The sequence below is a fragment of the Amycolatopsis sp. NPDC049253 genome (assembly GCF_040678995.1).
GTDB lineage: Bacteria > Actinomycetota > Actinomycetes > Mycobacteriales > Pseudonocardiaceae > Amycolatopsis.
The window spans coordinates 380,416-436,547 of the sequence record NZ_JBFAQX010000005.1; the positions used below are offsets into that span (position 1 = coordinate 380,416).

Consider the following 56,132-nt stretch of genomic DNA (forward strand, 5'->3'; position numbering starts at 1 on the left):
GTGGGGAGCGTCCGGGCCGTTTCGCTGTGTCCACGTCGGACGGCACCAGGGACCTCCGGCGTCCACGCCCGGACACCGACGCCGACCAAACGGCAGACGACCCGCTTCGCCGGCCTGCGCACCACTGCCACCGACACCCGCCGAACCCGCACCACGATCACACCGACCGGCGCGCACACCGGCACCGCCGACAACCGACCGACACCCGCCAATCCGCATCCGCGCACCACAATCACACCAGCCAGCACGCACCGGCACCGCCCACAACCGACCAACACCCGCCAACCCGCATCCGCGCACCACAATCACACCAGCCAGCACGCACCGGCACCGCCCACAACCGACCAACACCCGCCGAAGTCACGCCCACCCGCGACACACCGCACGAGCACGCCAGCCGCCCGGCGCACCGACACCTGCCAACCGACGCCCACACGAGCACATCAGCCGACTTGCCACACCACGCCGCCGTACCGGCCGACGCCGATCGCAGCCGCATCCGAGACCCGACCGCCACCACAAACCCTGGCCCTGAAAGGGAAAAGCCCGGCCCACCGAAGTGGACCGGGCTTTTCCGGGTCTAGCGTCGAACAGCAGCCGAACTCAGAAGTCCATGCCACCCATGCCGCCGGACGGGTCGGCCGGAGCGGCAGCAGCCTTCTCCGGCTTGTCCGCGACGACAGCCTCGGTGGTCAGGAACAGCGCCGCGATGGAGGCGGCGTTCTGGAGCGCGGAGCGGGTGACCTTCGTGGGGTCCGGCACGCCGGCGGCGAGCAGGTCCTCGTAGACACCGGTGGCGGCGTTGAGGCCGTGGCCCTGCGGGAGGGACTTGACCTTCTCCGCCACGACGCCGCCCTCGAGGCCGGCGTTGATGGCGATCTGCTTGAGCGGCGCCTCGACGGCGACCTTGACGATGTTGGCACCAGTGGCCTCGTCGCCCTCGAGCTTCAGGCCCGCGAAGGCAGCCTCGGCGGCCTGGATCAGAGCCACGCCACCACCGGCGACGATGCCCTCTTCCACGGCGGCCTTGGCGTTGCGCACCGCGTCCTCGATGCGGTGCTTGCGCTCCTTGAGCTCGACCTCCGTCGCGGCACCGGCCTTGATGACGGCGACGCCGCCGGCCAGCTTCGCGAGGCGCTCCTGCAGCTTCTCACGGTCGTAGTCGGAGTCCGAGTTCTCGATCTCCGCACGGATCTGGTTGACGCGACCCTGGATCTGGTCGGCGTCGCCCGCACCCTCGACGATCGTGGTCTCGTCACGGGTGATGACGGCCTTGCGGGCGCGGCCCAGCAGCGACAGGTCCGCGTTCTCCAGCTTGAGGCCGACGTCCTCCGAGATGACCTGGCCACCGGTCAGGATCGCGATGTCCTGCAGGATGGCCTTGCGGCGGTCACCAAAGCCCGGGGCCTTGACGGCGACGGACTTGAAGGTGCCGCGGATCTTGTTGACCACCAGGGTCGCCAGGGCTTCGCCCTCGACGTCCTCGGCGATGATCAGCAGCGGCTTGCCGGACTGGATGACCTTCTCCAGCAGCGGCAGAACGTCCTTGACGTTCGAGATCTTGGAACCGAAGAGGAGGATGTACGGGTCCTCCAGCTCGGCTTCCTGGCGCTCCGGGTCGGTCACGAAGTAACCGGACACGTAGCCCTTGTCGAAGCGCATGCCCTCGGTGAGCTCGAGCTCGAGGCCGAAGGTGTTGCTCTCCTCGACGGTGACGACGCCTTCCTTGCCGACCTTGTCCAGCGCCTCGGCGATCAGCTCGCCGATGGTGCGGTCAGCGGCCGAGATCGAGGCGGTAGCAGCGATCTGCTCCTTGGTCTCGATCTGGACGGCGGCCTTGTGCAGCTGCTCGGTGATGGCCTCGACGGCCGCCTCGATGCCGCGCTTCAGGCTGATCGGGTCGGCACCCGCGGCCACGTTGCGCAGACCCTCGCGGACGAGAGCCTGGGCGAGCACGGTGGCGGTGGTGGTGCCGTCACCCGCGACGTCGTCGGTCTTCTTGGCAACTTCCTTGACGAGCTCGGCCCCGATCTTCTCCCACGGGTCCTCGAGCTCGATCTCCTTGGCGATGGAGACACCGTCGTTGGTGATCGTCGGCGCGCCCCACTTCTTTTCGAGCACGACGTTGCGGCCACGCGGGCCGAGCGTCACCTTGACGGCTTCGGCGAGGGTGTTCAGGCCGCGCTCGAGACCGCGGCGGGCGTCCTCGTCGAACGCGATCAGTTTGGCCATTGCGGTGTGGTCCTCCGGTATTGGGCGCCACCGCCGCGCTGTCTCGTCGAACAACTGGTCGTCGTACGACTGTCAGCGGCGGCAGCAGGACACGTCCTCGGCCAGGCTCGGTGCCCGCGACGGACGACTGACCTTGGCCAGCCTCACCGTCCCGACCTTCAAGCGCGCAGTCGGTGACCGCGTGCTTGGCACTCAACGGCGTCGAGTGCCAATGCCGTGTTTAGCACTCCCACGGTGAGAGTGCAAGAACCGCAGGTCAGTGATCCACGGATGTCACGGTGTGACGATGGCGAAGGCGGGGTCATCCGGGTCCAGGAGGGCGAGCAGGCGCCCGAGAACGGCGAGGTCGCCGGCGTGGTCGAGGTCGTCCGCACCGCCGCCGGACAGGAGGCCGAGCAGCGGTTGTTTGGTCAACGTGAGGGTGAGATCGACGTCGACGGCGGACTTCGGGTTCGCGGTCCGGATCAGCGCGCCGTTGGACAGGGTGGTGCGGATCGTGGTGGCGAGGTCGGTGAAGCGCCACTCGATGGTGAGCGGGTCGGCCGCGGCGCGGGGACCGTCGACGCGGATGGCGAGGGAGTCGAAGAGCTGCTCGACCGTGAGCGCCGCCGTCATGCCGCCGCCGATGTCGAGGGGCGGCGGGGTGATGCCCTTGCGGAGCTCGAGCGCGCCGACGAGGTAGAAGTTGCGCCAGGTCGGGTTCTCGGCGCCGTAGCCGAGGCGCTGGTAGACCTCCGCCAGCGCGTTCTTGGCGACGGAGCTGTCCGGGTCGGCGAACACGGCGTGCTTGAGCAGCTCGGCGGCGAAGCGGAGGTCGCCGTCATCCGCGTACTCCTGCGCCTTGTCGAGGACGGCGGGCACTCCGCCGAGGACGTCCACGTAGCGCGTGGCCAGCGCCTGCGGCGGGTGCTGCCACAGCGACGTGGGATGGCCGTCGAACCAGCCGAGGTACCGCTGGTAGATCGCCTTGACGTTGTGGCTGATCGAGCCGTAGTAACCCCGCGCGTGCCATGCGTTCTCCAGCTCCGGCGGCAGCGTGAACTCCTCGGCGATCTCGATGCCGGTGGCACCCTGGTTGAGCAGGCGCAGCGTTTGGTCGTGCAGGTACGCGTAGAGATCTCGTTGCTGCGAAAGGAACTTCACCACGCGCGCGGTGTCCCAGGTGGGCCAGTGGTGCGAGGCGAACGCCACGTCGGTGCGGGCGCCGAAGAGCTCGATCGCCTCGTCGAGGTAGTGGGCCCAGACGCGCGGGTCGCGGACCAGCGCGCCGCGAAGCGTGAGGAGGTTGTGCAGGTTGTGCGTGGCGTTCTCGGCCAGGCACAGGGCACGGCGGTCCGGGAAGTGGAAGTTCATCTCGGCCGGCGCCTCGGTGCCCGGCGTGAGCTGGAAGACGACGCGGACGCCGTCGAGTACCTCTTCCTGCCCGGTCGCGGTGATGTCGACGGTGGGCGCGAGCAGCCCGAGCCGGCCCGTCGACGTGGCGATGCCGAGCCCACCGCTGACCTGGCCGGTGGTGCTCACGTCCAGGGTGATGCCGTACATGTAGGTGGCCCGGCGGCTCATCGCCGTGCCCGCGTACACGTTCTCCGCCACGGCGTTCTCGAGGAAGCCCGCCGGGGCGAGGATCGGGACGTCGCCCGCGCCGTCGGGCAGCACGCCCAGCACGCCGCCGAAGTGGTCGGCGTGCGAGTGGGTGTAGATGACGGCGGTGACCGGCCGGTCACCGCGATGGGCGCGGTAGAGGGCGATCGCGGCCGCCGCGCATTCCTCGGAGATCAGCGGGTCGATCACGATCACGCCGCGCCCGCCTTCGACGAGCGTCATGTTGGAGATGTCGAAGCCGCGGACCTGGTAGATGCCGGTGGTCACCTCGTACAGCCCGTTGGTGCGGCACAGCTGCGCCTGCCGCCACAGGCTGGGGTTCACCGTGTCCGGGCACTCGCCGTCGAGGTAGGCGTACGGGCGCAGGTCGAACACCGCGTGGCCGTCGGCGCCTGTGATGGTGACGGGGTCGAGCGTCGCGACGAATCCGCGGGCGGCGTCCTCGAAGTCCTGCCGGTCACCGAAATCCATGGCGGGCCCCCTCGACCTCCGGCGTGTCCGCGGAGTCGAACACAGCGGGGATTCGAGGTGGTCACCTACCGGAGGTGAGATCGCGGGTCAGCGGCTCGGCTGGATGGGGATCGACGCGGGCGGCGGCTTCAGCGACGGCGAGCCGGACTGCGAACCACTGGGGCCACCGGGGCCGACGGGGATGTTCGGCGCGGTCGTGGGGGTGGTCGTACCGCCGCTGCTGTCGTCGCCGCCGAAGAGGAAGATCGCGCCGACGATCAGGCCGGCGAGCACCACGATCCCGAGGCCGATCCACAGCCACTTCCGGCCACCGCCGCCGCGCGGCTGCTGGAACGCGCCGGCGCCACCGGCGGGCGACGGCGGGCGCAGGCGCATCGGGTCGCCGGGCGGGCCGTAACCCGGGTGCATGCCGGGGTAACCCTGTTGCTGGTTGGGGTAGCCGCCGTAGCCGGGCGGCGGGCCGGGTTGTCCCGGGTGGCCGTGCTGGCCCGGATATCCCTGCGGTGCTTGCGGTCCCTGCGGCGGCATGCCGGGGTAGCCGTAACCGGGAGGCGGCCCCTGCGGCGGGGCGCCGGGAGGCTGGCCGGGGTTCTGCGGGGCGCCGGACCAGCCACCGGGGCCGGCCCACGGGTTTCCGTCACCGGGTCCGGCCTGGCCGGGTGCGCCCTGTCCTGGTGCGCCGGGTCCACCTGGGACACCAGGTCCGCCGGATCCCGACCACTGGGCACCGTGCGCCGGGTCGTTCGCCTGAGCGCCCTGGCCACCCTGGACACTCGGGCCGCCGGGACCTTGCGACCCGCCTTGGCCGTATCCCGGCTGCTGTCCGAAGGGCTGCATGCCGGCTCCCTCCCCCTGAGGACCGTGCGCACCCTGACCGGCCGCACCGGGACCACCCGGCCCGGCCAGTCCGTTCTGCACCCCGCCCGAACCCGGTGGCCCCGGTGGCGTGTCCGACGTCGCGAGCGGTCCCAGCGCCACGCGGGCGGCGGCGATCATCGCCACGCAGCTCGGGTACCGGTCGGTGGGGTTCTTCGCCATGCCCTTGCGGATCACGTCGTCGACGGCGGCCGGCAGCGCGACCACGCGCGACACCGACGGCGGCTCGCCGTTGAGGTGGCCCTTGATCACGGTCGGCACGTCGCCCTTGAACGGCGGGGCGCCGGTCAGGCACGCGTAAAGCACGCACGTGAGCGCGTACTGGTCGGTACGCCCGTCGAGCGGCTCGCCGCGCAGGTGCTCGGGCGCGGCGTACGTCGGGGAGCCCAGGAAGTCGCCGCCGCGCGTGCGGTGGCCGGTGGCGCCGCGGCGGGTGAGGCCGAAGTCGGCGACGTAGACGTGCTCGCGGGAGGTTTCCTTGCTGGTGACCAGCACGTTCGCGGGCTTCACGTCGAGGTGGACGAGGCCGCGGTTGTGCAGGGTGTCCAGCGCGTCGGCGACCTGGTCGAGCAGAGCAAGGGCGCGCGCGGGCGCGATCGGCCCCGCGGAGATCAGGCCGGCGAGGTCGCCGCCGTCGACCATGCGCATGGCGATGTAGAGCATGCCTTCGAGCTCGCCGAAGTCGTACAGGGGGACGATGTTGGCGTGGTCGATCGCGGACGTGTTGCGGGCTTCGTCCACGAACCGCTCGCGGAACTCGGCGTCGGTGCCCAGGTGGTCGCCGATGACCTTCAGCGCCACCTTCCGGCCGAGCCGCACGTCGGTGGCCTGGTAGGTCACGCTCATGCCGCCCTTGCCGAGCACCGAGTCGATGCGGTAGTTGCCCAGCCGGCGACCGGTGAGGTCCCCCGACACATCGCCTGTCACGCTGCGCAGCTTAACGCCCTGCATTCCGCAGCGATGGGCGGTTCGCCCAACCGGTCGGCTGCCCCGGAATCAGGAGACCTTGCGGACGTCCGCGGCCTGACTGCGGCCGTCGCGGCCGGACTGGACCTCGAACTCGACCCGGTCCCCTTCGTCGAGCGTCCGGAATCCTTCGGCCTGGATCGCCGAATAGTGGACGAACACGTCAGGCCCTTCGGCGGATTCGATGAACCCATAGCCTTTTTCCGAGTTGAACCATTTGACGGTGCCGACAGCCACGGCGCCCTCCCTCAGGACAAGATCCGCTGTCCGGTAGCGGCTGGAAGTGCAGTTCACGCTACCGGAATTACGCCCCTCGGCAATGGTTGATTCGCAAATTCGTCAGCCCCGGGAAACCCGCCTGTTCCGCGCTTGGACGAGAACGGTGCCCGGTCCGGCGAAATCGAGGACCAGACCTTCCCCGGTGCGCAGCGACTGCGGGCCGCTCGGGTCCACGGCGCGCAGCCGGCACTGCAGTGTGTCCGGGTAGGCCAGCACGTAGTCCGGCCGCACGGTGACCAGCTCACCGGCCGACAGCTCGAACGAGTCGACAGGTCCCGGCGCGGTGAGCACGAGCGGACCGGTGCCGCTGTAGTGGTCCAGGAACCCGGCGTCGGCGCCGAAGAGCTGCTGCAACGGCGCCCACGTCTGGTCGAGGCGCACGGACGGCGGCCGCGCCAGCACGGCGTCGCGGTGCACCGACCAGCCGGTGTTGCCCGTCAGCTCCAGCGGGTAGACGTCACCGGGCCCGAGGGGGGCGAGGTCGACCCAGCCGCCCTCGGCGGGCGCGGTGAACACGGAGACGCCGGTCTTGCGGGCGCCGCCGCGCGCCGACGGCGGAGCACCTTCGCGGACGCCGAAGCTGGTGGCCAGCATCGTGTCCGACGCCGACTGCACGGCCTCGCCGGGCGCGAGCAGCACTCGCGCCACGCCGAAGTTCGGGGTGTGCCTCGTGTGGACGCGCATGTCAGCGGGAGGGGACGTGCGACAGGATCCAGCTGATCAGCGCCGACGGGTTGCGCGTCTGCGTGAGGATCTGGCCGGGGCCGGCGAAGTCGAACACGAAGCCTTCACCGCTCTTCATCGACTGGATCACGCCCTGCGCGACCTTGCGGAGCTGGTACTGGACGGTGTCGGCGTAGGCCACGACGTGACCGGTGTCGACGGTGATCGCCTCGCCCGGCTGCAGCGTGATGACGTCGAGTGCGCCGTAGCAGGTCACCAGCACCTGGCCCTGGCCCGTGGCGTGCGAGAGGAAGCCGCCTTCGCCGCCGACCAGGTTCTTCATGCCGCCCCAGCGCGTCTCCGTCTGCACGCCGTGCGACGACGCGAGCCACGAGCCGCGCGTGACGCACCAGCCGGTCTGGCCGTCGAGGGTCACGACCTGGATGTCGCCGGGCAGGTTGGCCGCGACGTCGACCCAGCCGCCGTTCTGGGGTGCGGTGTAGGTGGAGATGAAAAAGGACTCGCCGCCCAGGAACGCCCGGCCGAAGCCCTTCATGATCCCGCCCTGGGCCTGCGACTGGACCGTCACGCCGTAGCTCGTGGCCATCATCGCGCCCGACTCGACCTGCACGGGCTCACCCGGCGCCAGCTCCAGCCGCGCAACCGCGAAGGACGGCTGGTGGCGGACTCGTACCTGCATCAGAACTCCCCTGATCCCCGACTCTTGCCGCGGGAGAGTGTTGCACGCCCGCGCGCGAGGGGGAGGATGGTCCGCGTGATCTCCGTCGACGCCTACCGCGAGACCGTGACCGAGCTGCTCGGCCGCACGCCCGCGACCACCCTGCCCCTCGCCGAAGCCGCCGGGTTCGTCCTGGCCGAGGACGTGCACGCGGGGGTGTCGCTGCCGCCGTTCGACAACTCCGCGATGGACGGCTACGCCGTGCGCGCGGCCGACGTCGCCGGCGCCGCGGCCGGCTCGCCCGTGACGCTGCCCGTGGCCGACGACATCCCGGCCGGGCGCGTGGACGTCGCGACGCTGGAGCCGGGCACGGCGCATCGGATCATGACGGGCGCGCCGCTGCCGCCGGGTGCCGACGCGATCGTGATGGTGGAGGAGACCGACGGCGGCACCGTCGACGTGCGGATCTCCAAGGCCGCGGCTGCGGGCGACCACGTGCGGCGCACCGGCGAGGACGTGGAGCGCGGCGTGGTGGCCCTGCGGGCCGGCACCGTGCTCGGCCACTCGCAGCTGGGCCTCGCGGCAGCCGTCGGCCTGGCCGAGCTGTCGGTGCACCGGCCGCTGTCCGTGCTCGTGGTGTCGACCGGCACGGAGCTCGTCGAGGCCCCGAACCCGTTGCGGCACGGGCAGATCTACGAGTCCAACAGCGTGATGCTCGCCGCCGCGCTGCGCGAGCTGGGTTGCCGCGTCGCCGTGGTGCGCAGCGTGGTGGACGACGTCGAGGAGTTCCGCAAGATCATCGAACCGGAGCTCGCCGACGCCGACCTGCTGATCACTTCGGGCGGGGTGAGCGCCGGCGCGTACGAGGTGGTCAAGGACGCGCTGACGGGCCAGGGCGTGCAGTTCCAGAAGATCGCCATCCAGCCCGGCGGGCCGCAGGGCTGCGGCCACTGGAACGGCGTGCCCGTGGTGACGCTGCCGGGCAACCCGGTGAGCGTGCTGGTGTCGTTCGAAGCCTTCCTGCGGCCGGCTTTGCTCTCGGCCATGGGCCACACCGACGTCGACCGCCGCCGCGTGCGCGCGCGGCTTTCGGAGGCCATGACCTCACCCAGCTCGCGGCGCCAGTTCCGCCGGGGCTTCTACACCCCCACCGAGGGCGAGGTGACCGGCGTGGTCGGGCCGCGGGGCGGCCCGGGCTCGCACCTGCTGGCGGCGTTCACGCAGGCGAACTGCCTGATCGTGCTGCCGGAGGGGGTTGGCGAGGTGGCCGAGGGCGATGAGGTGGACGTGCTGCTGCTGTAGGGAAGTCCCTCCGGCCGCGGAGCGGGCTCTTGAGGAGGATCCCCAGCGCGGCGAGCTGAACGGCGCCCATGATCAGCATCGTCTCGCGCACGCCCAGCGCGTCGCCGAGGACACCGCCGAGGAACGCGCCCAGCGGGATGGTGCCGTAGTTGACCACGGCGGAGCTCGCGGTGATGCGGCCGAAGAGCTCGGGTGGGCAGTAGGTCTGGCGGAAGGTTCCGACGAGCACGTTGGACCCGACGATCCCGCCGGCGACACCCATCCCGGACAGTACGAACACCGCGAGCCCGGCGCCCGGCGTGGCGAACGGCCCGAGCACCATCGCCGGGGCGGCCAGCGCTTCGCAGAGCAGGAACGCGCGCGCCGCCCCGACGCGCTTGCCCAGCCGCGCGGCCAACGGCGCGCCGGCGACACCGCCGACTTCCGCGATTGCCAGGACCACCCCCACGGCGCCCGGCCCGGTGCCGAGGTCGCGGACGAGGAACACGACCTGGATGGCGGCGTACCCGTCAAGCGCGAGGTTCGCGACAGCGGCGGCTCCGATGAGGGACCGCAGATACCGGTCGCGCGCGATGAAGCCGACACCCTCCGCGATCTCGGTGCGCAGGCGTACTTTGCCGCGGGGCTTCGGGGTTTCCCTCGCCCGCACGGAACGCAGGCACAGCACAGAAATGCCGAAACTCACCGCGTCGGCCAGCACCCCGGTGACCGGTCCCGCGACGGCCGCGAGCAGCCCTGCCAGCCCGGGCCCGCCCACCTGTGCGGCGGACTCGCTCCCCTGGAGCTTCACGTTGGCCTCCAGCAACTGCGCTTCGGCCACGATCACCGGTACGTAACTGCGGTAGGCCAGCGAGAAGAACACCTTCGCGAACCCGCCGACCAGCGCCGCGCACAGCAGGTACGGCACCGTGAGCCACCCGGCCACGTACCCGACCGGCACGGCCGCGAACCCCACCATCGACACCACGTTGCAGGTCACCATCACGCGCCGCTTGCGCCACCGGTCCACCCACGCCCCGGCCGGCAACCCCACCACCAACCACGGCACCCACGCGACCGCGGTCAGCAGCGCCACCTCGAACGTCGAGGCGTGCAGTACCAGCAACGCGACGAGCGGCAACGACGTGCCGGCGATTGCGCTGCCGAGGGTGCTGATCGTCTCGCCGGTCCAGACGAGGCGGAAGTTGCGGTCTCGCCGTAGGGCTGTGGTCGTTTTCGCGTCAGTCATGGGATATCGGGGTGGTTCAGGCGGTTGTGGGTCTTTTGCTGCTTGGTGTGGATTCGATTGGTGGCCGAGGATTTTGTGTGCCTGGTCGGGGTTGTGTGCCTGGTCGGGGTTGCGTGTCTGGTCGGGGTTGCGCGCTGCGCGGGGTGTTGCCCGCCTCGGCGGCTTTGAGTGCACGAAGGGCTTCGCTGGGCTGAGTGGCTATGAGCGCCCGACGGGCTTCGCCGGAGTGAGCGGCTTCGCCCACCCGCGCGCGTGGCTGGACACACCCGAAGGACTTCGCCAACGCGAGCAGCTTCGCCCACCCCCCTGCGTGGCTTGGCGCACCCGACGAGCTTCACCAGCGCAAGCGGCTTCGCCCACCCGCGCGCGTGGCTTGACACAGCCGACGGGCTTCGCGAACCCGAGCAGCCTCGCCCACCCGCGCGCGTGGCTTGACACACCCAACGAGCTTCGCCAACCCGAGCAGCCTCGCCCACCCACGTGCGTGGCTTGGCGCACCCGACGAGCTTCACCAGCGCAAGCGGCTTTGCCCACCCACGTGCGTGGCTTGACGCACCCAACGAGCATCGCCAACGCGAGCAGCTTCGCTCCCCAAAACGCTTCGCCCGCCCCGAGGGGTTCCGCCGGCCTGCGCGGCTCTGCCGGCCCGAAGGGACTTGGCGCCATCACCGAGGGGCTTCGCCCGACCGACCAAGACTGCCGAGCAACCTCACGACCGCGGCCAAGCCGCCTGTGCCCCCAGTAACTCACCTTGGGAAAGCCCCCACCCAACCTCGGGGGAGCGGCCCTTGCCCAGCCTACCGCCCCCCACCGACAAAATGATCTCCACAGCCGAGTTGTCCACAGCGGAGCCGAGTTGTGGACAACGGCGGAAAGCCCGACCCCGCAAGGAAAAGCGCGCGGCACACCGCGGGTCAGGGTTGCGCGGGGAAGCCTCGGGCGAAAAGGAAGACCGGGCGGCGCTCGGCGGAGTCGTCGGGGGCCGAGCGGTCGGTGTACTCGGCGAACAAGGCCAGGATGCGGGAGCTCAGCTCCATCACCTCCGCAGGGGACAAGCGCGCCCAGGTTTCGTTGGTGAACCAGGCGTCGCGCCATTCGGTGGGGGCCGTTTCCAGGTCCGAGAGCCACGAGCGGGACAGCGACGCCTGCCGGTCGAGGGAGACGACCTCGGCCGCGTCGCCCACCGGGTCGCCGACGAAGTCCGAAGTGGACCAGGACAGCGCCTTGGAAGGGCGGCGCCACCAGCGTTCGCGGCGGTCGCGGGCGAGTTCGGGGGCCTCTTCGACCAGGCCGGCGGCCGCGAGGACCTTGAGGTGGTGGCTGATGTTGCCGACGGCCGACGCCGTGCGGTCGGCGAGGACGGAGGCGGTGGCGGGGCCGTCGAGCTTCAGCAGGTCGAGCAGGCGCAGGCGGAGCGGGTGGGACATCGCCGCCAGGACACGGGAGTCGCGGATCTGCCGCACGTCGTCGGTCACGATCGGCAAGAGTAGTTGTACAACAACTCTTGCACAACATCTCTTGTAGAATGAACCGGCAGTATCCTCACCCCCATGGGCTTCTTCACCTGGATCATCTTCGGCGCGCTGGTCGGCTGGCTCGCGAACCTGGTCGTCGGCGGACCGGACCGGCGCCGGCAGGGATGCCTGGTCAGCGTGCTCGTCGGGGTGCTCGGGGCGGCCCTCGGCGGCTTCATCTACCGGCTGGCGACGGGTGAACAGCAGCGCTTCGAGTTCGACTTCCCGAGCTTCGGCGTCGCGATCCTGGGCGCGATCGTCCTGCTGGCGGTGCTGCGGCTGGTCAGCTCGATCGGCCGGCGGTCCCGGCGTGACGACTACCCGCACGACAGCTACCAGCGGGACAACTACCGGTAACGGTTTCCACACGAACCGTCAGTAACCCCCGGAAATCGCCTAAACTGATCAGTTCCGCGTCCGGGTGCATGCGTCGTCGGGGGATGCATGCACCCGGCCCGCCCTGATCGCCTCCCGGACCACGCGCACGGCGCGCGCCGTGTCCACGAGCACGGGCATGGGCGCGGCGGAGATCTCCCGTCGCCAGGCACACAGCAGCTCGGTGAGCGGATCGGGTACGGACATCGCTTCCTCGGCTGACTCAGGCCCGGGCACGGCTCCCGAACGGCGGGTACTACTGAGAGTTGTCGAGGAATTCGATCAGTCGTTACCGGTTTGTGGGCACGCCCACCCGCGTCGGGGAAACCCTGACGGGGGAGCCGCCACCGGCCCTGGACGTGTCCGTCCGCCGACGGGCGGTAGCGTGGTGATTCCCAAATCGGACGTGAAACCCGTCCTCTCCCTCCGAACGCAACGAACAGCGGGGAACCGATCCATGAGCGGCAAGCCCACCGGCAATCCCCTCACACACGCAGTGCAGCTCGCGCGGGAGACGATCCCGCCGATGCACCCCGCCGGACGCCCGTTCGTCTTCGGCGGGCTGGCGGCGACGCTGGTGCTGCGCCGGTTCTCCAAGCGCCTCGGCGTGGTCGGCGCGCTCGCGACCGCGGCCACCGCCGCGTTCTTCCGCGAGCCCCAGCGCGTCGCGCCGGAGCGGGACAACATCGCGGTGGCCTCGGCCGACGGTCTGGTGTCCCTCATCGAGGAGGCCGTGCCGCCGCCCGAGCTGGGGCTGCCCGCCGAGCCGCGGATGCGCGTGAGCGTGTTCCTGTCGGTGTTCGACGTGCACGTCCAGCGGATCCCGGCGCCGGGCGTCATCGAGAAGGTGGCCTACCGGCCGGGCAAGTTCCTCTCCGCAGACCTGGACAAGGCGAGCGAGGACAACGAGCGCAACTCCGTGCTCATGCGCACCGTCGACGGCCACGAGCTCGTCGTCGTGCAGATCGCAGGCCTCGTCGCGCGCCGCATCCTGTGCGAGATCCACGAGGGCGACAAGGTGGCCGCGGGCGCCACCTACGGCATCATCCGGTTCGGCTCCCGTGTCGACCTCTACCTGCCGCCCGGCAGCCGCGTGCTCGTCGCGAAGGGCCAGCGCACGGTCGGCGGCGAGACGGTGATCGCCGAACTCCCGGCAGTGGGAGAAGGCTGATCTCATGGTCCGCGTGACCACCCCGAGCATTCGGCTGCTGCCGAACGCCATCACGGTGCTGGCGCTGTGCGCCGGGCTGTCGGCCGTGCAGTTCGCGCTCACGGGCAACTACGCCATGGCCATCGCGGCCATCGGCATCGCGGCGGTGCTCGACAGCCTCGACGGGCGCATCGCGCGCCTGCTCGACGCGACGTCGAAGATGGGCGCCGAGCTCGACTCGCTGTCCGACGGCATCTCGTTCGGCGTGGCGCCGGCGCTGGTGCTGTACGTGTGGCAGTCGCACGGCGACCGCATCGGCTGGGTGGCTTCGCTGATCTTCGCCGTCTGCATGATCCTGCGCCTCGCCCGCTTCAACACCCTGCTCGACGTCACCGACAAGCCGCCCTACGCCGGGGAGTTCTTCGTCGGCGTGCCCGCGCCGGCCGGCGGTCTCGTCGCCATGCTGCCGCTCATCGCGACGCTGCAGTGGGGCGAGGGCTGGTGGTCGGAGCAGTACGTGGTGATCGTCTGGACGATCGCCGTCGCCGCGCTGCTGATCAGCCGCATCCCGACGTTGTCGCTGAAGACGGTCAAGGTGCCCGCCCGGGCCATCGCGCCGCTGCTGGTGGGCGTCGGCCTCCTGGCGGCCGCGATCATCCAGTTCCCCTTGGTGGCGCTGGCCATCGCGCTGGTGCTCTACCTGCTGCACATCCCCTACGCGGTGTACCGCAACCGTTGGCTCGCGGCGCACCCCGAGGCCTGGACGGTCCCGCCGCGCGAACGCCGCGCCATTCGCCGGGCGCGGTCGCAACGGCGCCTGCGGTTGCGTCCGGCCTCTCGCCGGGTCGCGGGTGCGGCGATGCGCGCGGTGCGGCTGCCGCGCAACGGCTCCGACTTCGTGCGGGCGACGCGGGCGCTGCGGGATCGCGACCACTCCGGGTCCACGCCCGCCGGCTCCGGCGGTGCCACCTCGGGCCCCAACCAGCGACGCCGGAGCTGGCGCCGGATCGGGATCCGCCGCCGCTGACCCGCGCGTCAGCGAGCCGCTGCCGTGCGCAGGCCGGCGAGCAGCAGGTCGAGCTGGTCGTGGAAGTCCTGCACGCAGTCGACGTCGGCCAGTGACGGCAGCACGCGGTACAGGTTCGGCAGTTCCTCCGGCGTGACCATGCGGCTGAACCAGTCGCCGACGGGTTCGTCCCGCTGCGCGACGCCCCCGGCGACGGAGTCGGCCAGCGCCGCGCCGAACGTGAGTCCCATCAGCGACCGGTAGCCGCGGGCCGCGGCTACCTCGTCGAGCCCGGCGTCGAGCAGCGCGCCCAGCAAGGCGTCGATCACGCGCAACGCTCCGGGCGAGCGCGGGTTCGCCTCCTCGGCCGCCAGCGCGCGCACCACGGCCGGGTGCCGCGTGAACGCCGTGTAGAGGCCTTCGGCGAGCCGGCGGACGCGGGTTTCCCAGCTCCACGACGGCACCGGCAGCGGCACGGACTCGAAGACGCGCGCGGTGAGCCCGTCGAGCAGGTCGCCCTTGTTCTTCACGTGGTTGTAGAGCGACATCGCCTCGACCCCGAGGCGGGCCGCGAGCTTGCGCATCGACAGCGCGCCCATGCCGTCGGCGTCCACCAGGGCCAGCGCTTCGTCGAGGACTTTTTCCCGCGTCAGGGTTTCGCGCACCACGGCCGAATCCTAGCTTACGGCGTAAGTACTTACGGTGTACGCTTACGTCGTAAGTATGACACTGGAGGGACACCATGGACGCCGAAACGCTGCTCACCACCACCCGTTCCGTCCGCCGCAAGCTGGACCTCGACCGGCCGGTCGAGGCCGCGGTGATCGAGGACTGCCTGCGCATCGCCCAGCAGGCGCCCGCCGCCGGTGGCCTGCTGAAGGCGCAGCGCTGGGTCGCCGTGCTGGACCCCGGACTACGCGCCGAGGTCGCGGCGATCACCAGGAAGGCCGCGCACGAGGTGTGGCAGCACTACGCGCACCTGGCCGACACCAGCATGTTCGCCTCGGCCCGCCACCTCGTGGAGAACCTCGACCGGGTACCGGCGCTGGTGCTGCCGTGCATGCCGGGCCGGCCGCCGGCGTCGGCCGCGGAGCAGTCGTCGTTCTACGGTTCGATCTACCCGGCGATCTGGAGCTTCCAGCTCGCCCTGCGCACGCGCGGCCTGGCGAGCTCTCTGTGCAGCTACCACCTCGCCGGCCACGAGCCGGACGTCGCGCGCCTGCTGGGGATCCCCGCCGATGTCACGCAGGTCGGCCTCATCGCCGTGGCGCACTCGACGCAGCGTGACTTCTCCCCCGCCGCGCGGCCACCGGTGGGCGAGATCCTGTCGTTCGACGCCTGGACGGGGTCCGCGTCGCTAGGGTGAACGGCGTGAGCGACCCGCAGATCACGCTGACCGTCAGGCACACGCCGTCCGCACTGGATTCCCGGCGCGGAGTCGTGCGGATGCACCCCGAGGTGCTCGACGCGCTGGGCCTGCGCGCCTGGGACGCCGTGCACCTCACCGGCGCTCGCCGCAGCGCCGCGCTCGCCGCGCCGGCCGAGGAGGGCCTGCCGGGCGTGGTGCTGACCGACGACGTCACGATGTCGAACCTCGGTGTGTCCGAGGGGGCCGAGATCGTGGTGACGCCGGCCGACGTCGCGGCGGCCAAGACGGTCACGGTCTCCGGCTCGCGGCTGGCCAGCGTGTCCGTGCCGCCGCAGACGCTGCGGCTCGCGCTCACCGGCAAGGTGCTCACGCGCGGCGACGCCGTCTCCCTGCTCCCCCAGGACCTGGCGCCGGCGCCGGGTTCGGACGTCGCGGCCGTGCGCGGGCAGCTGTCGCGCGCGATCGGCGCGACGTGGACCAACGAGCTGCTCACGGTCACCGCCACGGAGCCCGCGGGCGTGGTCGTGGTCGGACCGTCCACTGTGGTCAGCTGGCGCGACGGCGCCCGCACGGGCGAGACGCCGACCGACACCGTGCCCACGCGCAGCGCGACGGCCCTCGTCCGCAGCACGGCCGTGACGGCGGCCGAGGACTACCTCGAGGCCGAGGTCATCGAGGAGACCAAGCCGGAGGAGCTGACGGAACCGGTCCCGCCCGTCGCCGACCTGGTCGGCGCGGAAGGAGCCGCGCGCAAGCTCGCCGAGTGGTTCGATCTGGCGTTCCGGCGGCCGGAGCTGCTGATGCGGCTGGGCACGTCGGCGCACCTGGGCGTGCTGCTGTCCGGGCCGGAGGGGGTCGGCAAGGCGACGCTGGTGCGGTCCGTCGCGCAGGCCGAGAAGGTGCGTGTGGTGTCGCTGGTCGCGCCCAACATCGCCGTGCTGGAGCCGAACACCGCCCACGCCCGGCTGCGCGAGGCCGTGACCCGCGCCGCCGAGGGCGACGGGCCGGGCGTGCTGCTGATCAACGACGTCGACGCGCTCCTGCCCGCCACGCAGCCGCCGCCGGTGGCCACGGTCGTCCTGGAGGAACTGCGCGCGGCCATGCGCCGCGAGGGCCTCGCCGTGGTGGCGACGACGCAGCGCGCCGAGTCCGTGGACCCGCGGCTGCGCACCGCCGACCTGCTCGACCGCGAGCTCGGCCTGCCCCTGCCCGACGCGAAGACCCGCGTGGGGCTGCTGCGGATCCTGCTGCGTGACGTGCCCGTGGAACCCGGCGCCGACCTGGGCGTGCTCGCCGAGAAGACGCCCGGGTTCGTCGCCGCCGACCTCATCGCCCTGCGCCGCGACGCGGCTCTGCGGGCCGCGCTGCGCCAGCGTGAGGTCGCCGAGCCGCGGATCTCGGAGCACGACCTGCTCGACGCGCTCGCCACCGTCCGGCCGATCTCGCTGTCCACTTCGGACAACCTGGCCACGGGCGGGCTGACGCTCGAGGACGTGGGCAACATGGTCGACGTCAAGCAGGCCCTCACCGAGACGGTGCTGTGGCCGCTGCGCTACCCGGATTCCTTCGCCCGCCTGGGCATCGACCCGCCGCGTGGCGTGCTGCTGTACGGCCCGCCCGGCGGCGGCAAGACGTTCCTCGTGCGCGCGCTGGCGGGCACGGGCGCGCTCAACGTGTTCGCGATCAAGGGCGCCGAGCTGCTGGACAAGTGGGTCGGCGAGTCGGAGCGGGCCGTGCGCGACCTGTTCCGGCGGGCCGCCGACGCCGCGCCGTCGCTGATCTTCCTCGACGAGATCGACGCGCTGGCGCCGCGGCGCGGGCAGTCGTCCGACTCCGGCGTGGCCGACCGCGTGGTCGCCGCGCTGCTCACGGAGCTCGACGGCGTGGAGCCGATGCGCGAGGTCGTGGTGCTCGGCGCCACGAACCGGCCCGAGCTCGTGGACCCGGCGCTGCTGCGGCCGGGCCGGCTGGAGCGGCGCATCTACGTGCCGCCGCCCGACGCCGAGTCGCGCACCGCGATCCTCAAGGCGACGTCGAAGAACACGCCGCTGGCGTCCGATGTGGATCTGGCGGCCATCGCGTCCACCCTGGACGGTTACTCCGCCGCCGACTGCGCCGCGCTCATCCGCGAGGCCGCGCTCACGGCGATGCGCGAGTCGCTCGAGGCGCACGTGGTCACGGCCGCCCACCTGGCGAAAGCGCGTGAGGTCGTGCGGCCGTCGCTCGACGCGGCGCAGCTGGCGACGCTGGAGGCGTACGCGCAGGCGCAGCAGGAACGCTGACGGCGACGGGGCCCCGCCTGCCCGGCGGAGCCCCGTTGTTTTCGCTGGTCAGCTGCCCTTGTGGCCGCTCTGGTAATCCTTCGTGATGATCACGATCACGCCCGGGCTCGAGTTCTGGATGCCGTCGAACCGCGGCTGGGCCTGGAAGCCGAACTCGGCGGCCAGCTGCTTCGCGGCGGCCTCCTCGTCGGTGCCCGGCCGGAAGTAGGCCGTGGTGTGCGGGATCACGCCCTGCGGGTAGTTGCCGACCTCGGGCACGTTCCAGCCCGACGCGCGGAAGTCTTGGGCGGCCTGCTCGGCGAGGTGCGGGATCGTGGAGTTGTTGTAGACCCGCACGGTCACCCACTTGTTGGTCGCCTGCTGGTCGCCGCCCGGCTGCCCCGGCTGACCACCGGGCTGGCCGGGCTGACCCGGCTGTCCGCTCGGCTGACCAGGCTGGCCCGGCTGCCCCGGCTGGCCGGCCGGCGGCGACGAAGGCGCCGACGAAGCAGGCGAAGACGGGGCCGAAGACGAAGGCGACGTCGCCGAGGACGACGAGCCCGGCCCCGCCTGCGACGACGACGACGGCGACCCGCTCGAGCTGGTGGGCCCGGCGGTGTTGTCACCCGATCCATTACCCGACAGCGCGGTCACGCCGCCGATGATCGCGGCGATCACGGCGACGCCGATGAGCGCGACGCCCGCGGCCCGCATGGGCCGGGACAGTCCCGAGAAGAAACTCATGACAGTTCGATCCCCAGCCGCCTGGCGCCGCGCTTGCGCTGCCGGGCGGCGCGCGTCTTGCGCAGCCGCTTCACCAGCATCGGGTCGGCCGCCATGGCCTCAGGCTTTTCCAGCAGTGTGTTCAGCAGCTGGTAGTAACGGGTCGAGGACAGCGAGAACCGTTCCCGGATGGCGTTCTCCTTGGCACCGGCGTGCCGCCACCACTGACGTTCGAACGCGAGGATCTCCACCTCACGCCCGGTCAGGCCACCCACATTCTCCGGCGGCGACGGCTGGTCCTCAGCCATCGACTCCGCGGCGTCCATGCGGTCCTCGCAATCGGTGTCGGCTGTCCTTCCGCGGGCGCCATTCAACCACGGAACCCACGCTCGACATGGGCATCCGGCGCGGCGCGTCACGGTCCGATCCAGGTGTATCAGACGGGTCCGACTAAACTCGCTGCTCGTGACCGTCCACCCCATCCGCATCGCCGGCGATCCCGTGCTGCACCAGCCGACCCGTGAGGTCACGGAGTTCGACGAGCAGCTGCGCACGCTGACCGAGGACATGTTCGAGACGATGTACGCCGCCGAAGGCGTGGGCCTCGCGGCCAACCAGATCGGCCTCGACCTGCGCCTGTTCGTCTACGACTGCCCCGACGACGAGGGCGTCGAGCACCGCGGCCTGGTGGTGAACCCGAAGCTGGAGACGTCCGAGATCCCCGAGACCATGCCGGACCCGGACGACGACTGGGAGGGCTGCCTCTCGGTCCCCGGCGAGTCCTACCCCACCGGCCGCGCCTCGTGGGCCCGCGTGACCGGTTTCGACGTGACGGGTGAGCCGATCACCGTCGAGGGCACCGGCTACTTCGCCCGCTGCCTGCAGCACGAGACGGATCACCTGGACGGGCACCTGTACCTCGACCGCCTCGTGGGCCGCCACGCGCGGGCGGCGAAGAAGATGCTGAAGAAGAACAAATGGGGTGTGCCGGGGTTGAGCTGGCTGCCGCCGAAGGACGAGCCCGCCGAGGCCTGAGTTTCTTTGTCGACGAGTCTCCCGGTCCGGGTTGGGGCCGGGAGCCTCGTTTCGGCACTTTATCGGCCGGGGAAAGGCGCCGAAAAAACGCCGTTCGGGCAATTTCGCGGGCCGCGTGAGTAGCCGGCCTGATTCCGCGGAAACAACGGCGGGCGGAAACCCCGGGAATTCTCGAGTACGTCCGCTGCACCGCCATCGGCACCGGTCGCCGGAGCCGGCCGGTGACTGTCACGTGAACCCCTGTCGGCCGCCTGCTCCGATCCGGTGAAGAACACACCGGACGAGCGGCCGCCTTGTGCTCGCGTGATCCGCCGTGGCATGGTCGAGGGACAACCTCATAACCAACGCGGGAGCTCGCGCCTTGGCGGGCTGAGAGGGCGGCTGGTGTCTGTCTGTGGACACCCGGTGCCGCCGACCGCATGAACCTGACCGGGTAATGCCGGCGTAGGGAGTGAACGTCGTTGACGACGCTGGAGAACGAGCCTGCCATCACGCCTTCCGTGACCACGGGGCCGATCACCGGTTCGCACAAGGTCTACCACCGCACCGAGTCGGGCCTGCGGGTTCCGGCGCGGCGCATCGACCTGTCGAACGGTGAGCACTTCGACGTGTACGACACGTCCGGGCCGTACACCGACCCGGACGCGAAGATCGACGTCCACAATGGACTTCACCCGCTGCGTGCGGGCTGGGCCGACGGCCGCGCGCACAACACCCAGCTCGGCTGGGCCAAAGCGGGCGTGATCACGCGCGAGATGGAGTTCATCGCCGCGCGCGAGCGGTGCTCACCCGAGTTCGTGCGCGACGAGGTCGCGCGCGGGCGGGCGGTGATCCCCGCCAACCGCAAGCACCCGGAAAGCGAGCCGATGATCATCGGCAAGAAGTTCCTGGTGAAGATCAACGCAAACATGGGCAACTCGGCCGTCTGGTCCTCAGTGGAGGAAGAGGTCGACAAGATGGTGTGGGCCACCCGCTGGGGCGCCGACACGATCATGGACCTGTCCACCGGCAAGCGCATCCACGAGACGCGCGAGTGGATCGTCCGCAACTCCCCCGTGCCCGTGGGCACCGTGCCGATCTACCAGGCGCTGGAGAAGGTCAACGGGGAGCCGGAAAAACTGTCGTGGGAGGTCTACCGCGACACGATCATCGAGCAGTGCGAACAGGGTGTCGACTACGTCACCGTCCACGCGGGTGTGCTGCTGCGCTACATCCCGCTCACCGCCCGGCGCGTGACCGGGATCGTGAGCCGCGGCGGCTCGATCATGGCCGCGTGGTGCCTCGCGCACCACAAGGAATCCTTCCTGTACACGAACTTCGAGGAACTCTGCGAGATCCTGCGCAAGTACGACGTCACATTCTCCCTCGGCGACGGCCTGCGCCCCGGTTCGATCGCCGACGCCAACGACCGCGCGCAGTTCGCCGAGCTCGAGACCCTCGGTGAGCTCACGCACATCGCGCGCGAACACGACGTGCAGGTGATGATCGAGGGCCCCGGCCACGTGCCGATGCACAAGATCAAGGAGAACGTGGAGCTGGAGGAACAGCTCACCGGCGAGGCGCCGTTCTACACCCTCGGTCCACTCGCGACGGACATCGCGCCGGCCTACGACCACATCACCTCGGCCATCGGCGCCGCACAGATCGGCTGGTACGGCACGGCGATGCTGTGTTACGTCACGCCGAAGGAGCACCTCGGACTGCCCAACCGCGACGACGTGAAGACCGGCGTGATCACCTACAAGATCGCCGCGCACTCCGCCGACCTCGCCAAGGGCCACCCCCACGCGCACGAGTGGGACGACGAGCTGTCCAAGGCCCGTTTCGAGTTCCGCTGGAACGACCAGTTCAACCTGGCGCTCGACCCCGACACCGCACGGTCGTACCACGACGAGACGCTGCCCGCGGAGCCGGCGAAGACCGCCCACTTCTGCTCGATGTGCGGTCCGAAGTTCTGCTCGATGCGGATCACCCACGACGTGCGCAAGTACGCCGAGGAGCACGGTCTGTCCACTGTGGAGGCCATCGAGGCCGGCATGGCGGAGAAGTCAGCCGAGTTCGGCGAGCAGGGCAACAAGGTCTACCTCCCGGTCGTCGGGCAGTAGCTCCACCCGCTATTACCAATCCGGCCAAAAGCAGGCCGACCCCCAAGCGGCACGTAACCGTTGCAGCGAAGCCATTCGGCCGTGGCTGTGGTCGGATTGGTAATGATCGGCACAGTGAGGCAGTAGTCATGACTGAAACCCCTCGCACGGCCCTCACCATCGCCGGATCCGACTCCGGCGGTGGTGCGGGCGTGCAGGCCGACCTGCGCACGTTCTTCGCCCACGGTGTCCACGGGCTCGTCGCGCTCACGGCCGTCACGGTGCAGAACTCGCTCGGTGTGCAGGGCTTCACCGAGATCCCGGCCGACGTCGTCACGGCGCAGATCAAGGCCGTGGCCGGCGACATGGGCGTGAATGCGGCCAAGACCGGCATGCTCGCCACGGCCGACATCATCCAAGCCGTGGCGAGGACGCTCGACGAGGTCCACATCGGACGCGACACGGACACCCCGTTCGTCGTCGACCCGGTGGCGGCGTCGATGACCGGCCACGCGCTGCTGCGCGAGGAGGCGCTGGAAGCCATCCGCACGGAGCTCTTCCCGCGCGCCACGCTGATCACGCCGAACCTCGACGAGGTGCGGCTGCTCACCGGCATCACGGTCACCGGCGCGCAAACCCAGCGCGCGGCGGCCGAGGCGCTGCTGGAGTTCGGGTCTCGATGGGTGCTCGTGAAGGGCGGGCACCTCTACGAGGCCGAGGACTGCGTGGACCTGCTGACCGACGGCACGGACGTGCTGGAGCTCAGCGGCGTGCGCATCGACACGGAGAACACCCACGGCGGCGGCGACACGATGGCCTCGGCCATCACGTCGTCGCTCGCCAAGGGCGCCGACGTGCCGACGGCGGTGACTGAGGCGAAGAAGTTCATCGAACGCTGCGTCGCCGAGGCCTATCCGCTGGGCGCCGGAGTGGGGCCGGTGTCCCCGTTCTGGCGGCTGGCCGACTGACCGGCCACACTGGACCCGTGACCGACGACGCCGCCGCCCGCGCACTGTGGGCGCAGATGCCTTTGGACCTGCAGTTCGAGGTCGACCAGCTGGTCTCGGCCAACAAGCCGGCCGCGGCCCTCAAGGTGATTCGGAAATGGGGCCTGGACCCCAAACCGGGCATCGCCGAGAGCCGGGCCGTGACCGACTACCGGAAAAGCGTGCTGAAGCCGCCGCCGCGCTTCACCTGAGTCGCCACACCCCATGGGGCGTTCGGTGCGCCCAACGCCGCATGGGGGCGCGGCTAGTTCACGGGTTCGAACGAGCGCGTGTCGTAGCTGCTCCGCGCCTGGCGGATCCGGTCGAAGTTCGACTGCGACCACGTGCTCAGCGCCACCAGGTGCGCGCTGACCTCCGCACCCATCGGGGTGAGCGCGTACTCGACGGTCGGCGGCGTCGTCGGGAAGACCTTGCGGCTGACGAAACCGTCGCGTTCGAGGTTGCGCAGGTTCTGCGTGAGCATCTTCTGGCTGATGCCGCCGACGGCGCGGCGCAGCTCGCCGAAGCGGTGCGGCCGCTGCTCCAGCACGCCGAGCACGAGCGCCGTCCACTTGTTCGCGAGCAGGTCGAGCACACCGCGGCACGGACAGCTCTTGAGATAAACGTCCCAGGATCCGTCCTGGTCACAGGTGGTTTCCATCAGGTACCTACGGTACGGGGAAGTGCCTGCTGGCGAAAAGTGACCACTGGGCCGAGTATAGGGGTAGACCGAGCGAGCCGACCAGAAGGAGAGATCCGAGATGCGCGTGGTGACCCAGCGGGAGTTCGGCGGCCCGGAGGTGCTGCGGGTGACCGAGACCGACCGCCCGGCACCGGGCCCGACCGAGGTGCTGGTGCGCGTGCACGCCGCCGGCATCAACCCCGTCGACTGGAAGACCCGGGCGCACCAGGTGTTCCTGAGCCAGCCGCCTTACACGCTGGGCTGGGACGTGTCCGGCGTCGTCGAAGAGGTGGGATTCGGGGCCACCGGCGTGAAGCAGGGCGACGAGGTGCTCGGCATGCCGTGGTTCCCACGCGAGGCCGCGGCCTACGCGGAGTACGTGACGGCGCCGTCCCGGCAGTTCGTCCGCAAGCCGGCCGGACTGTCGCACGCGGAGGCGGCCGGGCTGCCGCTGGCCGGGCTCACGGCGTGGCAGGCGCTGGTGGACGTCGCGGAAGTCCGGAATGGACAGCGGGTGCTCGTGGACGCGGCCGCCGGCGGTGTCGGTCACCTCGCCGTGCAGATCGCGAAGGCGCGCGGTGCGTACGTGCTCGGCACGGCCAGCGCGGGGAAGCACGACTTCCTGCGGTCGTTGGGCGTGGACGAGCCGATCGACTACCGCGACGAGAACGCGACGCCGGCGGATCTCGACGTCGTGCTCGGGCTCGTCGGCGAGGACAGCGACCTGCGCTGGCTGCCGTCGCTCAAGCCCGGCGGTTTGCTCATCAGCGTGCCCAGCGGCGTCGGCACGCGGGCTCAGGAGGAGGCGGCCAAGCGAGGCGTGCGGACGGCGCCGATCCTCGTGGAGCCCGACCGCGTCGGGCTGCTCGGGCTGGTGCAGCTCGTCGAGGCCGGGCAGCTGAAGGTGCACGTGGACCAGACGTTCCCCCTCGAGGACGCGGCGAAGGCCCACGAGGTGGGCGAAGGCGGGCGCGTCACGGGGAAACTGGTGCTCACCGTCTGATGTAGACGAACAGTGGCCCCGGCTTCACAGCCGGGGCCACTGTGGACTGTCCAGGTGGCACTCAGCCGCGCGCGATGACCTGCGGCAGCACCGTGGTCAGGCCCGTCCAGTCGGACGTGACCACGGACGCGTGCTGCGCCGCCAGCTCGGCCACACGCTGGTTGGCCTGATCGACGGTCGGGTTGTGGTCGTCGATGGCCGGGGCGACGTTCTGGCCGTCGGTCATCACCACGTAGTAGTGGTTGGCGTCGTACCACCACGGGCCGGTTTGCGTGACCCACGTGTTGGCGTCGCCGTCGAAGACCACGAACCACGGCTTGAGGTTCGCCGCGTACTTGTCACGCGGGTCGCCGCCGACGGCGCCGTGCACGGTCGGGAAGATCTGGACGTCGCCGAGCTTGCCCGCGTTCTTCTGCGCCAGCAGGTAGTTCGCGTACTCGACGTCGGTGTGCAGCGTGTCGGTGGGGTTCTGCTCCTCGACCGTGCCCGGGATGATCTCGGTCAATACCTTGCCGTGCAAGGCGTCCACGCTCGGCCAGTTGTCCGCCTTGGCCGCGTCGTCCAGCGTCGCGTAGCTGCCGAGCAGGTCGGCCGGCTTGAACACGGCGCTGCCGAGATGGGCGCGGAACACGGCGTCGAGCTCATCGGGGCCCATGCCGGTGTTGTCCGAGAAGCCGGTCTTCATCTCGAGCTTCAGCGTGATCGGCGTGTGGTCCGGGTGGGCCGCGAGCCAGATGCGGATGTCGTCGAGGCAGTACTCGAGGTTCTTGTTCGTACCGCCCTGGTAGAGATCGGCGGTCGTCGACGCGGCGACGCAGTTGTTGCTGTTGCCCAACGGGTTCGAGTGGCTCACCTTCCACTCGTGCGTGATGAAGTCCGGCCACACGTCGAGCTCGATCAGCGACGAGCCGTTGTCCAGCGCCTGAGCGAGGAACGGGTACGCGGCCGGGTCGTAGGTGTTGTGCACGCCGACCGTCGTCACGTGCGAGAGCTTCGGGCTGTCCGCGTTCGCCACGGCTGCCCCGGACAACGACGTGGCGACGAGCGCGGCGACCGCCACGACCACTGAAGCGAGTTTCATCCTGACCCCTTCACCCACCGATAGTGCGATGGCACTCACACTGTGCCACCGTGATGGACTGTGGATGAAGGACAGCTGACCAAATGGACTAGACCAGAAGTCGGAAAGTGCCCATGACTGAAAACCCGAGCCCGCCGTCGGCGTTGACCATCGCCGGTTCCGACTCCGGCGGCGCAGCCGGACTCCAGGCCGATTTGCGGACATTCCTCACTTGTGGCGTGCACGGGCTCGTCGCCGTGACGGCCGTGACGGTGCAGAACACGTTGGGAGTCCACGATCGCGCGGACATCCCACCGCACGTCGTCGCCGGCCAGATCGAGGCCGTCGCATCGGACATGGGTGTGGGCGCGGCGAAAACGGGCATGCTCGCGTCGGCGCAGATCATCCACGCCGTGGCGACGGCGTGCGACAACGCGGGCATCGGGCGCGACTACGACGTGCCGTTCGTGGTCGACCCGGTGGCGGCGTCGATGACCGGCCACCCGCTCTTCGACGCCGACGGGCTGTCCGCGCTGCGCGAGGAGCTGCTGCCGCGCGCGACCGTGCTGACGCCGAACCTCGACGAGGTGCGCCTGCTGACCGGCCTGACCGTGACCGACCGCGAGGGCATGCACACCGCAGCCGTGGTGCTGCACCGGCTGGGCCCCCGCTACGTGCTCGTGAAAAGTGGCCACCTCGTCTCCGACCCGGAGTGCGTGGACCTCCTCTTCGACGGCTCGACGTTCGTGGAGCTGCCCGGCCCGCGCTTCAACACCCCGCACACGCACGGCGCCGGCGACACCATGGCGTCGGCGCTGACGGCGGGGCTGGCCAAGGGCATGTCGGTCGTCGAGGCCGCCCGCTACGGCAAGTGGTTCGTGTCGCACGCGGTCGAGCACTCGTACCCGATGGGCGCGAAGGTGGGACCGGTGTCGGCGTTCTGGCGGCTCGCGCCGGAGGACCGTTAGCCGGCCGCGGCCGCGATGGCATCGGCGCGGCAGCGATTCGGCGGGCCGGTGGCCAGTGGTCGCGACAAGCTGTGGCAGGTGTTCGGCGGAGCGGTCTCGGCCGCGGTCAGCCGAGCGCAAGACCATCGCCCACAGTGAGGCGTCTGGCGGTGCTCGCGCGCTGACGCCCGCGGTCACGTCCGTCCGGAACGGGCACCGCGCGGGGTGACCCGGTCGCCCTAGCTGTCGTCGGAGATCAGGGCCTCCAGGGCCGGCAGCGCGACCGTGAGGGCTTCGCGGTATTCCGGGCTCAGCTTGTCGAGGCGGCGGTTCAGCTCCTGCACGCGGGTGGACCGCACGCCGGACACGAGCCGCTCGCCCTCTTCCGTCGCGCGGGCGAGCCAGGCGCGGCGGTCGACGGGGTCGGATTCGCGCGTGACGTAACCCGCCTCGACGAGGGTGGCGATGATGCGCGACATCGTGGCCGCCGCGACGCCCTCCTTCGCGGCGAGGTCACCGAGGCGCAGCTGACCGAAGTGGACGAGCGTCGCGAGGGCCGAGATCGCGCCGTGGCCGGGCCCGGGGACCCCCGCCTGCCGCAACGAGCGCGACAGCCGCCCCACGGCCAGGTACAACCTGCCCGAGACGTCCTGGACCGAGGATAGAGTCACGGCTGGCTCCTCCCGCTGTTGCCCGCCGCCTTTGCGCCGGAAAGGTGTCGTCCACCATAAGGCCTGACGGTGCACGTTCGGCGTTAAGCGCGGACGAAATCACCGACCGGGGCGCCCAACGCGGCCCACTTGCACCAGGCGGCTTACCCGCGTTTACCCCGGCAGGGCGAAACCGGCCGTCACCGGGGCGGGCTCGACGCGTGCGCCCAGAAGCGCTGCGGGACTCGGCCGGCGTCGCGCGCCAGGCGGCCCGCCTCGACGCCCGCGCGCATCGCCGCGGCCATCCGTTCCGGGTCCTTCGCGCGCGTGACGGCCGTGGACAGCAGCACCGCGTCGCAGCCGAGTTCCATGGCGAGGCACGCGTCGGACGCGGTGCCGATACCCGCGTCGAGGATGACGGGGACCATGGCACGCGCGACGATCAGCTCGATGTTGTGCGGGTTGCGGATGCCGAGGCCCGTGCCGATGGGGGCACCCAAAGGCATCACGGCCGCGCAACCGGCTTCCTCGAGCCGCAGGGCGAGCACCGGGTCGTCGTTGGTGTACGCGAGCACGGTGAAACCGTCGGCCGCCAGTTGTTCTGCGGCGTCGAGGGTTTCGAACGGGTCGGGCAGCAGGGTGCGGTCGTCGGCGTGGACCTCGAGCTTGATGAGGTCCGTGTCGAGTGCCTCGCGGGCCAGCTGAGCGGTCAGCACTGCCTCCGCGGCGGTGCGGCAGCCGGCGGTGTTGGGCAGCAGCTTGATCCCGAGGCGCCGCACGAGGCCGAGCACGCCGGTGCCGCCGTCGGCGTCGGCTTTGCGCATGGCGACCGTCGTGAGTTCGGTACCCGACGCGACCAGCGCGCGTTCCAGCACCGACAGGTTCGCGGCACCACCGGTCCCGATGATCAGCCTCGACGTCAGCTTGTGTTCTCCGATGACCAGAGCGTCGTCCACCGTCAGCCTCCCTGCACCGCGGTCAGCACGTCGATGTTCGCGCCCTTCGGCACCACCGACGCCTCCCACTCCCCCCGGCGCACGACCTCGCCGTTCACCGCGACGGCCACGCCCTGGCGCGTCACGTCGAGCGCGTCGAGCACCTCCGAAACGGTGGCGCCGTCGGGGAACTCGCGCCAGCTCCCGTTGACCTTGATCTCCATCAGACTCGCTCCTTCTGCAGCAAACGGGCGGGCGCGGCCGCCCCGACTTCGTCCGGTGGGGTCTCGCCGGCCAGCCACGCGACCACGGCGTCGGCAGTCACGGGGGCCATCAGCAGGCCGTTGCGGTGGTGCCCCGTCGCCGCGTACACGCCTTCGCCGAGCTCACCGATGTACGGCAGCGCGTCGCGGCTTCCCGCGCGCAGCCCGGCCGCGGTCTCGACGAGCTCGTACTCCGTGATGCCCGGCAGGATCCGTTCGGCGCCTTCGAGCAGCTCCCGCACGCCACGCGCGGTCACGGTCTCGTCGAAGCCCGCTTCGTACTGCGTCGCGCCGAGCACCAGCTCGCCGTCCGCGCGCGGCACGAGGTAGATCGGCCGGCCCTCCACCACCGCGCGCACCGTGTACGGCGGGGGCGGCAGGCAGCCCCGGCGCGGCCGCAGCCGAAGGATCTCGCCCTTGAGCGGTCGCACGGCGTCGGCCAGCAGCGGGTGCAACGTGCCCGTCCACGCGCCGGCCGCCAGCACGACGGGACCGGTCACGTCGTCGAGCGAAGTCACCCGCGAAGCGGAGAACTCGACCCCCCGTTTCGCACACGCCGCCAGCAGCGCCGTGAGCAGCTTCCGGTTGTCGACAGCCAGGTCACCGGGCACGTGCAGCCCGCCGCGCACCGCACCCAGGCCCGGCGCGAGCCGGCGCGCCGCCCGTCCGGTGAGCCGCTCGACGTCGCGGCCCAGCGAGGTCAGGTACTCCGCGAGGATGTCGAGGTGCCCGGCGTCGGCGCTGTCGAACGCGACCACGATCGTGCCGTGCGAAGCCAGCCCCGGGTCCGTGCCCTCGGCCGCGAGGTCACGCGCGAACGCCGGCCAGCGCCGCAGCGACTCCTCGCCGAGGCTGAGCACGTGCTCCTCACCCGGCCACGCCTCCGTGACCGGCGCCAGCATGCCGCCGGCCAGCCAGGACGCGCCGCGCGCGGGTGCCGGATCGACCACCGTGACGCGACGGCCGCGGGCCGCCGCGCGCCAAGCGGCGGACAGGCCGATGACACCACCGCCGACGATGGTCAGGTTCTCGCTCATGGAAATCACGCTCCCTGCGCCGGCATGACCCGGATCAGGTTCCACGGTCGGAGCGGCAGCTCCCTCTCAGCCCGTGCCTCGGGCTCCCGTGCGGACCACCCCACCGTAGCGCGCGGGTAACGTCCCCGCTATGCCCGCCCTGACCGGATCACAGATCCGCACCCGCCTGGCCGATTCGCGGCTGTACCTGTGCACCGACGCCCGCTCGTCGCGTGGCGACCTCGCCGAGTTCATCGACGCGGCGCTGGCCGGCGGCGTCGACATCGTGCAGCTGCGCGACAAGACGAACGGCGCCCCGCTCGAGGCCGCACAGGAGATCGCGGCGCTCGAGGTGCTCGCCGAAGCGTGCGCGCGCCACGGTGCGCTGCTGTCGGTGAACGACCGCGCCGACGTCGCCCTCGCCGTGGGCGCCGACGTGCTGCACCTGGGCCAACACGACATCCCTGTGCCGCTCGCCCGCCGCATTCTGGGCGACGACGTGGTGATCGGCCGCTCCACGCACTCGGTCGAACAGGCCACTGCGGCCGCCGCCGAAGACGGCGTGGACTACTTCTGCACCGGCCCGTGCTGGCCGACGCCGACCAAGCCCGGCCGGTACGCGCCGGGCCTCGATCTGGTCCGGGCCACTGCGGAAACCGGTACCGACCGGCCGTGGTTCGCGATCGGCGGCATCGACACCGAACGGCTGCCGGAGGTGCTCGCCGCCGGCGCGACGCGGATCGTCGTGGTCCGCGCCATCACCGAAGCCGAAGACCCGAAGGCGGCCGCGCAGGCGCTCAAGTCCCGGCTCGGTTAGGGGGTCGGGGTCGCCGAACCCGCCTTCGTCTGCGGCGCGCTCGGCGTGGTCGACGCCGCCCCGCCCGTGCTCGACGGCGGCGGCGCACTGTCCGAGCTACTCGAAGACGTCGGGCTTTCGCTGGTCGACGTGCTCGAAGACGAGGACGACGGCGGCGGGGTGTTCGACTCGGTCTCGCTGGGCGGCGGGGTGTTCTGCAAGGTCGAGGGCGGGTTGTCGTCCTGCTTCTGCTGCTGCTGGCTCGTGCCCGAGTTGCCGTGGTTGAAGACGCCGGATCCCACCTCGCCGTGCAAGGCCAGCTCCGCCCCCACCGCCACGGCGATCGCGATGGCCGTGGCGACCACGCTCGTCCCGATGATGATCGGCCAGCGCAGCTTCCGCAGTTTGTCGGCGAACGATTCCTCCGGCTCCGGCCGCTGCGGCCCGGCGAGCTTCGAGATCCGCACCGTCGGCATCTCCGACGGGTCGAGCGGCAGGAGCACGGTCGGCATCTGCGCCGGGTCGTCCACCGGCGACAGCCCGGGCTTGCTCCCCCTGCGCTGCCCGGCCGTCACGAGCGCCGCGCGCGCCTTCAGCGCGGCCTCGCGCGTGCGCTGCAGCGAACGCAGGTACAGCTCGGCGCCCACCGTGGTGATCACGCTCGCCACCCCGGCGCCCACGACGGTCCCCGCCACGCCGAGCGTCGAACCCAGCAATGCGGCCGTGACGGCGGCCAGTGCCGTCGCCACCACCTGCGCCGGGCGGAAACTCTTCTTCTCGCCCTGCTCCGACGTCTTTTCCTGCTGCTGACTCATGATCCCGATCTACTAGTACCCGCGCGATTTCCCCTCCGGGGTTCAACGAGTAAGTCGCGCGAGGAACTCCCCGCGTTGCCCATCCGTGAGCGAGGACACGTTGACCGTCCACAATGGATGGACTACGGCTCACACTTTCCTGACATAATCACCACATGCGATTGGTGACGATCTCCGACATCGAGGCCGCGGCGAAGCGGGTAGCCGACCACGCCGTGCGCACGCCGCTGCTGCGCCAGCACTGGGCCGAAGGCGAGCTGTGGCTCAAACCCGAGAGCCTGCAACAGATCGGCGCGTTCAAGATCCGCGGCGCGTACAACGCGATCGCCTCACTCGACGACGCGGAGCGCGCACGCGGCGTGGTCTCGTACTCCAGCGGTAACCACGCCCAGGCCGTCGCCTACTCCGCGAACGCCTTCGGCATCCCCGCCGTGATCGTGGTGCCGGACGTCGCGCCGCGCCTCAAGGTCGAGGCCACGCGGAGCTGGGGCGCCGAGGTGATCGAGGTCCCGATCGCCGAGCAGGAACCGGTCGCGTCCGCGCTGGCGAAGGAGCGCGGGCTCACCTACATCCCGCCGTTCGACCACCCCGACGTGATCGCGGGGCAGGGCACCGCGGGCCTGGAAATCGCCACCGACCTGCCGGACGTCGACACCGTGCTCGTGCCGGTGAGCGGCGGCGGGCTCGCCTCCGGCGTCGGCACGGCGATCAAGGCGCTGTGCCCCGGCGCGAAGGTGATCGCCGTCGAGCCCGAGCTGGCCGGCGACACCGCTGAGAGCCTGCGCGCCGGCCGCCGCGTCCAGTGGCCGATGGAGCAGCGCGCCCGCACGATCGCCGACGGCCTGCGCGCCCAGCCGTCGGACCTCACGTTCGCGCACTTGCAGAGCGTGCTCGACGGCATCGTCACCGTGACCGAGGACGAGATCCGCGACGCCACGCGCGTGCTGGCCCGCCGGGCTCGGATCGTGGCGGAGCCCAGCGGCGCGACGGCCACCGCCGCGTTCCTCCACCACGCCGGCGAGCTGCCGGGCGGCAAGACGGTGTCGGTGATCTCCGGTGGCAACGTCGACCCGGAACTGCTGGCCGAGCTACTCGCGTAGCGGCTCAGTCGCGCGCCGGGCCCGGGCGGACGTGGGTCGGCGGTCCGTCCACGCCGCACGAGAAGCACTCGCCGAGGTGCGGCGACTCGTCGTCCACGGTCCGCTTGGCCTCGGGCCCGGCCGCGCCACCGGAGGCGTCTCCGGAATCGTCCGGTGAACCGAGCACGCCGTTGTGAATCCCCAACGCGATGAGGCCTCCGGCGATCGCCAGAACGGCGCAGATGAGCAGTGCCATGCGCCAGCCGGCCGTCAGCGCGACGGGGTCACGGTAGGCCGAACCGGTGAGTCCGGCGGCCGCGGGCAGGACCGCGACCGCAAGAAGACCACCCGTTCGGGCGATCGCGTTGTTCACTCCGGACGCGACACCGGCGAAGCGGTCGGGGGCCGCGGCGAGCACCGTCGCGGTCACCGGCGCCACCGTGCACGCGAGTCCGAGGCCGAACACGACCACCGCGGGGAAGACCGAACCGAGGTACGAGGACCCCGGTCCGACGCGGATCAGCAGCAGCATGCCGACGCCGATCACGATGGGTCCGACCACCAGCTGCAGGCGCGGCCCGATGCGCTGGGCCAGCGCGCCCGAGCGGCCCGAGAGCAGCAGCATGATGATCGTGATCGGCAGCCCGGCCAGGCCCGCGAGCGTCGGCGGGTAGCCGAGGGAGACCTGCAGCTGCAGGACCAGCAGCATCATCACGGCGCCGAGGGCGGCGTAGACCACGAACGTGAGCGCGTTGGAGAGCGTGAACGTCCGGTTGCGGAAGAGGCTGGGCGGCACGAGCGGTTCACGGGAGTGGTGCTGCAGCCAGAGGAACACGCCCAGCCCGGCGATGCCGGCGACCAGCGCGATCAGCACGATCGGGTCGCCGATGCCGCGGCCGGGCGCTTCGACCAGCGCGCCGGTGATCCCCGCGAGCCCGATCGCGCCCGTCGCGGCGGCCGTGAAGTCGGGGTGGCCGGTGGCCGTCTCGTCGCGCGACTCGGGCACGAACTTCAGCGCCATCAGCACCACGACGAGCGCCAGCGGCAGGTTGATCAGAAACGCGAGCCGCCAGGACCAGACCTGCACGAGCACGCCGCCGAGCAGAGGTCCGACCGCGGCGGCCAGACCACCCAGCCCGGACCACGCGCCGATCGCGCGCGCCCGGTCATTGTGCGCGAACGACGACTGCAGGATCGCCAGCGAGCCCGGCGTCAGCAGCGCGCCGCCGATGCCCTGGATGATCCGGAAGATCACCAGCTCCGTGGTCGAGGTGGCGATCGCGCACAGCCCCGAGGCGATGCCGAACCAGACCACGCCGATCAGGTACATGCGGCGCCGGCCGTAGCGGTCGCCGAGCGAGCCGGCCACGAGGATCAATGCGGCGAGCGCCAGCATGTAGCCGTCGAGGATCCACTGCAGGCCGGCGACCGTGGCACCGAGCTCTTCGCCGATCCGGGGCAGCGCGACGTTGACGATCGTCCCGTCGAGCATGGCCATGCCCGAACCGAGGATCGTCGTCCACAGCACCCCGCGCGCCAGCGGGGTGCCCCAGCGGATCCCGCTGTCCGTCGTCGTCACCGGGCACGCTCGAAAGTCATGCGCACACGGTGTCGCGACGCCGGTCCGGGCGCAACCACCCGCGCCCGGACCGGCGTCTGCTCGCGGGCCCGCCGGCCCGCCTCACGGCAGCAGCGTCGTGACGAACTTGTAGCGGTCGCCGCGGTACACCGAGCGCGCGAACTCCACCGGCTTGCCGTCGGTGGCGAACGAGTGCCGCGTCAGCATCATCACCGGCATGCCGACGTCCGCGCCGAGCATCTCGGCTTCCTGCGGGCCGGCGAGCGACGTCTCGATCGTCTCCTCGGCGCGCTCGAGCTCGACGCCGTAGTGCTCACGAAGCACTGCGTAGAGCGACCCTCCGGCCGAAATGTGCTTGCGCAGCCCGCGGAAGCGCCCGAGCGGCAAGTGCGTCGTCTCCAGCGCCATGGGCTGGGAATCGGCCAGCCGCAGACGGCGAAGGCGAAGAATTTTCGCACCCTGGCGGATCGCGAGCAGTTTCGCGAGTTCGCCCTCCACGGGCAATTCCTCGAGTTCGAGCAGTTTCGACGACGGCTTCAGGCCTTGCTTGCGCATGTCCTCCGTGTACGAGGACAGCTGCAGCCGCTGCGCGAGCTTCGGCTCGGCCGCGAACGTGCCCTTGCCTTGAACGCGGTGCAAGCGGCCCTCGGCCGTCAGGTCCGCCAGCGCCTGCCGCACGGTGGTGCGCGACACGGTGAACTCGCCCGCCAGCGCCCGTTCCGTCGGGATCGGTGAGCCCGGCGGCAGAGCGTCGAGCAGATCCAGCAGGTGCTGTTTCAGCGCCCAGTACTTGGGTTCGCGCTGTCCGCGCACACCCGCCGTGGTCCCCGCCTCACTCGCGGGGGATGTCTCCAACATGACCGGCTCCCTCAGCTTTCCCTCACTATCGCGCCACTTCCCCGTCAAGAAACGTACCCTTCACCACAAACGCTCCGCCCGGCTAGCATTGGTCTAGACCTGACCGCACGCCGCTCAGCACACCCGGGGCCCCGGTCCCGGCGGAGAGGAAAGTGATGACCCAACAACGTCCCGGCGAGCACATGGCCGCGGAAATCTCGGAGCAGCCTGCCGTACTGGCCGGGCTCGTCGAGCGGCAGGGCGAAATAGCCGAAGTAGCTGAAAAGATTTCACAAAAGCCGCCCCGTTTCGCTTTGCTCGCCGCACGGGGTTCGAGTGACCACGCTGCGTTGTACGCCAAGTACCTGATCGAGGTACTCCTGGGCCTTCCCGCGGGTCTCGTGTCACCGTCCACCGCCACGCTCTACGGCGCACGACCGGACCTGAAGGACGTGCTCTTCGTCACCGTGAGCCAGAGCGGCGGCTCACCCGACCTCATCGAGGTCACCGAAGCCGCCCGTCGCCAGGGCGCGCTCACGGTGTCGGTCACGAACACGCCGGACTCGCCGCTGCGCGCGGCGGCCGAGCTGGGCGTGGACATCGGCGCCGGCGTGGAGAAGGCGGTGGCCGCGACGAAGACGTACTCCGCGACGTTGCTCGCGCTGTACCTGTTCATCGACGCCGTGCGCGGCGGCAAGGCGGCCGACGCGCAGAAGCTCGGCGACCTCGCCCAGCAGACGCTCGACGGCGCTGCCGAAGGCGTGCAGCGCGCGGTGGACCGCTACCGCTTCGTCGACCGCGTCCTCACCACCGGCCGCGGTTACTCGTACGCGACGGCACTCGAAGGTTCACTGAAGCTGGCGGAGACGAGCTACCTCGCCGCCCGCGCGTACAGCGGTGCGGACCTGCTCCACGGTCCGGTCGCGGCCGTCGACGGCGAGACCGCCGTGCTCGCCGTGACCAGCGCGGGCCACGGCGGCGAGGCGATGGGCGAGGTGCTCGAGGCCGTCGGCAAGCGCGGCGCCGACGTGCTCGCGGTCGGATCCGCGTCGGCCGACGTGCCGGCGGCGCTGCGGATCCCCGTGGCACAGACCGCCGAGGAGCTCGCGCCGATCCTGGAGATCCTGCCGATCCAGCGGATCGCGCTCGGGCTTTCGCTCGCGCGCGGCGGTGACCCGGACAGCCCGCGCGGGCTGCTGAAGGTGACCAAGACCCGGTGAGCCTCGTCGTGGGCGTGGACGCCGGTGGCACGTCGACGCGAGCGATCGCGGTCGATGCCACCGGCGCCGTGCTCGGCTCCTCGACGGCCGGCGGCGCCAACCCCAACTCGCACCCGCCGGCCGAGGCGGCCGCGCGCATCGCCTCGGCGATCGAGCAGGCGCTCGGCGGGCGCACGGACGTGCGCGCCGCCGTGGTGGGGCTGGCCGGGGTGAGCAAGCTGTCCGACCCCGCCGTCGCGGCGGTGTTCGCCGGGGCGTGGTCACGGATCGGTTTGGACGGTACGGTTCGGACGGTGGCCGACGCCGAAGTCGCGTACGCGTCGGCGACGTCGGCTCCCGACGGCACCGTGCTCGTGGCGGGCACCGGCTCCATCGCCGGCCGCATCCGCAACCGGCGGATGACCGCCACGGCGGGCGGCTACGGCTGGCTGCTGGGCGACGAGGGCTCGGCGTTCTGGCTCGGGCGAGAGGCCGTGCGATCCACTTTGGAGGCGCTCGGCGGCGGACCGGAGCTCACGGGGCTGCCGGCCGCGGTGCTCGCCGAGGCGTTCGGACCGTCTCCTGTGGACTCTCGGGACGACGGGGCCACTTCAGACAATCCCGATTTCCCCAAGTCGCTTGTCACGGACGCGAATCGGTTGGGCACCGCGCGTGCGCTCATCACGAAGGTCAACGCCGAACCGCCGATCCGGCTCGCCCGGTTCGCGCCCCTCGTGAGCGCCGCGGCGGCCGCCGGAGAAGCCTCGGCACTGGAAATAGTGGCCCGGGCAGCCGATCTTCTCGTCGCCACGGCCCTCGCCACGCGCGACCCGGGCGAGAAAACTCCCGTGGTGCTCGTGGGCAGCGTCCTCACGGGAACCGGGCCGGTGGGACCGCTCGTGAAAACCGGACTGGCCGGGCTCGACGTGCTGACCAGCTCCGACGGGGTCCTCGGCGCCGCGTGGCTGGCCGCAGTGGACGCCTGGGGAGAAACGGCGGCGCGGCCTTCGGCAAGGTGAATACGACCAAAAGCTGGTTCGAAGTGTTCAAACCGTCGACTCAACCCGTCGGTCCGGGTACCGTAGGCAGCGGCCCCCGGACCCTCCCCCCTCGCCGGGGGCCGCCTTATGTCCTGGGTCCGTCTTCCGAACCCGGTTCCGGCGTGAGCCGCAGGCCCGGGTGCCCGGCCGGCAGCGCCTTGTACAGCACCCAGCCGCTCACCGCCACGGTCGCCGCGACCAGTGGCCACGAGAGCGCGGTGCGGGCGATACCGAGAGCCACGACCTGCCCGCCCCACCACAGCAGGCCGTAGACCACCACGCGGATCAGGTACTGCAGCACCCACACCCAGCTCGCCCACGAGTAGGCGCGCAGCAGCGCGGGGTCACGGCGCCAGCGTGTCCTCTGTCCGATCAGGAGCCCCACGATCAGGCCCAGCAGCGGCCAGCGCACCACGATACTGGCGGCGAAGAGCAGGGCGCTCGCGGCGTTGGAGAGCAGCTGCAGCAGGAAGAAGTCCTCCGCGCGGCCGGTGTGCAACGCGATGAGCGCGGCGATCATCACGGCCGCGAGGCTCACGACGACCGCGCGCGCCTTGTCGCCGCGGATCAGCCGGTAGCCGCCGAGCACCACGGCGACCCCGATGGCGACGATCGCGCCCCACGAGATCGACTGCCCGGTGGCCAGCCAGCCCACGACGAAGGCCACCGGCGGGATGCTGGCGTCGATCGCCCCACGGCGGCCACCGAGGATCTGCGCGAGCGACTCGCGCGAAGGCGTCGTCTCGTCCGTCACATCCCCAGCCTGCCGGATACCGGGATGGCAGGTCCGAAGCGGGAGACCTTCGCCACACAGCGTGTCCGATCAGTGCCCGACTGAGCGGTTCGTCACCCCGGATCGAGGTGAAATTCCCGTAATACGGGCGCGCGACGATCCGACAAGATAAGAGACTGTGTCCGCCGGCTGAACCAGGGGTGGCTGCCGGGAAGGATACGGGGACGTCCGATTGTTAGTTGTGGTGTACAACCTAACGCGGGGCAGGCGCGATCAGTCCGGGAAAGGGGATCCCAGCGTGTACGGAATCGACAGCTACGTGGCCATCGGTGACAGCTTCACCGAAGGCCTCAACGACGAGCTGCCCGACGGCTCCTTCCGGGGCTGGGCCGACCGGCTCGCAGAGATGCTCGCCGCGGGACGGCCGGACTTCCAGTACGCCAACTTGTCGCTGCGCGGCAAGATGCTCGACGAGATCATGGACGAGCAGCTGCCGATCGCGCTGGAGGTCAAGCCCGACCTGGTCACGCTGTGCGCGGGCGGCAACGACGTGATCGTGCCGGGCGCGGACGTCGACGCCATCGCGGCCCGCTTCGAGGCCGGTGTGGTGAAGCTGCGCGAGGCCGGTATCCCCGTCGTGATCTTCAACGGTCCCGACACGAAGGCGCTCTCCGTGATGAGCGTGCTGCGCGGCAAGATCGGCATCTACAACACCTACCTCTGGGCGATCGCGGCCCGCCACGGCGCGAAGATGGTCGACCTCTGGACCATGGAGCCGCTGCACGACCGCCGCGCCTGGAGCGACGACCGCCTGCACTTCACGCCCGACGCGCACCGCCGCATCGCGCTGCTGACAGCCGAGGTGCTCGGCCTGCCCGTGACCGAGGACTGGCGCGAGCCGTACGCGCCGACCGCGGAGCCGGCCACGTGGATCACCTCGCGCCGCTCGGACCTCAACTGGACCAAGACGCACCTGCTGCCGTGGATCCGCCGCCAGCTCAAGGGCGAGTCGATGGGTGACGGGCTGTCACCGAAGCGGCCGCAGCTCTCACCGCTGGTGCAGGCCGAGGCCGCCGCGCTGGAGCTCGACGTGCGCGACTTCCAGGGCAACGCCACCGCGTCCTGACCCGGCTCCGGTTCGGGTGAGCGCCACCCGAATGGCGCGCCCGACCAGGTCGCCAACGGGCCGTGACCGGCATATGGTCCCTTTATGTCCGGTGCTCGCGGTTGGCTCCGCCTGATCCCCGTCGCACTGCTGGTCACGGCCGTGCTCGCCGGGGTGGTCACGTGGGTGCGGGCGGACGGGATCGAAGGCGACCTCGCGGGACGATCACGCTCCGCGCTCGCCGCGGCCGGGATCCGCGGCGGCGACGTGTCGTTCTCGGGGCGGCAGGCGACGTTGTCGGGCTTCCCGGCGGACCAGGCCGGGCGTGCGCTGGGGATCGTGCAGGGTGTCGAAGGGGTCGAGTCCGCGGCGGTTTCCGGTGGGGCGGCGCCGAATCCGCCGTCCGTGACGACCACGCCGCCGTCGACGACGAGCCCGCCGTCCAGCAGCAGTGCGCCGCCGAGCACGACCTCGTCCGCGCCCCCGACCGATCGCGCCGGGGTGCAGGACGAGCTGGACGCGCAGCTGGCGGACACGCCGATCGAGTTCAAGCCGAACACCGCGCAGCTCACGCCGGCGGGCACGCAGGCGGCACGCGCCGTCGCGAAGCTGCTGAAGGACGCGCCGGACGACCTGCGTTACCGGATCACCGGGCACGTCGGCGCGGGACCGGGCGGGCGCGCTTCGGCGGTCCGGCTTTCGCAGAGCCGGGCGCGAGCGGTGGTGCGGCTGCTGACGGCCGGCGGGGTGCCGGCCAACCGGCTGCTGGTGCGGGGCACCGGAACGGCCGCGCCGGGCGAAGGTGGGGACCGGCGCGTCGAGATCACGGTCGAAGAGAGGTGATGGCGGATGCTCTGGCTCTTCGGGCAGATCTGGCTGTGGCTGCTCGTCGCGTTCCTGCTGGGGGCGCTGGTGATGTGGCTGATCATGCGGGCGGGGCGGCCGAAGCGTTCCCGGGAAGCCGCGGCTGCGGACGTGGCCTCGGCGCCGGATTCGGCGCCTGCCGTCCCGGAGCCGAGCGACGCCGAGCGGACGCAGTACATCCCGGTGCCCAGCTACGACTACGCCGAGCAACCCGAACGGGTCTACAACGACTACCCCGAGGTGGACCCGGACGAGCCGTACGCCCCGGACGAGCCCTCCGGCCACCGGATCGGGCGACTGCCGGAACCCGAACCGCACCTCTCGGGTGACCTGAACTGGCCGGCTGCCGAAGAGCCCGTGGACGTGTGGCCGCACGACGACGAGCCCCGCGAGTCCGCGCCGCGCCGACCTGGGCGAGGTGGCTGACACCCACCTGGTAAGTTCGGCTACGCACTGTGAGCAATGGTGTGAGCGGGAGCCGTGAGCCTCTCGTCGAGGTTCGCGAGGTCAGGAGGTCCGATGGCGCTCCCGCACTGGACGCCGCAGAACCTGCTGCCGCCGGGCCGTCACCAGGCCGATCTCGCCGACGTCTACGAGCGGCTCGTGTTCGACGCCCCGCACCAGAACGATCGCGAGATCCTGTTCAGCGCGCTCAACAGCTACCTCGGCGTCGCCCGCCGGGTGATCTCTTCGGGCCGCGCGTGGATCGGCGGCGCGTTCGTCACGCGCACGGGCCACCCGCCGCGCGGCCTCGACGTGGTGCTGCTGCCCGACGAGTGGGGCGCGCTCAAGCGGCTCGACGACAGCGGGCGAACGGCGCTGTACGGCCTGCTCACGCTGCGCGGAGTCATCGTCGGGCAGCCCGCGATGTACCTCGAGCAGGTGCAGCCGGTGGGCGGCATGCTCGACGGGTTCCTGTGCCGTCCCGGTGATGAGGACGTGTGGGAGACCGTGTGGGCCGAGGGCGGCAAGGGGTTCCCGGAGATGGTCTGGTGAGGAACGAGTTCCGGCGCATCGCCGACGAGATCCCCGGCGGTACGTGGCTCGACGACCTCGCGCGCGCGTCGGCGATGGCGGCCAACGCGAAGTTCGAGCGCACGTCGCGCTCGCCGCTGCTGCACGTGTCGGTGATCGGCGAGACGCACATCGACGCGTACACGTTCTCGGACATCAGCCGCGCGCTGCAGGACGCGACGGCGAAGATCGGGCACATCATCCGCAACCCGTCCAACGAGGTCACCTTCGTCCAGCAGGCCGACCGCGACAAGGCGCCGCTGATCCAGAAGGGCCAGGCGGGCAACGCGATCTTCTTCGGCTTCCCCGAGCCGGCGCTCGACGACGCGCTGATCCACGACGGCATCGAGACGCTGTCCGAGCGCGCGGTCAAGGAGCTCTGCGACTTCCTGCCCGCCAACGGTTCCGACGACGGCGCGCTCGACGCGGTGCTGCTGCAGCGCGACACCGTGCGCAACGCGGTGAGCGACATCGTCAACGCGGTGAGCAAGCACGCCGGCATCGGCATGGCGCTCACGCCCACCGCGGGCGAGCACGTGACGCGCAGCGTGACGACCGAACAGGCGCGGATCCTGCGGGACAGCCTGCGCGAGTCGCGCGAGGCCGTGGGCTACGAGACCGTCTCCGGGCGCCTCGACGGCGTCCGCACGCGGCGGCGGATTTTTTATCTGGAGCGCGAATCCGGCGGCACGATCCAGGGCGCCGTCGCCGAGGACCTGCTCGACCAGATCAAGGAGAACCTCGACCGCCCGGTGACCGCCCGCCTGCGCGTGGTCCGGACGACGACCATCGACGGCCGCCGCGGCCGCCCGGTGCACGAACTGCTCGAGATCACGCCCGAAGTGAGCTTGTTCGACCACTGATTTCGCGCGGTTTGTTCATTCTCGGTGCCGATAATGTGTATACGCGGCGCATGCTCAATTGTGCTTCCTCGAACAAACTGGTCACGTGCTGGGGCGCGGGACAGTTAATGACCGGTGCGCGTTCGGCGAGGTGAATAGATGACGTTTTCTGCTATGTAACGATTTCGCCTCCCACTGGTCGGCGTGGGTTAACGTCGTCGCACTTCGACCCGGAAGGCCCCCACGCATGACCTCCCCCGACCCGCGGCACCCGTCCGCTCCCGCGCGCCACGGCCGCTCTTCCGGACGTGCTCCCGCGCCGCCTGGCACCGGTTCCGAAAACCGGGCTCGGGGTGGTGATTCCGGGGCGCGCGGCGGCCCCGATTCCGCGGATTCCTTGCGTCGGGGCAGGGGGGCTGCGGATTCCGGCGCTGCCACTTCGCGCGGTGGCGGATCTTCCGTCTCGGGTGCCTGGCGCGTCGATCCCGCTGCTCGCCTCGACGGATCGGGCGACGGTGCGCGCCGCGGAGCTTCGGACTCGGGCACCTGGCGGGCCGAACCCGCCGCCTCGGCCCACCGCGGCGGTTCGTCGGACTCCGGCTCCTGGCGCGTGATCCCGCCCGACCCCCGGCTCGCCGCCGCTCCCGGCGGGGTCCTGCCGACGCCGCCGGACCGCACTCCGCCCAAGCCGAAGCCGAACGTCCTCGGCATCGTCGGCCTGGTGCTCGGCCTGGCCGCGATCGCGGCGGCGTTCGTGCCGGACTACGGCTTCGTCGCGTGGCCGCTTGCGGGCGTCGGGCTGGTGCTGGGGATCGTCGGCACGGTCCAGGCCACCCGCGGCAAAGCGGGCGGCCGCGGCATCGCCGTGACGGCGGTGATCGTCACGGTGATCGCCGCCCTGCTGTCGGCCACGATGATCCTGTTCCCGTCGGTCTTCGGCACCAGCAGCGCCGGCGACCTCCACATCCCGCCGGCCCCGGGCGACGAACACAACGTCGACTTCGTCGTCACCTCGGCCGGCGGCGCCACCGTCCGCTACGGCACGCTCAACGACCAGCGCACCGAGGCGGCCCCCGCGAGCACCGACCAGTGGCACGGCCACGGCTCCTTCAGCGGCGGCACCCCGATCCTCAGCCTGACCGCCGACACCGCCAACGCGAGCGTCGCGAACCAGATCTCCTGCACGATCCTCGTGGACGGCACAACGGTGGCCGACAACAGCGGCTCGACGATCGCCCTCTGCACGGCGAACGTGGGGTGAGGTTGGGGCCCGTGGCTTTGGCCGGCCGGGCGGTGGTTGTGCCGGTTGGGCGCGGTGGGACTTAGCCGGCCGTTCGGCTGCGCGGCGAGGCTTGGGCGACCCGGCGGGTGGTGCTGCCAGCCCGGTGGCCTCACGCTCTGCCAGCCACTCGGCAGCCCGGCGGGGCTTCGGCGACCCTGCAGAAGGAGCGGTCTTGCAGACCCCGCGGCCTCGGGCTCTCTCGACCACTAGTGAGCCCGGCGAGGCTGCGCCAACCCGGCAGAAGGGGTGATCTTGCCGGACCCCGCGGCCTCGGGCTCTGCCAACCACTCGGCAGCCCAGCGAGGCTGCGCCAACCCAGCGGGTGGGGTGGTCTTGCCGACCCCGTGGCCTCAGGCTCTGCCAACCACTCAGCAGCCCGGCGAAGCTTCACCAACCCAGCAGAAGGGGTGATCTTGCCGGACCCGTGGCCTGGGGCTCTGCCAGCTGTTCGGCTGCCCGGAGAAGCTGCGCCAACCCAGCAGATGGCGTGGTCTTGCCGGCCCAGCGGCCTCGGGTCCTGCCAGCCATTCGGCTGCCAGCGCAGACATGCGTCGCCAACTCGGCAGGTGGGGTTGGTTTGCCGGCCGTGGGCCGCTCAGCAGCCCAGCACGGCCGGCGTTGGCCGCCCCTGGGCAATCGTTGCCGAACGCAGTCCGCGCGCCGATCTGGCGCAAACGAGGCGACCGGGGGCGCACCAGCGGCGGCCCTGGATCGGTGCCGGCGCTAGTGCGTTGGAGATTTGATCAAGCCGGCTGGTCTTCACCAACGCCAGGCTGCTCAGAGAGCCGAGCGTCGGCACTACGTCAACCGCACCAGTTCGACGACCCGACGCGATGGCACTCGACCAGCCCGTCGGCCTCCGCAGCACGGGATCGCTCGGGGCAGCGACTTGGCAGCGCAGTTCAGGCTGTCTCGACCGCGGCAGTCGACTCACTGGGCGACGAGAGGTGCAACCACTCGAATGACTGCCCGGGTGCTCCCGCCACCTCAGGGCCTGGCGGCCGGCCGGCCTACCCCCAAGTCGGCCGGCCAACCGCCACCGAGCCGCTCCTGGCGACTCTTCCGGACCCGCCGCACGCGACCGCGGACCCGCGACGCCGGCTTCACAGCCTGCCCCTCCCCTAGGGCTCCGCCGGCACCGACTACGACCCTACGCGGCCCACCCCCCTGGACGCTAAGAAACCACTAAGTATGCCCAGCCAGGGTATCCCCGACCTGCGAAAACGTGGGTGAACACTGTGCAAGAAACCTGTTGCGCATCAGCTCGCGGACCGATCTTCAACTGATCTCCGCACCCCGCCGGCCACCTACCCCCACCACCCGGCAGCCCTCCGGCTCCCGGCTGCGCCCCCAAGGGGCCACCCCTCCTGCCCCGACAGACAGCCCCCGCCCTCCCGAGGGGGGCGTCCCCAGCTCCATTCTATCGGCGACCTCCGACAAAAACGCTGGCCAAGCCGTTGAGGGAGCGAGTTGTCCACAACTCCAGGATGGGTGTGGACAACTTCGGAGAAGAGCCGGGAGGCACGCCGAAACGCCGCCGACAAGATCGAACCGGCGACCAGAGCCAGGGCACGCGCCCAGCCGCCGAACGGGCCGCAGCAAGCCCTCTGAACCAGCGACCGGAGCCAACTCGCCAGAGCCAAGCCCTCAAAATCACACGCCAAAGCAGCCCAGCAAACCGACTAATCGGCCAAATCAGTCAATCGGCTCAACCACTCACTCCAGCTCAACACCCTCCATTCCCGCACCCTCCAGCTCAGCAGCCTCCCCCTGCACCTCCGGCACCTGGGCCGGATTCACCCGCCCGTACAGCACCGCCGCCAGGGCGTACTGCTCCCGAGCCAACCCCTCGGTCGAAGGTGCCGACCGGAAGATCCGCGCCAGGGTCACCCGGAGGATCGCCTCGTGCAGGTCGAACCCCCTGGCCTGCGCGAGGTCGATCCCCTCCCACGCATAGCGGGAGGCCATCGCCGAATCGCCCAAGCGCTGCGACAAGTCGGCCAGGTTGTTCAGCGACACGACCGCGTAGCTGTCGTTGCCGAGCTCCCGGTCGATCGCCAGTGAGGCCAGTTCGTGAGCCACCGCCGCTTCGAAGCGGCCGGCGCGCTTCTCCGTCTCGGCGCAGTTGTTGAGCGCCTGGCCGCGCAGCTCGAGGTCGCCGGTGCGCTCGGTTTCGGCGACGGCCTCCAGCAGGCGGGAGATGGCTTCGTCGTGGCGGGAGAGCAGGGACAGGACGCTGCCGAGGTGGATGTTGGCGACGGTGATGGAGCGTTTGTCGCCGAGCTGCACGGCGAGGTCCAGGGCGCGTTCGGCGTCGGCGGGGTTGACCTCGGGCAGCTCGAAGGTCAGGGCGATGGCGCAGCGCGAGATGAGCATCCAGCACTGGCCGAGGATTTCGCCGGAAGCTTCGGCGGCGGCCAGGCCCAGGTCGACCAAGCGGGTCCACTCGTCCAGCAGGGGACAGACCACGCGGTAGGTGTGCGAAACCCGGGCGAGGCGCCAGACGTCGCCGTACCACGCGGCGGAGTACGCGGCGTCCAGGACCGCCAGGAGGTTGGGCCACTCGGCCTCGAACCAGTCCTGGGCCTCGTCGAACGTGCGCAGGGCCGGGAGGGCGTCGGCGGGCAGGAGGCCGGTCAGGTCGAGCGGGTCGACGATGCGCAGCATGCGGCGGCGGGCCGTGTCGGAGGCGGCCTGGTAAAAGCGCACCGCGCGGACCAGGACCGCTTCCGTCGAATTACTGTCCAGTTCGGACTCCGCGAGGTCCCTCAGGTAGAGCCGCACCAGGTCGTGGGGTGCGAAGACGTCGCGGGCCGTCTCGGTCAGCAGGTTGTGCGCCGCCAGGGTGCGCAGGGCGCGGCGCGCGCGGTCGACGGGCATGGCCGCCACCGCGGCCGCCAGGTGCGGGCCGACCCGGCGCACGGGCAGAACGCCGAGCTGCAGCAGGAGGCGCGCCAGGTCCGAAGGGAGGCCGCGGAACGAGACGTCGAACGCGGCACGCACGCCGTCGTCCGCGCCGTCGACCTCCAGGGCGGCGAGGCGGGTGCGTTCGTTGCCCAGCTCGTCGACCAGGTCCTGCGCGGTCCACTGTGGACTGGCCGACAAGCGCGCGCCGGCGATGCGCAGGGCCAGCGGCAGGTAGCCGCACAAGCGCGCCAGGGCGTGGTTCAGGTCGAAGTCCGCGGGCCCGGCCAGCTCTTCGATCAGGCGCACCGCGTCGTCGGGTGCCAAAGTGCCCAAAACACGCAGCCGCGCCGCGTTGGACACGGCCAGGCCTTCGAGCTTCGACCGGCTCGTCACCACGGTCATCGACCGCGAACCCGGCGGCAGCAACGGCCGCACCTGCTCGGCCGAACGCGCGTCGTCGAGCAGCACCAGCATGCGGCGGCCCGCGATGAGCGAGCGGTACAGCGCGACGCGTTCGTGCAGCTGCTCCGGCACGTCCCCCGTCGCGACGCCCAGGCCCAGCAGGAACTGCGTGAGCAGCTCCGCGGGCTCCAGCGGCGCGTGCCGCGGGTCGAAACCGTGCAGAGAAGCGAACAACACGCCGTCCGGGAACCTCTCGGCCGTGTGGTGGGCCCACCACACGACCAGCGCGCTCTTGCCGACGCCCGCCGTCCCGGACACCACGGCGACGGTGCTCTCGCCGGTCTCCGCGAGGCCGTCCAGCCACGCCAGCTCGGCGTCGCGGCCGGCGAGCGAAGGCACCGCGGCGGGCAGCTGTGAAGGCGCTTTCACCGGACCGGCGATTTGGGGGACGGCGACGTCCAGATCGTCGTTGAGCACGCGCTCGTGCAGCCACCGCAGGTCGCCGCCCGGTTCGACGCCGAGCGTGCGCAGCGTGGCGCGCGAGACGGTGCGGTAGAGCTCCAGCGCGTCGCCCCGGCGGCCGGCGTAGTAGAGCGCGCGCATGAGCTGCCCGGCCGTGCGCTCGGCCAGCGGGTCGGCGCGCACGAGCGGGCTGAGCTCCACGATCAGCTCGTTGTGGCGGCCCAGCTCCAGGTCGGCGTCCACGCGCGCGCCGTGGATCGCGAGGCGCAGGTCCTCCAGTTCGGGCGCACGCACCGAATCGGGCACGCCGGACAGCGCCGGTCCTCGCCACAGAGCCAAAGCCGAACCCAGCAACGTCGACGCGTGCTCCGGCGGCTCCAGCACGGCGCGGTCCAGCAGGGCCCGGGCGCGGTGCACGTCGATGCGCGCCGGATCCACGGCCAGCTGGTAGCCCGGCGGGCTCGTGAGGATCTCCGCGACGGAGTCACCGCCCAGGTCGCGCAGCACGCGGCGCAGGTGCGAGACGTTGCCGTGCACGATCGTCCGCGCGGTGGCCGGCGGGTCGTGGCCCCACAGGGCGTCGATGATCTCCTCGAGCGGCACGACCTTGCCGACCTTCAACGCCAGCAGCGCGAGCAACCCTTTCACGCCGGGACCGCCGATGGAAACTGCACGTGCACCGTCGAGCAGGGTGACGGGGCCGAGCAGCTGCACGTGCGCGCCCGCGTTTTCGGCCATGCTCGCGCGCACCTCCCCGGGTTGGTTCCGGCGTCTCCCCCGCCAGGAGGCACAACCTACCGTGGTGATGAGCGGACAGACACAACTCTTTCGTGAACTCCACACGCCGGACACCCGCGTGTCAGGCGCTGTTTCACCGGCTGTGCGCACGGTTTTCCCGCCCGAGCAGCGGCCGCAGCCCGAATGTCGTAACAGAGGCGCCCCCGGGCAAAACGAATCCGGCCCCGCACCATCAGTCCCGATCTGATGGTGCGGGGCCGGACTCGGTGACGTCGGCTGGGCCGCCAGGGGGCGCGGTCCACCCGACCTCAATGCTGTCCGGGCGGGACGGGTGGGCTCACCCCGAGCGAAGAACCCGGACTGCCACGGACAGCTCCTCCGCGGCGGACCCACGAGGCCCGTGCGGAGTGGCGACAAAGTAACAGGGCGCACATCCACGGCTACCGGCGACCCGCCGCCGCGCCGGGGTAACCCTCGTCACCGGCGCACCGGGGTGGCGTCGCGGCCGGCGATGAACGACGGCCTCGGGCTGCTGGCCGCGAAGGGTTCCTGCAGCGCGTTCTCGACGCTGTTGAACACCAGGAAGATGTTCGAGCGCGGGTACGGCGTGATGTTGTTCGACGACCCGTGCATCACATTGGAGTCGAACCACAGCGCCGTGCCCGCCGCGCCGGTGAACTGGTCGATGCCGTACTCGGCCGCCATCTTCGTGATGTCGTCCTCGGCCGGCACCCCCACGCGCTGGTCCTTGAGCGAGCTCTTGTAGTTGTCGTCCGGCGTCTCGCCCGCGCACTGCACGAACGTGCGGTGCGAGCCCGGCATGACCATGAGCCCGCCGTTGTACGGGTAGTTGTCCGTGAGCGCGATCGAGCAGCTCACGGCCCGCGGTGTCGGCATGCCGTCCTCGGCGTGCCACGTCTCGAAGTCCGAGTGCCAGTAGAACCCCGTGCCCTTGAAGCCCGGCATGTAGTTCACGCGGCTCTGGTGGACGTAGACGTCGGACCCCAGCATCTGCCGGGCCCGGTCGAGGACCCGCGGGTCGCGCACGAGCTCCGCGATGAGCTCCGAAATCACGTGGACGTCGAAGATCGACCGGACCTCGCCGGTCCTCGCCTCGGTGATCACCCGCTCGTCGGCGCGCAGCTCCTGGTCGGAAGACAGCCGCACGAGCTCCTGCCAGTACGTCTGGACCTCACCGGGCGAGAGCAGGCCCTCGTCGACGGTGTAGCCCTTGGCCTCGTGGTTGGCCAGGGTCGCGGCGTCGATGGGACCGTCTGCCTCGGTACCCCACACCGTGGGGTGCACGCGCGGAAGTTGCTCCGGCGTACCGGTGATCCGGGTCGGGTAACCGTCCTCGACCCGGGTGTCCATCAGCGTCACAGTTGCTCGCCTCCTGGTTCTCGCGTTCTTTCTGTCGGGGTGGTGGTGGCGCGGCAGCAGCCGGGAAGGCTCAGGCGGATTCTTCGGTGATGAGCGGGTACACGCCGTTCTCGTCGTGCACCTCGCGGCCGGTGACCGGCGGGTTGAACACGCACACGCACTTGATCTCGGTCTTGGGCCGGACCTGGTGCTTGTCGGAGTCGTTGAGCACGTAGATGGTGCCCGGCGCCAGCGGGAAGACCTCACCGGTCGCCTTGTTCTCCACCTCGCCCTCGCCGGAGGTGATGAACACCGCCTCGATGTGGTTGGCGTACCAGAAATCGTTCACCGTGCCCGCGTACAGCGTTGTCTCGTGCACCGAGAAGCCCAGGCCGTCCTTGGCCAGCATGATGCGCTTGCTGCGCCAATTGGGCGTCTTGATGTCGGCGTCGGTGTCGGTGACTTCGTCGAGAGTACGGACCAGCAAAGGTCGCTCCTTACCTGTCGTGCGGGATTACTTGAGGACGGCCGCGATGGAATCGTCGATGATCGACAAGCCCTGCGTGAGCTCGTCGTCGGTCAGCGTCAGCGGCGGCAGCAGCTTCATGACCTCTCCGTCGGGCCCGGAGGTCTCCATCAGCAGGCCGCGCTGGAACGCTTCTTTGCACACGGCGCCGGCCAGGTCGCCTCCTGTGAACTCGATGCCGCGCGCGAGGCCGCGGCCCTTCGCCACCAGGTTGGCGTCCGGGTACGCCTCCACGATGTCCTTGAAAGCGGCGGCGATGCGCTCGCCCTTGGCCTTCGTGGACTTCTCGAGCTCGTCGTCGCTCCAGTAGAGGTTGATCGCCTCGGTGGCGGTCACGAACGCGGGGCTGATGCCGCGGAACGTGCCGTTGTGCTCACCCGGCTCCCAGACGTCGAGCTCCGGCTTGATGAGCGTGAGCGCCATCGGGATGCCGTAACCGCCGATGGACTTCGACAGGCAGACGATGTCGGGCTTGATGCCCGCGTCCTCGAAGCTGAAAAACGGGCCGGTGCGGCCGCAGCCCATCTGCACGTCGTCGAGGATCAGCAGGATGCCGTGGCTCTCGCACAGGTCCGAGAGGCCCTTGAGCCAGGCGAGGCGCGCGGCGTTGATGCCGCCCTCGCCCTGCACGCCCTCCACGATCACGGCCGCGGGCTCGTTCAGGCCGCTGCCGGAGTCTTCGAGCAGCTTCTCGAAGTAGAGGAAGTCGGGGATCGTGCCGTCGAAGTAGCGGTCGTACGGCATCGGCGTTGCGTGCACGAGCGGGATACCCGCGCCGCCGCGCTTCATCGAGTTGCCGGTGACCGACAGCGCACCCAGCGTCATGCCGTGGAACGCGTTGGTGAAGTTGATGACCGACTCCTTGCCGGTCACCTTGCGGGCGAGCTTCAGCGCGGCTTCCACCGCGTTGGCGCCACCGGGGCCCGGGAAGACGATCTTGTAGTCCAGCTCGCGCGGCTTGAGGATCTTCTCCTGGAAGGTCTCCAGGAAATCGCGCTTGGCCACAGTGAACATGTCGAGCGCGTGGGTCACGCCGTCGCGCTGGATGTAGTCGATCAGAGCGGCTTTGAGCTTCGGGTTGTTGTGGCCGTAGTTCAGCGCGCCGGCACCCGCGAAGAAATCGAGGTAGGCCTTGCCGTCCTCGTCGTACAGCCAGCTGCCCTGCGCACGGTCGAAGACGACCGGCCACCCCCTGCTGTAACTGCGGACTTCCGATTCGAGCTCTTCGAAGATGCTCATGACGTTTCTCTGCTCCTACTCGCCCCGAAATTGACGGCTTATTGACGGATCAACGGACCGATACGGTAAAGGTTCTCGGGCTGGTGCCCACCTTCCCCATCTTCCGGGAAATCTTCGGCTTCGAACAGCCTGCTGCTCTCCAGCGCGGCGTTCCACCGCTTCGCGAACGACGCGAAGAGGCGGATCGAAGCCTCGTTGTCAGGGGTGATCGTGGTTTCGAGGAAACGCACCCCGTCGTCGATCAGTCGGGTGTACAAGGCGTCGAGCAGCTGCCCGGCCAGGCCTTTCCCGCGCTGTGAAGAGTCGACCGCGACCTGCCACACGAGCGCGACGTCGGGCTCGGACGGCCTCCGGTAGGCGATGACGAAACCCACCACCTCGCCGTCGACTCGGGCGACCACCGAACTCTCTGCGAAATCGCGACACCACAGCAGGTATGCATACGGAGAGTTGAGATCAAGCTTCTGCGAATCGCGCGCGATTCGCCAGAGGGCGGCGCCATCGGCCTTGGTCGGGGATTCGATCAAGTGCTTTCCGGACATACTCAGGAAACGTAACAGAGAATTTTCCTGCCGCCAGCGATGCGGACCACGTGCACGCCGCTCACCTGCGGCAACGCGGATACCCCGGTGAGGAGCCCCACAAACACGTTTGATCGACGGCTTGGCTGGGCATGACGTGCTTCTGGGCCACCCACCCAGGTGAGCGGCCGCGTCTCCCCCGACCATGACGCCTCGGGCGGTTCGGCGCAAGACGGACGAACTCAGCGCCTGCTCACCCGGCGCGTCCCGCCGGTGTTCGGTCAGCCCCGCTGCGTGTTCTTGGCCGGTTTGCGCGGCGTCCGCCGGCGCAGCGCCGCGATCGGCGTCCACACGGCGGGCAGCACGAGCAGCAGCACCACGAGCAGCCACCACACGGGTGCCTCGCCGCGGCGCCAGCCCGCGACCACGGTACCGAGCCAGCCGAACAACGGCTGCGCCAGCGGCGGCAGGAAAGCCGCGAACAGCAACGCCGCCACCACGAGCACACACAGCAGCGTGAGCACCATGCGCCACGTGCGTTTCAGCGTCAGCAGGCTCACCACGAGGAACACGACCGCTCCCGCCGCCACGGGCGGGCCGACCCACTGCAGCACCTCGCCGCCGTTGCCGCCCAGCACGAGACCGGCCACGGCCGTCACAGCGGCCGCGATGAGGTTCCACGGCCGGCCGAGCCTCGTCGCGCCCTGCGTGACCCACCACGCGCTGCGCCCGGTCGCCTGGGCCACCTTCGCGGCGGGCTGCAGCGACGTCGGCACGCGGGTGGCGCCGGCGGCGGCGTTGACGCCGGTCGCACCGGCCTTCACCAGCGTCTTGGTGAGCAGCATCGTGCCGCGTTCGCCTTCGAAGCGTTCGGCGGAGACCTGGCAGGCCTGGAACGCGCGTTGCGTCGCGGCGTCGTCCGCGGGCGGCGTGGCCATGACCGCGCGGAAGGCCGCGGACGGCTTGCCGTTGCCCTCGGCCGCGTCGTCGGCGGCCTGTTCGGCGACGACCGGCAGCTCCTCACGCGCGATCTCCAGCTGGCGACCACGCGCGAGCACCATCGACGTCACCGGCAGGCTCGTCGGCAGATCGTCGGTGAACGCCACGTCGGCCAGCTGGGCGTCGAGGCCCAGGAAGGCGAGCTCCTCGCCGAGCTGCGCGACGAGCGACTGCACGTCGGCGGCCGCCACGTTGTCGGCGACGCTCGGCAGCTGCCAGCCGACCGCCTGGAACGCCTCGCGCACCTCCGCACGGAACGCGTCCGGGCCGACGACGTTGCGCAGCAGCCGCAGCCGGTGCGGGTCGAGCAGGCACTGCACGAGCCAGCCGACGGCGTCGACCCGGCCCCACATCCAGTCGTTCGCGCGCCACGAGGACTTGTAGAACGCGCCGAAGTAGTCCGCCTGCAGGCCGGTGAGCTTGTCCCAGCCGCGCCGGCGGCCCAGGTCGAGCAGCGTCCGCGAATCGGCGCTGACCTGCACGAGGTCCACCCGCTGATCGACCGACGGCGGCTGCGCGAGCAGACCCCGGGTGGCGACGTGCAGGAGGATCAGGCGAGACATGAGGGTGCGGTCGCTGCCGGGGTGGGCCGGGTTCGTGGACTGCGCCGCGGCCGCAGGCTGCGCCGGGTTTGCGGGCTGGGCCGCCTCGGGGTGCGCTGGGTCCTCGGGCTGCACTGCGACCGTGGGCTGCGCCAGGTCCTCTGGATGCGCCGGGTCCTTCGGCTGGGCTGCCACCTCGGGATGCGCCGGATCCTCGGGCTGCACCGCGACCTCGGGGCGCGCCGCGACCGCCGACCGCGCCGAGTCCTCGGGCTGGGCTGGGTCCTCGGGCTGGGCGGGGTCCTTCGGCCGCGCGGGGTCCTTCGGTTGCCCTGCGACCGCGAACTGCGCAGCCTCGCCGGGACGCGCCGCGACCACCGACTGCGCCGAGTCGTCGGAACGCGCCGGGTCCTTCGGCTGCGTTGCGACAGCGGGCTGGGCTGCCACCTCGGGATGCGCCGGATCCTCGGGCTGCACTGCGACCGTGGGCTGCGCCCAGGCCCCGGACCGAGCCGGGGCCAGAGCCGGATCGTCGGCCAGGCCGAACCAGCCGACCAGCGTCGTGACGGTGTCGACGGCCTCGGCCACCCGGCCGGCGACCTCCGGCTCCAGCTTGATCCCCGCAGGCGCGGGCGCCTGTCCGTTCATCTTCAGCACCGCTGCCGTCGCCAGGGGGTCGCTCGCCAGTTCGCGCAGCACCGGCGCCGCGTCGCGGAGGGCGGCGGTGACCAGTGGCCAGGCTTCGCGCAGCGCGGCCGACTTGCCCAGCTGGGCCCACTCCCGGGCCAGCTGGGCGATCCAGTCGGCCGCCGACGTGCCCGCGGCCGGTGGTTCGTGCTTCGCCACCCAGGGCGAGATGCGGATGCCCCGCGCGGCCTTGCTGCGCGCCGCGTGCAGCCGTGCGCGGACGTCGTTGAGTGTCGCGGCCTGCTGCTCGTCCGGGCACAGGTGGAACGCGGCGTTCACCAGCTGCAGGCCCGTGGCGACGGAGTCGTCGAGCGCCGTGGTGCGGAAGGCGGCGAGGTCCTCGACCTGGCACACGGCGCCCGGCGCCTTCGCCGGCATGCCGTGCCGGAGACCTTCGGCGGCCACCGCGCGCAGCTCCGTCGACATCCCCTTGGCCCAGCCGTTGTCCTTACTATCCACAGTGGACAACGCGTAGTACCGCGTGGCCGTGCGCACCAGCTCGGCCGCGTCCTCGGCGACCCGCCGGTCGAGGTAGGCCGCCATCACGCGGTGGTCCACCAGCTCGCCGCCGCGAAGCCCCAGCGCGGCAAGGGAAACACGGGTGTCACGGGTGGCGACCACGGCGTCGTTGTGCGCGGTGAGCTCCTCCAGGTCGGAGCTGATCGTCTGGTTGATCACCGTCGAGACGACCTTCGCCAGCGCCGCGCCCAGCAGCGGCGGGTTCGCCGGGTCCACCGGCACCGCGGCCGCCTCGGCCTCCACGGTGGGCACCACGTAGAGCAGCAGCCGCCGCACGTCCGACGAAGACGGCAGGTCGAAGATCTCCCGCAACGCCGGGCGCAGCGGCTTGTTCACGAGCACGCCGCCGTCGGTGAGCCAGTGCGAGCGCGTGAGCTCGGTGTAGTCCGTCATGTCCGGGTGCAGCCGGTCCGCGACCCGGGGGCCGACGGGCAGCCGCGCCAGCTCGAACGCGCCGGGGAACGAAGCGGTCGAGCGCACCGCCAGCGCGAGCGGTGCCGTGACCTGGTTGTTCCACAGTGGACCGACGAAGCGGAACAGCATGCGGTGCTCGGTGTCGCGCACGAGGTTGCCGAGCGCGTCGTCGTAACGCACGGTCTCGCCGTCGATCATCGTGCCGGGCAGCAGCAGCGTCATGTCCGGCGGCTCGGCCGGCGTGGTGCCCCCGGAGACGATCGCGCGGAACGCGCCGTCGAGGCAGCCCAGGAACTGGTCGCCGTCGAGCAGCGACCGCGGCTGCGCCTCCTTCGGGTCGCGGATCAGGTTCGCCAGCGACGCGTCGGCCAGCAGCGCGTCACGCATCGGCGCGGGCGACGACCGGAACGCCTCCGCCAGCCCCAGCCCCGCCGCGCCCACGCCGCCGGCGCTCGTACCGGTGAGCACGTCGAGGCGCACCTTCGCCCGCAGCAGGTCGAGCAGCTTCCGGTACCCACCGGCCGACCCGGCCGAGCGCGACGCCTGCAGCAGCGCCGACGTCTCGGTGGCCACCCCGCTCATCCACACGGCCAGGCTCGCGCCCCCGACCATGGTCATCGCGAGCCGGATCTCCTGCGGCCACGGAGCCGCTCCCTCGCCCATGCCGCGCCCCTCGACGTGCCGTCCCGACAGCAGCACCCTAGCGGCGCGCTCAGGAGGCGAGGTGCTCCAGCAGCAGAACTTGGCCCTCCCCTACACAAAACCCGAGTACCGCGCCCGTCGCGATGAGGATCCACTCGTCCTGCTGGAACGCCGGGCGCAGCAGCTGCTCGAACTCCTCGGGCGAGAGCTCCTTCATCTTGGTGACCAGCACGTTGCGGATGTCCATCGCGTCGGTGGCGTAGTCCTCGATGTAGCGCATCGTGTCGGGCAGGCGCGCCATGATCTGCTCGGAGATCGCGAACTTCACGTCCTGGTAGCGACGGCTGCCGATGGCGAACACCAGCAGCGGCTTCGCGACGTTCGCCGCACGGCCGATCTCGACGTCGAGCTGGCGCTGGATCAACGCCAGCACGCGATCGGACAGCGGCCCCCGCAGGATCGCCTCGATCACGTTGTGCGGCGTGATGATCTCCTTGGCGATCAGCGCGCCGTACGCCTCGGCCACCTCCGCGCGCCGCTTCAGGAACAGGCCCTGCCACTGCACGCCGAAGTACCGCTTCGGCTCCAGTGGGTAGAAGATCATGCGCAGCGCGAGCCAGTCGGTGAACCAGCCCGTGAACAGGCCGAAGATCGGCATGATCGGCGGGAACTTGAACAGCACCCACGCCACCATCTGGATCACGCCGATCAGCCCGCCGAACACCAGGCCCGAGCGCGCGATGAACTTGAACTCCTGCTCGCCCGCCTCCTGGAAGATCCGGTTGAGCAGGCGCTTGTCCTTGACCAGGCTGGTGACGACCATGCCCTTGAGGTCGAACACGCTGTCCACATCGGACTTGATGAGCTCCAGCACGGCCTTGACCATGTGCGGCGACTCGGTCTGCACGCGCTGGATCACCAGCCGCTGCACGCCCACCGGCAGCGATTCCCACAGACCGGGCTGGTAGTGCCCGGCGACCTCGCGCACGATGTCCTCGACGGCCGCTTCCAGAGGTTTCGCGATCTCTTGCGCGATCCGGTCGGCGTCGAGGCGCGCGACGATCTCGGCCGGCTTGATCAGCTGCTCGGTCATCGTGTCGCACGCGATGCTCGCCATGCGCGCCGCGCGTTTCGGCACGATGCCCTGCCAGCCGAGGAACGGCTTGATCCCGAGGAACTCCACGGGCTGGAACATCATGCGGATCGCGACGAGCTTCGTGCCGTACCCGATGAGCGCGGCGACGACGGGGATCGAAACGTAGAGCGGCCAGTGGCGGGCGAAGTCGTCGAGCAGGCCCGAGAGGAAGGCGCCCACGCTAGCCCAGGCTCGGGTCGCAGGCCTGCCAGAACTGAGCCCCGAGCCGGGAGATGTGCACGGTCCGGCGGATCACCTTCACCCGCTTCACCTGCTTCTCCACCTCACGCACGGTCTCGTCGGTCAGGAGGATCTCGTACTGCGTCTCCAGGGCCGGCACCTCTTCGTCGAGGTCGACGAGGCCCAGCCCGATCAGCCGCGTGAGGTAACCGGGCACCTGGTCGGGCAGCGACACCCCGGCCGCCTTGCCGACGGTCGAGGCGTTGCGCAGCACGATCCGGCCCGCGCCACCGAGGTTCGTGCGCTCGGCGACGTCGA

At 70.8% G+C, this 56,132-nt stretch carries 52 protein-coding genes and 2 riboswitches (1 of these 54 running past the window's edge); of the genes, 22 read left to right on the forward strand and 30 right to left on the reverse strand.

The genetic code is table 11. The features are described from left to right. Positions 1-603: 603 nt before the first annotated feature. From groL to AB0K15_RS15120, 6 genes are all read right to left on the reverse strand, one after another. The gene (groL, locus tag AB0K15_RS15095) at positions 604-2,232 is read right to left on the reverse strand and encodes a chaperonin GroEL (protein ID WP_364049680.1); all 1,629 of its coding nucleotides are present in this window, start codon (positions 2,230-2,232) and stop codon (positions 604-606) included. A gap of 273 nt (positions 2,233-2,505) precedes the next feature. Then, positions 2,506-4,305, reverse strand: a complete 1,800-nt coding sequence (locus AB0K15_RS15100) for an alkyl sulfatase dimerization domain-containing protein (protein WP_364049682.1) — start codon at positions 4,303-4,305, stop codon at positions 2,506-2,508. A gap of 87 nt (positions 4,306-4,392) precedes the next feature. Continuing rightward, positions 4,393-6,108: a serine/threonine-protein kinase gene (locus AB0K15_RS15105; RefSeq protein WP_364049684.1), complete on the reverse strand. Its 1,716-nt coding sequence runs from the start codon at positions 6,106-6,108 to the stop codon at positions 4,393-4,395. 69 nt (positions 6,109-6,177) lie between these two features. Continuing rightward, positions 6,178-6,384: a cold-shock protein gene (locus AB0K15_RS15110; protein WP_204093028.1), complete on the reverse strand. Its 207-nt coding sequence runs from the start codon at positions 6,382-6,384 to the stop codon at positions 6,178-6,180. A 102-nt stretch (positions 6,385-6,486) separates the two neighbouring features. Continuing rightward, positions 6,487-7,110 carry an AIM24 family protein gene (locus AB0K15_RS15115; RefSeq protein ID WP_364049687.1) on the reverse strand — a complete coding sequence of 208 codons (624 nt, stop codon included), beginning with the start codon at positions 7,108-7,110 and terminating at the stop codon, positions 6,487-6,489. Position 7,111: 1 nt separating this feature from the next. Next, positions 7,112-7,789 carry a TIGR00266 family protein gene (locus tag AB0K15_RS15120; protein WP_364049689.1) on the reverse strand — a complete coding sequence of 226 codons (678 nt, stop codon included), beginning with the start codon at positions 7,787-7,789 and terminating at the stop codon, positions 7,112-7,114. A gap of 75 nt (positions 7,790-7,864) precedes the next feature. On the opposite strand from AB0K15_RS15120, the gene glp reads away from it, so the two are divergent. Beyond that, complete coding sequence (gene glp / locus AB0K15_RS15125) at positions 7,865-9,070, forward strand: gephyrin-like molybdotransferase Glp (RefSeq protein ID WP_364049691.1); 1,206 nt, start codon at positions 7,865-7,867, stop codon at positions 9,068-9,070. Here glp and AB0K15_RS15130 read toward each other — a convergent pair. Further along, the gene (locus AB0K15_RS15130) at positions 8,985-10,298 is read right to left on the reverse strand and encodes an MFS transporter (protein ID WP_364049693.1); all 1,314 of its coding nucleotides are present in this window, start codon (positions 10,296-10,298) and stop codon (positions 8,985-8,987) included. The two genes, glp and AB0K15_RS15130, sit on opposite strands and share 86 nt — an antisense overlap. Before the next feature lie 914 nt (positions 10,299-11,212). Beyond that, positions 11,213-11,776, reverse strand: coding sequence for a helix-turn-helix domain-containing protein (locus AB0K15_RS15135; protein WP_364049957.1), 564 nt, complete (start codon positions 11,774-11,776; stop codon positions 11,213-11,215). A gap of 72 nt (positions 11,777-11,848) precedes the next feature. Between AB0K15_RS15135 and AB0K15_RS15140 the strand changes: the two genes are divergently transcribed. After that, a complete protein-coding gene (locus AB0K15_RS15140) occupies positions 11,849-12,169 on the forward strand; it encodes a GlsB/YeaQ/YmgE family stress response membrane protein (RefSeq protein ID WP_364049695.1) in 321 nt (106 codons plus the stop codon). A 48-nt stretch (positions 12,170-12,217) separates the two neighbouring features. On the opposite strand, the gene AB0K15_RS15145 is transcribed toward AB0K15_RS15140, so the two are convergent. Beyond that, positions 12,218-12,394, reverse strand: a complete 177-nt coding sequence (locus tag AB0K15_RS15145) for a hypothetical protein (RefSeq protein WP_285972057.1) — start codon at positions 12,392-12,394, stop codon at positions 12,218-12,220. A 250-nt stretch (positions 12,395-12,644) separates the two neighbouring features. Between AB0K15_RS15145 and AB0K15_RS15150 the strand changes: the two genes are divergently transcribed. Together AB0K15_RS15150 and pssA are read left to right on the forward strand one after the other, a co-directional pair. Then, the gene (locus AB0K15_RS15150; RefSeq protein WP_364049697.1) at positions 12,645-13,358 is read left to right on the forward strand and encodes a phosphatidylserine decarboxylase; all 714 of its coding nucleotides are present in this window, start codon (positions 12,645-12,647) and stop codon (positions 13,356-13,358) included. A gap of 4 nt (positions 13,359-13,362) precedes the next feature. Further along, positions 13,363-14,364: a CDP-diacylglycerol--serine O-phosphatidyltransferase gene (gene pssA / locus AB0K15_RS15155; protein WP_364049699.1), complete on the forward strand. Its 1,002-nt coding sequence runs from the start codon at positions 13,363-13,365 to the stop codon at positions 14,362-14,364. 8 nt (positions 14,365-14,372) lie between these two features. Here pssA and AB0K15_RS15160 read toward each other — a convergent pair whose 3' ends face one another. Further along, on the reverse strand, positions 14,373-15,011 hold the full coding sequence (locus AB0K15_RS15160) for a TetR/AcrR family transcriptional regulator C-terminal domain-containing protein (protein ID WP_364049701.1): 639 nt from the start codon (positions 15,009-15,011) through the stop codon (positions 14,373-14,375). Between the two features lie 74 nt (positions 15,012-15,085). Between AB0K15_RS15160 and AB0K15_RS15165 the strand changes: the two genes are divergently transcribed. After that, the gene (locus AB0K15_RS15165) at positions 15,086-15,709 is read left to right on the forward strand and encodes a nitroreductase family protein (protein ID WP_364049703.1); all 624 of its coding nucleotides are present in this window, start codon (positions 15,086-15,088) and stop codon (positions 15,707-15,709) included. 5 nt (positions 15,710-15,714) lie between these two features. Further along, positions 15,715-17,994, forward strand: coding sequence for an AAA family ATPase (locus tag AB0K15_RS15170; RefSeq protein WP_364049705.1), 2,280 nt, complete (start codon positions 15,715-15,717; stop codon positions 17,992-17,994). Positions 17,995-18,042: 48 nt separating this feature from the next. On the opposite strand, the gene AB0K15_RS15175 is transcribed toward AB0K15_RS15170, so the two are convergent. Together AB0K15_RS15175 and AB0K15_RS15180 are read right to left on the reverse strand one after the other, a co-directional pair. Beyond that, on the reverse strand, positions 18,043-18,717 hold the full coding sequence (locus tag AB0K15_RS15175) for a LytR C-terminal domain-containing protein (protein ID WP_364049707.1): 675 nt from the start codon (positions 18,715-18,717) through the stop codon (positions 18,043-18,045). After that, positions 18,714-19,022: a DUF3263 domain-containing protein gene (locus tag AB0K15_RS15180; RefSeq protein ID WP_364049709.1), complete on the reverse strand. Its 309-nt coding sequence runs from the start codon at positions 19,020-19,022 to the stop codon at positions 18,714-18,716. Before AB0K15_RS15180 ends, AB0K15_RS15175 begins: the two co-directional genes overlap by 4 nt. Positions 19,023-19,161: 139 nt before the next feature. Here AB0K15_RS15180 and AB0K15_RS15185 point away from each other — a divergent pair, with 139 nt between their 5' ends. From AB0K15_RS15185 to AB0K15_RS15200, 4 genes are all read left to right on the forward strand, one after another. Beyond that, positions 19,162-19,731 (forward strand): peptide deformylase, encoded by a 570-nt coding sequence (locus AB0K15_RS15185; protein WP_364049711.1) that lies wholly within the window; start codon positions 19,162-19,164, stop codon positions 19,729-19,731. Between the two features lie 336 nt (positions 19,732-20,067). Beyond that, a riboswitch (TPP riboswitch) is annotated at positions 20,068-20,199 on the forward strand. After that, complete coding sequence (gene thiC, locus AB0K15_RS15190) at positions 20,193-21,836, forward strand: phosphomethylpyrimidine synthase ThiC (protein WP_360593482.1); 1,644 nt, start codon at positions 20,193-20,195, stop codon at positions 21,834-21,836. (Overlaps the previous riboswitch by 7 nt.) 128 nt (positions 21,837-21,964) lie before the next feature. Further along, positions 21,965-22,783 (forward strand): bifunctional hydroxymethylpyrimidine kinase/phosphomethylpyrimidine kinase, encoded by an 819-nt coding sequence (gene thiD, locus AB0K15_RS15195; RefSeq protein ID WP_364049713.1) that lies wholly within the window; start codon positions 21,965-21,967, stop codon positions 22,781-22,783. 17 nt (positions 22,784-22,800) lie between these two features. Next, entirely contained in the window at positions 22,801-23,013 is a 213-nt protein-coding gene (locus AB0K15_RS15200; protein WP_220247898.1) for a hypothetical protein, read from the forward strand. Between the two features lie 53 nt (positions 23,014-23,066). Here the strand turns inward: AB0K15_RS15200 and AB0K15_RS15205 are convergent, their stop codons facing one another. Then, a complete protein-coding gene (locus AB0K15_RS15205; RefSeq protein ID WP_364049715.1) occupies positions 23,067-23,462 on the reverse strand; it encodes a helix-turn-helix domain-containing protein in 396 nt (131 codons plus the stop codon). Positions 23,463-23,562: 100 nt separating this feature from the next. Between AB0K15_RS15205 and AB0K15_RS15210 the strand changes: the two genes are divergently transcribed. Continuing rightward, a complete protein-coding gene (locus AB0K15_RS15210) occupies positions 23,563-24,486 on the forward strand; it encodes an NADP-dependent oxidoreductase (protein ID WP_364049717.1) in 924 nt (307 codons plus the stop codon). A 61-nt stretch (positions 24,487-24,547) separates the two neighbouring features. On the opposite strand, the gene AB0K15_RS15215 is transcribed toward AB0K15_RS15210, so the two are convergent. Continuing rightward, positions 24,548-25,567, reverse strand: a complete 1,020-nt coding sequence (locus AB0K15_RS15215) for a phosphatidylinositol-specific phospholipase C domain-containing protein (RefSeq protein ID WP_364049719.1) — start codon at positions 25,565-25,567, stop codon at positions 24,548-24,550. Between the two features lie 113 nt (positions 25,568-25,680). Here AB0K15_RS15215 and thiD (AB0K15_RS15220) point away from each other — a divergent pair, with 113 nt between their 5' ends. Further along, the gene (gene thiD / locus AB0K15_RS15220; RefSeq protein WP_364049721.1) at positions 25,681-26,514 is read left to right on the forward strand and encodes a bifunctional hydroxymethylpyrimidine kinase/phosphomethylpyrimidine kinase; all 834 of its coding nucleotides are present in this window, start codon (positions 25,681-25,683) and stop codon (positions 26,512-26,514) included. A 218-nt stretch (positions 26,515-26,732) separates the two neighbouring features. Here the strand turns inward: thiD (AB0K15_RS15220) and AB0K15_RS15225 are convergent, their stop codons facing one another. The 4 genes from AB0K15_RS15225 to thiO all read right to left on the reverse strand — a co-directional run bounded on the left by AB0K15_RS15225 (position 26,733) and on the right by thiO (position 29,378). Continuing rightward, positions 26,733-27,164, reverse strand: coding sequence for a MarR family transcriptional regulator (locus AB0K15_RS15225; protein WP_285972041.1), 432 nt, complete (start codon positions 27,162-27,164; stop codon positions 26,733-26,735). A gap of 179 nt (positions 27,165-27,343) precedes the next feature. Continuing rightward, positions 27,344-28,105, reverse strand: coding sequence for a thiazole synthase (locus tag AB0K15_RS15230; protein ID WP_364049959.1), 762 nt, complete (start codon positions 28,103-28,105; stop codon positions 27,344-27,346). Further along, positions 28,102-28,302: a sulfur carrier protein ThiS gene (gene thiS / locus AB0K15_RS15235; RefSeq protein ID WP_285972039.1), complete on the reverse strand. Its 201-nt coding sequence runs from the start codon at positions 28,300-28,302 to the stop codon at positions 28,102-28,104. Before thiS ends, AB0K15_RS15230 begins: the two co-directional genes overlap by 4 nt. Further along, complete coding sequence (gene thiO, locus AB0K15_RS15240) at positions 28,302-29,378, reverse strand: glycine oxidase ThiO (RefSeq protein ID WP_364049724.1); 1,077 nt, start codon at positions 29,376-29,378, stop codon at positions 28,302-28,304. Before thiO ends, thiS begins: the two co-directional genes overlap by 1 nt. Next, a riboswitch (TPP riboswitch) is annotated at positions 29,373-29,478 on the reverse strand. Its footprint overlaps the gene before it by 6 nt. Before the next feature lie 30 nt (positions 29,479-29,508). Here thiO and thiE point away from each other — a divergent pair. Continuing rightward, positions 29,509-30,174, forward strand: a complete 666-nt coding sequence (thiE, locus tag AB0K15_RS15245) for a thiamine phosphate synthase (RefSeq protein ID WP_364049726.1) — start codon at positions 29,509-29,511, stop codon at positions 30,172-30,174. Here the strand turns inward: thiE and AB0K15_RS15250 are convergent. Further along, positions 30,171-30,968, reverse strand: coding sequence for a hypothetical protein (locus AB0K15_RS15250; protein WP_364049728.1), 798 nt, complete (start codon positions 30,966-30,968; stop codon positions 30,171-30,173). The two genes, thiE and AB0K15_RS15250, sit on opposite strands and share 4 nt — an antisense overlap. A gap of 155 nt (positions 30,969-31,123) precedes the next feature. On the opposite strand from AB0K15_RS15250, the gene AB0K15_RS15255 reads away from it, so the two are divergent. After that, positions 31,124-32,068 carry a threonine/serine dehydratase gene (locus AB0K15_RS15255; protein ID WP_364049730.1) on the forward strand — a complete coding sequence of 315 codons (945 nt, stop codon included), beginning with the start codon at positions 31,124-31,126 and terminating at the stop codon, positions 32,066-32,068. A gap of 4 nt (positions 32,069-32,072) precedes the next feature. On the opposite strand, the gene AB0K15_RS15260 is transcribed toward AB0K15_RS15255, so the two are convergent. Next, entirely contained in the window at positions 32,073-33,626 is a 1,554-nt protein-coding gene (locus AB0K15_RS15260) for an MFS transporter (protein ID WP_364049732.1), read from the reverse strand. Between the two features lie 102 nt (positions 33,627-33,728). Further along, entirely contained in the window at positions 33,729-34,484 is a 756-nt protein-coding gene (locus AB0K15_RS15265) for a GntR family transcriptional regulator (RefSeq protein WP_364049734.1), read from the reverse strand. A gap of 155 nt (positions 34,485-34,639) precedes the next feature. On the opposite strand from AB0K15_RS15265, the gene AB0K15_RS15270 reads away from it, so the two are divergent. Together AB0K15_RS15270 and AB0K15_RS15275 are read left to right on the forward strand one after the other, a co-directional pair. After that, positions 34,640-35,683 carry an SIS domain-containing protein gene (locus tag AB0K15_RS15270; RefSeq protein ID WP_364049736.1) on the forward strand — a complete coding sequence of 348 codons (1,044 nt, stop codon included), beginning with the start codon at positions 34,640-34,642 and terminating at the stop codon, positions 35,681-35,683. Further along, a complete protein-coding gene (locus AB0K15_RS15275) occupies positions 35,680-36,681 on the forward strand; it encodes a BadF/BadG/BcrA/BcrD ATPase family protein (RefSeq protein WP_364049738.1) in 1,002 nt (333 codons plus the stop codon). The genes AB0K15_RS15270 and AB0K15_RS15275 overlap by 4 nt, the downstream gene beginning before the upstream one ends. Before the next feature lie 106 nt (positions 36,682-36,787). Here AB0K15_RS15275 and AB0K15_RS15280 read toward each other — a convergent pair whose 3' ends face one another. Beyond that, positions 36,788-37,456 carry a DUF3159 domain-containing protein gene (locus AB0K15_RS15280; protein ID WP_364049740.1) on the reverse strand — a complete coding sequence of 223 codons (669 nt, stop codon included), beginning with the start codon at positions 37,454-37,456 and terminating at the stop codon, positions 36,788-36,790. A gap of 277 nt (positions 37,457-37,733) precedes the next feature. Between AB0K15_RS15280 and AB0K15_RS15285 the strand changes: the two genes are divergently transcribed. The 6 genes from AB0K15_RS15285 (at position 37,734) to AB0K15_RS15310 (ending at position 42,521) form a co-directional block, all read left to right on the forward strand. Beyond that, positions 37,734-38,561: an SGNH/GDSL hydrolase family protein gene (locus tag AB0K15_RS15285; protein WP_360593457.1), complete on the forward strand. Its 828-nt coding sequence runs from the start codon at positions 37,734-37,736 to the stop codon at positions 38,559-38,561. 84 nt (positions 38,562-38,645) lie between these two features. Beyond that, on the forward strand, positions 38,646-39,383 hold the full coding sequence (locus AB0K15_RS15290) for an OmpA family protein (RefSeq protein WP_364049743.1): 738 nt from the start codon (positions 38,646-38,648) through the stop codon (positions 39,381-39,383). A 6-nt stretch (positions 39,384-39,389) separates the two neighbouring features. Further along, on the forward strand, positions 39,390-39,830 hold the full coding sequence (locus AB0K15_RS15295; protein WP_364049745.1) for a LapA family protein: 441 nt from the start codon (positions 39,390-39,392) through the stop codon (positions 39,828-39,830). A gap of 93 nt (positions 39,831-39,923) precedes the next feature. Next, positions 39,924-40,400, forward strand: coding sequence for a hypothetical protein (locus tag AB0K15_RS15300; RefSeq protein WP_364049747.1), 477 nt, complete (start codon positions 39,924-39,926; stop codon positions 40,398-40,400). Continuing rightward, complete coding sequence (locus tag AB0K15_RS15305; RefSeq protein WP_220244693.1) at positions 40,397-41,281, forward strand: hypothetical protein; 885 nt, start codon at positions 40,397-40,399, stop codon at positions 41,279-41,281. Before AB0K15_RS15300 ends, AB0K15_RS15305 begins: the two co-directional genes overlap by 4 nt. A gap of 589 nt (positions 41,282-41,870) precedes the next feature. Continuing rightward, complete coding sequence (locus AB0K15_RS15310) at positions 41,871-42,521, forward strand: DUF4190 domain-containing protein (RefSeq protein WP_364049749.1); 651 nt, start codon at positions 41,871-41,873, stop codon at positions 42,519-42,521. Positions 42,522-44,258: 1,737 nt separating this feature from the next. Here the strand turns inward: AB0K15_RS15310 and AB0K15_RS15315 are convergent. The 8 genes from AB0K15_RS15315 to AB0K15_RS15350 all read right to left on the reverse strand — a co-directional run. Next, entirely contained in the window at positions 44,259-47,051 is a 2,793-nt protein-coding gene (locus AB0K15_RS15315) for a BTAD domain-containing putative transcriptional regulator (protein ID WP_364049751.1), read from the reverse strand. A 477-nt stretch (positions 47,052-47,528) separates the two neighbouring features. Further along, positions 47,529-48,431 carry an ectoine hydroxylase gene (gene thpD / locus AB0K15_RS15320; protein ID WP_364049753.1) on the reverse strand — a complete coding sequence of 301 codons (903 nt, stop codon included), beginning with the start codon at positions 48,429-48,431 and terminating at the stop codon, positions 47,529-47,531. Positions 48,432-48,501: 70 nt separating this feature from the next. Further along, the gene (locus AB0K15_RS15325) at positions 48,502-48,897 is read right to left on the reverse strand and encodes an ectoine synthase (RefSeq protein WP_364049755.1); all 396 of its coding nucleotides are present in this window, start codon (positions 48,895-48,897) and stop codon (positions 48,502-48,504) included. 27 nt (positions 48,898-48,924) lie between these two features. After that, complete coding sequence (gene ectB / locus AB0K15_RS15330; protein WP_364049757.1) at positions 48,925-50,175, reverse strand: diaminobutyrate--2-oxoglutarate transaminase; 1,251 nt, start codon at positions 50,173-50,175, stop codon at positions 48,925-48,927. 38 nt (positions 50,176-50,213) lie between these two features. Further along, positions 50,214-50,717 (reverse strand): diaminobutyrate acetyltransferase, encoded by a 504-nt coding sequence (gene ectA, locus AB0K15_RS15335; protein ID WP_364049759.1) that lies wholly within the window; start codon positions 50,715-50,717, stop codon positions 50,214-50,216. Between the two features lie 260 nt (positions 50,718-50,977). Next, positions 50,978-54,520, reverse strand: a complete 3,543-nt coding sequence (locus AB0K15_RS15340; protein ID WP_364049761.1) for a patatin-like protein — start codon at positions 54,518-54,520, stop codon at positions 50,978-50,980. Between the two features lie 49 nt (positions 54,521-54,569). After that, positions 54,570-55,814 (reverse strand): DUF445 domain-containing protein, encoded by a 1,245-nt coding sequence (locus AB0K15_RS15345; protein ID WP_364049763.1) that lies wholly within the window; start codon positions 55,812-55,814, stop codon positions 54,570-54,572. 1 nt (position 55,815) lies between these two features. Next, on the reverse strand, positions 55,816-56,132 hold the end of the coding sequence (locus AB0K15_RS15350; protein WP_364049765.1) for an Abi-alpha family protein. 475 nt of this gene lie beyond the right edge of the window; 317 of the gene's 792 nt are visible here — the last part of the coding sequence; its start codon lies off the right edge, out of view — the gene reads right to left on this strand; its stop codon occupies positions 55,816-55,818.

Bases quoted from the DNA above. Each gene is read 5' to 3' on its own strand.
- groL (WP_364049680.1), bottom strand. From the start codon at position 2,232: ATGGCCAAACTGATCGCGTTCGACGAGGACGCCCGCCGCGGTCTCGAG.
- AB0K15_RS15100 (WP_364049682.1), bottom strand. From the start codon at position 4,305: ATGGATTTCGGTGACCGGCAGGACTTCGAGGACGCCGCCCGCGGATTC.
- AB0K15_RS15115 (WP_364049687.1), bottom strand. From the start codon at position 7,110: ATGCGCGTCCACACGAGGCACACCCCGAACTTCGGCGTGGCGCGAGTG.
- AB0K15_RS15120 (WP_364049689.1), bottom strand. From the start codon at position 7,789: ATGCAGGTACGAGTCCGCCACCAGCCGTCCTTCGCGGTTGCGCGGCTG.
- AB0K15_RS15130 (WP_364049693.1), bottom strand. From the start codon at position 10,298: ATGACTGACGCGAAAACGACCACAGCCCTACGGCGAGACCGCAACTTC.
- AB0K15_RS15140 (WP_364049695.1), top strand. From the start codon at position 11,849: ATGGGCTTCTTCACCTGGATCATCTTCGGCGCGCTGGTCGGCTGGCTC.
- AB0K15_RS15145 (WP_285972057.1), bottom strand. From the start codon at position 12,394: ATGTCCGTACCCGATCCGCTCACCGAGCTGCTGTGTGCCTGGCGACGG.
- AB0K15_RS15150 (WP_364049697.1), top strand. From the start codon at position 12,645: ATGAGCGGCAAGCCCACCGGCAATCCCCTCACACACGCAGTGCAGCTC.
- pssA (WP_364049699.1), top strand. From the start codon at position 13,363: ATGGTCCGCGTGACCACCCCGAGCATTCGGCTGCTGCCGAACGCCATC.
- AB0K15_RS15165 (WP_364049703.1), top strand. From the start codon at position 15,086: ATGGACGCCGAAACGCTGCTCACCACCACCCGTTCCGTCCGCCGCAAG.
- AB0K15_RS15175 (WP_364049707.1), bottom strand. From the start codon at position 18,717: ATGAGTTTCTTCTCGGGACTGTCCCGGCCCATGCGGGCCGCGGGCGTC.
- AB0K15_RS15180 (WP_364049709.1), bottom strand. From the start codon at position 19,022: ATGGACGCCGCGGAGTCGATGGCTGAGGACCAGCCGTCGCCGCCGGAG.
- thiD (WP_364049713.1), top strand. From the start codon at position 21,965: ATGACTGAAACCCCTCGCACGGCCCTCACCATCGCCGGATCCGACTCC.
- AB0K15_RS15205 (WP_364049715.1), bottom strand. From the start codon at position 23,462: ATGGAAACCACCTGTGACCAGGACGGATCCTGGGACGTTTATCTCAAG.
- AB0K15_RS15210 (WP_364049717.1), top strand. From the start codon at position 23,563: ATGCGCGTGGTGACCCAGCGGGAGTTCGGCGGCCCGGAGGTGCTGCGG.
- AB0K15_RS15215 (WP_364049719.1), bottom strand. From the start codon at position 25,567: ATGAAACTCGCTTCAGTGGTCGTGGCGGTCGCCGCGCTCGTCGCCACG.
- thiD (WP_364049721.1), top strand. From the start codon at position 25,681: ATGACTGAAAACCCGAGCCCGCCGTCGGCGTTGACCATCGCCGGTTCC.
- thiS (WP_285972039.1), bottom strand. From the start codon at position 28,302: ATGGAGATCAAGGTCAACGGGAGCTGGCGCGAGTTCCCCGACGGCGCC.
- thiO (WP_364049724.1), bottom strand. From the start codon at position 29,378: ATGAGCGAGAACCTGACCATCGTCGGCGGTGGTGTCATCGGCCTGTCC.
- thiE (WP_364049726.1), top strand. From the start codon at position 29,509: ATGCCCGCCCTGACCGGATCACAGATCCGCACCCGCCTGGCCGATTCG.
- AB0K15_RS15250 (WP_364049728.1), bottom strand. From the start codon at position 30,968: ATGAGTCAGCAGCAGGAAAAGACGTCGGAGCAGGGCGAGAAGAAGAGT.
- AB0K15_RS15255 (WP_364049730.1), top strand. From the start codon at position 31,124: ATGCGATTGGTGACGATCTCCGACATCGAGGCCGCGGCGAAGCGGGTA.
- AB0K15_RS15265 (WP_364049734.1), bottom strand. From the start codon at position 34,484: ATGTTGGAGACATCCCCCGCGAGTGAGGCGGGGACCACGGCGGGTGTG.
- AB0K15_RS15270 (WP_364049736.1), top strand. From the start codon at position 34,640: ATGACCCAACAACGTCCCGGCGAGCACATGGCCGCGGAAATCTCGGAG.
- AB0K15_RS15290 (WP_364049743.1), top strand. From the start codon at position 38,646: ATGTCCGGTGCTCGCGGTTGGCTCCGCCTGATCCCCGTCGCACTGCTG.
- AB0K15_RS15295 (WP_364049745.1), top strand. From the start codon at position 39,390: ATGCTCTGGCTCTTCGGGCAGATCTGGCTGTGGCTGCTCGTCGCGTTC.
- AB0K15_RS15300 (WP_364049747.1), top strand. From the start codon at position 39,924: ATGGCGCTCCCGCACTGGACGCCGCAGAACCTGCTGCCGCCGGGCCGT.
- AB0K15_RS15315 (WP_364049751.1), bottom strand. From the start codon at position 47,051: ATGGCCGAAAACGCGGGCGCGCACGTGCAGCTGCTCGGCCCCGTCACC.
- ectB (WP_364049757.1), bottom strand. From the start codon at position 50,175: ATGAGCATCTTCGAAGAGCTCGAATCGGAAGTCCGCAGTTACAGCAGG.
- ectA (WP_364049759.1), bottom strand. From the start codon at position 50,717: ATGTCCGGAAAGCACTTGATCGAATCCCCGACCAAGGCCGATGGCGCC.
- AB0K15_RS15340 (WP_364049761.1), bottom strand. From the start codon at position 54,520: ATGGGCGAGGGAGCGGCTCCGTGGCCGCAGGAGATCCGGCTCGCGATG.